The organism is Flavobacteriales bacterium (assembly GCA_020435415.1).
Lineage (GTDB): Bacteria > Bacteroidota > Bacteroidia > JACJYZ01 > JACJYZ01 > JACJYZ01.
In genome coordinates this window covers 1-40,487 of sequence record JAGQZQ010000023.1, presented here as the reverse complement: position 1 = coordinate 40,487, position 40,487 = coordinate 1, and the positions used below count along the sequence as shown (strand labels likewise).

Here is a 40,487-nt window from a genome sequence, read left to right as displayed (position 1 = left end):
CTCCGGGATATATTTACGTATGGAATGATGTCTCAGGTCAAACTACGGCAACCGCGACCGGCTTATGTGCGGCGGTGTACACGGTAACTGTAACTGATGCAGCGGGCTGCACGCTGGTTGATATGGTGACACTGAATGATAACGGTGGACCAACGACCTTGGGTGAGGTGATTACCAATGCGGGTTGTAACGGAGATTGTGATGGTACAATTACCCTGACGCCATCGGGAGGTATACAGCCTTATACTTACCTTTGGAATACCGGAGAAACGACGACAAGCCTGACGGGTTTGTGCGCAGGAGCCTATTCGGTATCTGTAACGGATGCCCTGGGTTGTACTCTGCCAATGGGCCTTACCGTAACTGAACCGCAACTTCTTACAACAGTTTTTAGCGATACAACAAATGTTTCGTGTAACGGAGATTGCATCGGTGAAGCCGAGGTTACACCCTCAGGTGGCACACCTCCATTTGCATATCTCTGGGGTGATGGTCAGACAAGTACGACTGCAACTGGTTTGTGCAGTGGTGCAATTGATGTTACCGTCACCGATGTGAACGGTTGTACCGCAACCGGCAGCATCACGATCACTGAACCAAATACGTTGACAGCATCTGTTCTATCTGTTACCGATCCTACATGTAATGGCGTGTGCGACGGTTCAGTGGCAACTACGATAGCAGGTGGTACGACACCTTACAGCTATGTATGGACTGATGGTCAGACCACGGCGAATGCTACTGGCCTCTGTGACGGTGTATATGACCTCACGGTAACTGATGCCAACGGTTGTACAGCAATGACTTCAGGAACGGTGACCAGTCCGAATCCGATTGTTTCCAACCCATCTTCGGTGAGCTCAAGTTGTGGTGTTTGTGACGGAAGTGTCTCCGTAGCACCTACGGGTGGTACCAGTCCGTTCACTTATGTTTGGGATGATGCTTCAAGCCAGACTTCGGCAACAGCGACAGGCCTGTGCGCAGCAGCATACAATGTGACCATAACAGATGCCAGTGGATGTACAGCAACGGATGTGGTTATTCTGAGCGACAACGGAGGTGCTACAAGCGGCGGTGAAGTAATAACCAATGCAACATGTAACGCAGCATGCGATGGGCAGGTGGTTCTGACACCGGTCGGTGGACAACTTCCCTATTCTTACCAATGGAACGATGCTTCAAGTCAGACAACCGCTACCGCAACAGGTCTTTGTGCAGGGAACTATATCGTTAGTATTTCTGATAACAACGGTTGTTTGCTCCCGGTTGCAATCACGATAACTGAACCTGCTGTGCTTGCTGGTACGTTCACCGATTCATCGTTTGTGGATTGTGGTGGTAACTGTACGGGGATGGCGGTGTTGACACCCACCGGAGGTACCTCTCCTTATACGTTCGTATGGGATGACGGCCAGACCGACAGCACGGCTACCGGCTTATGTGCAGGTGCCGTTGGTGTGACAGTGACTGATGTCAACGGTTGTCAGACGACCAACAGCATTACGATAACCGAACCATCACCGCTTGTTCCAACCATCATATCCAGCACCGATCTTATATGTAGCGGGGTATGTGTCGGAACGGCAGAAGTTGCCGGTGCAGGTGGTACATTGCCATACAGTTATATGTGGAGTGACGGTCAGACCGACAGCTTAGCAACCGGATTGTGTGCGGGATCATATTCAGTAACGCTCACGGATGTCAATGGCTGTGCGGATTCCGTATCTGTGCTGATCCTGTCTCCGTCTGCACTGGTTGGAAATGGAACCAGCGTGAACTCGACATGCGGTGTTTGTGATGGTAGTGTAACCATAGCACCAACAGGTGGAACACCGGGGTACACCTACGTATGGAGTGATGCTTCATCACAAACAAGCGCCACGGTGACCGGACTGTGTGCAGCTCTTTATTATGTGACCATCACAGATGTGAATGGTTGTGTTCTGGCAGATCAGGTGCCATTGAGTGATAATGGCGGACCAACCATAGATAGTATGAGTGTCGTGGATGTGGGATGTAATGGGAATTGCGATGGCCAGGCTACCGTTGCTGTCAGCAGCGGAAATCCACCGTTTACTTACCTGTGGAACGACGCATCATCACAAACAAGCGCCACGGCTACCGGATTATGTGCCGGAGTCATTTACGTGGAGGTTACCGACGGACTGGGTTGTAAGACCGTTCAGGGAGATACCATAAGGCAGGCATCCTCGCTTAATCTTACTCTGGTTGATACGGTATCATTATCATGTAATGGCATATGCGATGGAACGGCTACCGTAACGGTAAACGGCGGTACCCCGGCATATACTTACTTATGGAGCGATGGCCAGGCCAATGCCACTGTAACCGGACTTTGCTCGGGTATCTATAATATCACCGTTACTGACTCAAAGGGATGTACAGGAACGGACGTTTTGGTGGTGGATGAACCTGCTCCGCTTACACTGAGTGTATTGTCAGCGCCTTCTTTCATTTGCAATGGTGATACCGCTATTGTGAGCGCCACCGCAGGCGGCGGTACTGCCCCATACAGCTATTTGTGGAATGACAATTTATCTTCCACCACTGCCAACATCATGGTTTCTCCGATCGATACCTTCCTGTATATCGTTACGGTAACCGATGGCAACGGATGCACGATTACCGGTTCGGATACCCTGGCGGTTATCTCCCCGGGAGTTCCGGTCATGGATCCGGATACGGGAATTTGTAAAGGTGATTCGCTTCTGCTTGTCGGACAGATATCCGGTTCCGGAACCTACCTGTGGACCACGAACGGGTCAGGAACGTTTGTGCCGGACAACACTTCCCAGGTCGTGCATTATTTGCACAGCCCAACGGATTCGGTGATTGAAATTTACCTGACATCGGTTGGTGCCTGTTCCAACATAACCGATACCATGGAAGTGACGGTAGGTATCAAGGCCATTGTAAATGCGGGATTGGATCAGGAAGTTCCCATCGGTACCAAGTCATTGCAGCTGAGCGGATCTTATCAGTTTACCTCTACGGTGATATGGACAAGCAACGGTTCGGGAACCTTCGTGCCGAATAATACCGACCCGAATGCGGTGTACTTCCCCGGTACGGGAGACTACGATCTGGATTCACTCGTCCTGACACTCAGCAGTACCGGAAACGGATGCGCGCTCGCCTCTGACATTATGGTGGTCAAATTTATCGAGGTGATCATACCGAACGTATTCACACCGTATCCGGAGTCGCCTGGTGTAAACGACGTATTCTATATCCGCGGATTGCCGCAAGGTGCCAGACTGACCATATTCAACCGCTGGGGTATCAAAGTTTACCAAAGTGATTACTACCGGAACGACTGGGATGCAGCAGGTGTGGATGGAGAAGTGTATTACTATGTTCTCACGTGGGAGGGCAAGTACTGGCGGGGTTATGTGCAGGTTGTGAAGGGTAAATAGGACCTGATATCACCTTGTACCGCCTCAACAAAGGCCTCTGCATTTTTTCCCCATTGCATTTTTATATACTTTAGCGGCATCTTTCAACCGTTGTAATCCCCATGTGGGCCAGTCTTTCTACGATCATTCTCCGCAACCGCCTTACGTTTCTGCTGGCCATTGGCCTGCTGACGGCCTTTATGGGCTACAAGGCAACGTCGGTTCAGTTGTCGTATGAATTTGCAAGCCTGCTGCCGGAAGATGACACAGCCAGCGTCGATTACCATGAGTTCAAGGCGTTGTTTGGTGAGGACGGCAATGTATTGGTCATTGGTATCCAGGACCCCGATATCTTCAAACTGGACAAGTTCCAGGGCTGGTATGATCTGACACATGCGATCAGAAATACCGACGGTATCGAAGAAGTGGTATCCCTGGCCAGGCTTTATAGCATTCGCAAGAATCAGGAAGAACATAAGTTTGATTTCTTCCCTGTTATCGAGCACCGGCCGGAGACACAGGAGGAACTGGATAGCATTCGCAAAGAAATCCTTGACCTTCCGTTTTATAACAACATTATTTACCACGAAGACAATCATTCCACTTTGATGGCCGTGACGCTGGATGAGAAGCGTCTGAATTCAAAGTCACGCATTACCCTGGTGGAAGATGTGATTGCCCTGGCCGATGATTTTTCAGCCAAATATCATACGGATGTTCACTATTCCGGGCTCCCTTTTATCCGGACTGCGATCACCGCCAAGGTTAAGAAGGAGCTTCAGATGTTCCTGTTCCTTGCGATTGCGGTCACTGCCACCATACTTTTCCTGTTTTTCCGCTCGATCACGCCCATGGTATTTTCCATGGTTGTGGTCATCATCGGTGTGATATGGTCATTCGGTATCATTAGTTTGCTTGGGTATAAGATTACCATGCTCACCGGGCTGATTCCACCACTGATCATAGTGATCGGCATTCCGAATTGTATTTTCCTGCTGAATAAATATCACCGGGAGTACAAGAACCACGGAAACCAATTTAAAGCACTGGCAAGGGTTATTCAAAAAACAGGTGCAGCCATCCTGATGACCAATGTGACCACAGCCTGTGGATTTGCAACCTTCTCTATTACGGAAAGCAAAGTATTGAAGGAGTTCGGGGTGGTGGCATCGGTGAATATCCTGCTGATCTTTGTCTTGTCCCTTCTGCTCATCCCTATCATCTTCAGCTACCTGAAGCCACCGAGGGAAAAGCATACCCAGCATCTGGATAATCGTCTGGTACAGCGCTTTGTGGAACGTCTGGTGGTCATTATTAATGATTACCGCCGGTGGGTTTACGTTTCAACAGTATTGCTTCTGGTGGTTGTCGTACTCGGCGTGGTGAAGATGAAAACGACAGGAAACATTGTGGATGACCTTCCTTCCCATGATCCGATCACGGTGGACCTGCGCTTTTTTGAAGAGCATTTCAGCGGCGTGATGCCATTTGAGATTTTCATTGATACCAAGACCAAAAAAGGTGTGATGCGCCTTCCTACACTTGAAAAGATTGAGAAATTACAAAAGATCATATCCTCTTATCCGGAATTCTCCAGACCCCTGTCTGTTGTGGACCTGATCAAATTCTCGAAGCAGGCATATTATAATGGAAATCCTTCCAGGTATCAGCTGCCCACCAAACCGGAAAGTGGTTTTATACTTTCCTATGTCCCCAAAGATTCCCTTGGGAAGAATCCGTTGAAATCGTTCATAGACAGTACCAAGGCAATCACAAGGGTCAGTGCGCAAATGGCCGATATAGGTACCAGGGAGATCGAAAGGATCAGGGATGATCTACGTCCGAAGATCGACTCCATCTTCGACCCTGCCAAGTATCGGGTGATTCTTACCGGTACAAGTCTGGTTTTCCTGAAAGGGACGGATTATCTGGTAAACAGTCTTTTTGTGAGTGTGGCCCTTGCCGTTTTCCTCATTGCCTTTTTTATGGCTGTACTGTTTCGGTCATTCCGAATGGTGCTGATTTCCCTTGTTCCCAATATGATCCCGCTGTTGCTTACTGCGGCGTTGATGGGATTTGCGGGTATATCTATCAAACCTTCAACGGTGTTGATCTTCAGCATCGCCTTTGGAATCTCCGTGGACGATACGATCCATTTTCTTGCCAAGTATCGCCAGGAACTGAAGATTTACAACGGGAACATCAAGAAATCTGTCCTGGCTGCCATGCGCGAGGTTGGGGTGAGTATGATGTACACATCCATTATTCTGTTCTTTGGCTTCGGGATTTTTGCCGCTTCCCGCTTTGGCGGCACGCAAGCCCTTGGTGTCCTTATTTCAATTACATTACTTATTGCCATGTTCTCTAATCTGGTTTTACTTCCATCGTTACTTCTCTCACTAAATAAGGCCATTGTGTCCAAGACGTTCAGGGAACCCTTTTTCGAAATCCTGGATGAGGAAGAAGATATTGACCTGGATGAGTTGACCATTGCAAAGGGAGAAGGTAACGGAGGGAAGGAAACCACCAATACCAATTTGATATGAAAGGAATCATTCTGGCAGGAGGGTCCGGTACGAGACTCCATCCCCTGACCCTGGTCATGAGCAAGCAGTTGATGCCTGTATATGATAAACCGATGATTTATTACCCTTTGTCAACCCTCATGCTTTCAGGTATAAGGGAGATCCTTATCATATCAACCCCGCATGACTTACCTCATTTCAAGCACCTGCTGGGTGATGGTCGTCCTTGGGGGTGTCAGTTTACATATGCTGTCCAGGAAGAGCCCAATGGACTGGCGCAGGCTTTTGTGATCGGTGCGGATTTTATCGGTAATGATAAGGTGGCGCTCGTGTTGGGAGATAATATCTTTTATGGTACCGGAATATCCAGGATGTTACAGCAATGCAATGACCCGGATGGAGGTATTGTCTTCGCATACCATGTGTCCGATCCGGAGCGATATGGCGTGGTTGATTTTGATGAAAACGGCAAAGCCATCTCCATTGAAGAAAAACCACTTAAGCCCAAGTCTAACTTTGCCGTTCCCGGTTTGTATTTCTATGATCAGAATGTAAAGGAGATCGCGGCAAACCTTAAGCCCAGTGCACGTGGCGAATATGAGATCACCGATGTGAACAGGCAATACCTCGAAGCCGGAAAATTAAGTGTGGCAGTGCTGGACCGGGGAACCGCCTGGTTGGATACAGGTACTTTTGATAGCCTGATGCAGGCAGGTCAGTATGTACAAGTTATCGAGAAACGCCAGGGACTGAAGATCGGCTGTGTGGAAGAGGTGGCCTGGCGTATGCGCTATATTGATGATGCTCAATTGGAGAAATTAGCCGAACCATTAAGGAAAAGTGGTTACGGTGATTATCTTCTATCTCTGATCAAAAACAGGTGAATCCGGTGAAGGATATCCGGAAAATGCTTGAACATGCCTTTGCAGACTGGGTGCCGGGGACTAACCCTACCGGTCTATACGAACCTATCCGCTATATCATGTCGCTTGGCGGAAAACGCCTGCGCCCCACTTTGGTGCTCACCGCTTGTAAAATGTCAGGATCGGATTCAGAGCGTGCATTGGGGCCGGCGATGGCCATCGAAATATTCCACAATTTCACACTGATGCATGATGATATCATGGATCAGGCACCGCTGCGTCGCAATCAGCCTACCGTGCATGCAAAATGGGATGTGAATACCGCCATCCTGTCCGGGGATGCCATGTTTGTGAAAGCTTATGAGAAAATGATGGATGCTCCGGAAGCATGTCTGAAGCAGGTACTGCAAGTATTTAACAAAACAGCACTGCAGGTATGTGAAGGTCAGCAACTGGATATGGATTTTGAGAGCCGCAATGATGTGTCTCTGGATGCATACATGGATATGATCACCATGAAAACGGCAGTGCTGCTGGCTGCCAGTTTACAGATCGGTGCCTTATGCGGCGGAGCAAGTGAAAGCGATGCCCGGATCTTATACGACTATGGCTTGCACACAGGGATCGCCTTCCAACTGATGGACGACTTACTGGATGCATTCGGAGATGCTTCCTCCTTCGGTAAACAAACAGGAGGCGATATTCTGGCTAACAAAAAAACATTCCTTTGGTTATCGGTGGGTGAACACGGAAGTGGTGATGATATAACGCTTCTTGAGCACTGGGCATCCCGCCATGATGCACCTGAAGAAAAGGTATCTGCCGTGAAATCTTTGTATCAGAAAATCGGGGTAGATAAGATGCTGAAGCAAAAGGTAAGGGAACATTACCAACAAGCCGATAATGCACTTACCGAACTCTCCTTTAACGCGGAAATTCTAACCACGTTTATGGAAGGACTGATGAGTCGCGAGGTTTAGGTTAGTCTTTAGTAGTTAGTAGATAGTAGTTAGTAGTTAGTTTGGAAGCATCCTTACTAAATACTTTGTACTAACGACTATTCTCAGTTCGGATGGAACTTCCAAATTTTATATATTTATGTCCCTTCGTTTTTAATAATTCCCGCATTGTTTCAGAAAATAAAATGGTTCGGATCATTAGGGATTGCTTGTTGTTGTGGGGTTTGATCGTTTGTGGCTGCCTATCTGTGACGGCGCAACAGGACACGTCATCGCTGTACGCTAAAACGTATGAACTTTATGGTCCGGACGACCGGTTGGCAAGAGGTGAATTCTATCGGAGCGAGCATAAGCAGGCCAACGGCTCGGCATTCCTTTTTGATAGTATTATGCCAAGTTCCGTGGTTGTCGTTAAAGGCGAAGTTTTTAATGATGTATCCTTACAATATGATATTGTAAAGAATAAATTGATCCTATACACATTGGTTAATGGACTCAGCGAGATTCCTGTTGTAATGCGTGGGGAGTGGGTGGATGAGTTCATTGCCGGCAATCGCCGGTTTATTAATGCAAAGAAATTCAACGATGAGTCCGGTCCGGTTGGATTTCTGGAAATGGTGGTGACAGCCGATGAACATGTTTTTCTTATAGGGCACACCAAACGTTTCATTCAGGATTATTCAAGCCTCAACCCATATGGCCGGTTCTCATCTGTAAGACAAACCCTTTATTGCCCGGAAGCAGGAGAGTTGAAGAAGGTGAAAACAAAAAAGGATTTTGTTGCCTGTTTTCAGGATGAGAAAAGTGAGATCAATCGATATTTCAGGAAACACCGGATTCGTTATAAATACATGAGTACTGAACAGTTGGCTGATATTGGAGCGAAGTTTCATGTACGGGAAGACAAGGATAAATATCATTTGGCTGACACGTCTGAAGCGGCACAATTCCGGTTATTTCATCCATGGGTCATAGCCGCTGTCAGTGATTATAGCGATTCGGTGGCCATGGGTAAGCGCAGCGTATTGTCCTGGAGTTTTTTCAATAATGATGACTTTAATGTTGATCCGGACACAGTAATCGATCCATCGAAGGCGAACCATCTTCTCAGAAACGAAAAGGAATACAACATAAAGACGGTTGTAGCAGGCAGCCGGACCTCGCAGACTGGTGGTGCGATGGCTGTTGTAAGAGGATATGTGCGCAGGGCAAAGGACGGTGAAGGAATTGCTGGTGCCACATTGTATGTGGAAGGTGCTGATCTGGGCACGGCCACGGATGAGCACGGGTTTTATTCTGTTACAATACCCAGGGGAAAATATATCCTGATCCTGAGAGCGATCGAATTCAGGGAAGAAAGGATGAACTTAACGGTTTATGATGATGATAAGATTGACTTCTCCATGGTGGAGCAGGTTTATGATTTGCAAACAGTGGTCGTTTCTGCAGGGGTGGTTAATAAGTTGGAGCTGGCTTCGCTGGGTTTTGAAAAGCTGGATGCGAAGGCCATAAAGGTTATTCCCCGGATGATGGGGGAGGCGGACCTAGTCAAGACTGCATTGTTGTTACCAGGTGTTCAGTCTGTGGGAGAAGGTGCATCCGGGTTTAATGTAAGGGGAAGCCCGGCCGATCAGAACATATTTTATCTGGACAACATACCAGTTTATAATACAGGTCATTTGTTTGGCATGTTTACTGCTTTCACTCCGGCTGCGATCAAGGACTTTACTTTGTATAAAGGAAGCATTCCCGTTCAATTCGGCGGACGCCTGGCATCGGTATTCGACCTGCATACAAAAACGGGGAACCGTAAAAAGTTTTCAGCCAATGGTGGTGTTGGCCCATTGACAGCCAACCTTTTAATTGAGGGGCCCCTGGCCAAAGAAAGAATCAGTTATCTGGGTGCTGTACGTTCGTCATATTCCGGCTGGATGTTCAGATTGGTGGAGGAACCCAGGATCAGAAATAGCAGAGCGGATTTTCAGGATGCATTGCTGCATGTCAATATGGGTGTGGGTGACAACAACACATTACACATTGTGTCATATGTTAGTCGTGATAACATTAATCTTGCCAGTTTTACCCACATGAACTACAGGAATGCGGGGATATCGGCAACGTGGAGGCATATTATCAGAAACAGACATCACGTTGAGACAAGTGCAATCTACAGTCAGTACAAATACCACGAGAATAACAGTGTTGAAGAAAAGACGGCATATTCTTCCGGGTATGCGTTGAATCATTCGGAAATCAAATCTACACTCACATGGCTTCCCGGCAGCAATCATAAAATCACTGCGGGCGCCGGTGGTATATTTTACCTGATCAATCAGGGAGGGCGGTATCCATTGACCTCCGAATCGCTGGTGACACCCCTTCAACTGGGAAAGGAACGGGGGATTGAAACGGGAATCTTTGCAAACGATGAGTGGAAGATCGGTGCATTAACCGTGATCAGCGGAGGTTTGAGGTATAACCTGTATTCTTATCTGGGACCCAGAGATATGTATGTTTATGACGGTGACCGGAAGACCGTTTCATCTATCACCGATACCATGAACTACGGGAGGGGTGAACGTATCGTAACCTATCATGCACCTGATGTTCGGCTCTCAGCAAAGTATTCACTCTCGGATCTTGTTGTAGTAAAAGGCGGTATTAATCAAGTTCATCAATATGTGTTTATGCTTTCCAATACCGTGGCTGTTGCACCCACGGATAAATGGAAGTTGGTTGATTCCCATATTAAACCGCTTAGCGGTATCCAGTATGCTGCTGGTATCTTCAGGAAAAGCAGGAATGATGTGTTCACTTTTTCTATGGAAGCATACTTCAAACATGCAAGGAATACCGTTGAGTTCCGCGATGGTGCCAGTCTCGCCTCCACCAGAACCCCTGAAACAGAAGTGCTACAGGGGCAACTAAAAGCAGCGGGTATTGAAACAATGGTGAGTAAAACCAAAGGCCGCCTTAACGGTTGGGTGAACTATACATTCTCCAGGTCCGTTGTTTGCGTTAATAGTCAGACATCTACAGATGCCATCAATCAGGGAGTACCCTTCCCAGCCAATTTTGATAAACCGCATGCCATCAACATAGCAGCCAACTATCGTTTCTCCCGCCGCTTTAACGTTTCCACCAATATGGTTTACGCAACGGGTCGCCCCATCACTTACCCGATTGCCATTTTCTATCAGAATGAGATTCCGATTGTACAATACTCAGACAGGAATGCATACCGGATCCCCGACTATTTTCGTATTGATCTTTCTGCCAGCGTGGAGGGAAATCTCAAGTCAAAAAAACTAATACACGGTTCCTGGAGTTTTTCAGTCTATAATCTTTTAGGCCGCCGTAATGCTTACTCGGTATATTTCAAACAGGAAGAAGGGAGTATCAAAGGATACAAACTTGCAGTTATCGGAACCCCTATATTTTCCTGTGCATACAGCTTTAAACTGGGAGGTTATGAGGAGTAGCAAATGTATTTTACCTGTTATGATGGCTATTGCCATTCTGTATGGCTGTGTGGAAGAATATCAGCCGGAGATCGATGAAGGCAAATCTGTACTGGTGGTGAACGGAGCCATCACGGACCTGCCCGGACCCTATATGGTACGGATATCCACCTCCTCAAATACTTCCGACCCTAAATATCATCCGCTCAGGAATTGTGTGGTCACTATTGCGGACAACTTAGGAAATAAAGCCGCTCTTAGTGAAACATCGGATGGTGAATACTATACGGATTCTGCTGCGATCCGTGGCATACCCGGCCGTAGATATCATATTATCGTGGAAACACCTGATGGTGAACGGTTCGAGTCAGATGAAGAATTGTTGATGAAAGGGACGGGTATAAAGAACCTTTATCCGATCCTTGAAACACATGATGACCCTGAATTTCCTACCCCTAGGGAAGGCTATCAGTTTTATATCGATACAGAAGTTCCCGTTTCCGATACCAACTATTATATGTGGTCGCTTGCATCAACCCATAAGTTTGATGTAGAGTTCAAAATTTATTGGTATTACGATGGGATAAGACTCCATCAGGTACTGCACACAGATTCTCTTCAAACATGTTTCAGGACCGATGCGATCAAAAAGATCTTTCTTTATAATACATCTGAATTCAGTCAACCGGTTGTAGAACATCATCCGCTTCACTTTGAGGATAATTATTCTAAGGCACTGACCATCAGGTATAGCTTGTACGTACAGCAGATGTCGCTTACGAAGGAGGCTTATACCTATTGGAATAGCATCAGGGAGATATATGATAACCAAGGCTCTCTCTATGAATATCAACCTTACTCAGTCCGGGGAAACATATACAAAGTGGGAGATCGTGGGACGGAAGCCTATGGTTATTTTATGGCGGCAGGGGCATCTGACAGAAGAGTGTTTGTTGATCGCCCGCCTGGTGTGAGATTCATATATGATATTTGTCTGTTCACAGAGGCCGATATCAGAGCTGTAGCGTATCTTGATTATACCAGCCCTGACGAATGGCCTGTGTTTGTTGCTCATGATCATAGTGGAACCAGCGGAATTCCCAACAAGGATTGTATGGACTGTCGGGAGAATGGTGTACTTGAAAAACCCCCTTTCTGGATTGATTGAATGTAAAGTCATACCAATCTCACGCTCTCGTATTATTAGCGTTCTTTTCCTGGTCCTGTTATGGCCGGGATTCACGCCTGTATTTTCCAGGGATGAACCGGATACGTTTGAAAAGGTGATCATCACGACGGACAGGTCGATTTACTATACCGGGGATATTTTGTGGTTCAATGCCAGTGTCATGTCCTCCCTCCCTTCCGGTCTGGCATCCACCGTGGTTTACATTGAAATATTTGATCACAGGATGTTACCGGTACTGCAAACCAAATGCAGGGTTAAAAATAATGTTGCCCAAAGTGGAATTTCCATCCCGGATGACCTGATCACAGGAAGTTATTTTATTCGGGCCTACACCCAATTTATGAGAAACTATCCGCCGGAATACTATCATACCAGTCAGCTGATTGTGATTAATCCGAATGCACCACCTGAGAACGGTATGTATGTGGTTGATACCAGCAGATTTCAGATGGGATGGCATGATCGCAGGGCCAAAGAGCATGTCAGGATTTCAACAGATAAGGATAAATATCGTCCAGGTGATGTCATGAACGCCACCATCACCGGAGAAGATATAGATGACTTAAGTATTGCTGTGGTGAGAAAAGGAACCTATATAAGATCCTATCATGGAATTAATGAGTCACCTGGTCGGTCAGAAATACCTCGCGATGAAATAGAGTGGTGTCCTGAGATCAGGGGAGTCAGTGTTTCAGGTCGTGTGGTGAATACTGAGACCGGGCAAGCCATAGGTCATGCGCTTGTTTATGCGGGTGTTAATGTGGGGCAACAGCAGTTTCATGTTACCAGAACGGATGGTTCCGGAAGTTTTATTTTCAGTTTACAGAATCTCGAAGATCGCCAGGAAGTTTTTATAGCCGTTGAGAATCAACCGGAGGTATCTGCAACTATTCTGGTGAACAATGACTTTGCTCCAGAGTTTCCGGAAATACCGATCACGGCCATGGTTATGGATACTCCCACCTATGAACTCTATAACCGGTTGTATCTGGATAAACAAAGCAGACTTCATGACAGCATACCGGTAAATGTTTTTTATGAAACAGACAGCTTGAACCCACATCCTTTTCATTACGTGGATAACGGAATATGGCTTCGGGATTATGTCCCGCTTCCTACATTAAGAGAGGTGTTCAGCGAGCTGGTACCAAATTCATATGTCAGGGACATTGAAGGTCGTCAGCGCATTGTCACTTTTGATCCCAAGACCAATATTGTCTCGGAGAATACCATGGTATTGCTTGATGGTGTACCTTTCACGGACCATGACCGTTTATTAACCATTCATCCGGAACGGATCAGAAGCATCCACGTTATTCCAACTTATTTTGTAAATGGCGGATCAGTGTTACACGGACTGGTCAGCATCAGCACGGTTCGGCATGATCTGAATGGACTGGAGTTACCGGACGGTGCGGTTGTTGTTAAGGTGGGATCGCTTTGCCGGCAGATCAAACCGGTTCAACCAGGGACCGGTAACATAGGGGATTCGTTTACGGAAACGTTGTTGTATTGGGATGCACAAGCTTCATTGATCAGTGGCCAACATTTATTCCGGATTCCGATTCCCGAATGTGAGGGAGCATATGAGATTATTGTGTCCGGAATTGATCGGAAAGGTGTTGAAGTGTTCTCCGGGAAATCGTTGGTTATCCAACCCTGATTCTCAGGTGATGTGAAGAATAAAAAAGCCGGTGACATTCTTGCCACCGGCTTTTAGCAAAGTGATTCGTTCTAGTTTCCTTTTATCAATCGGATGATCTTCTGGCCTTTATCAGTAGTGGAAATCCTCACCATGTAAACGCCGTCGGGTAGTTGTTGCAGGTTAAGGTCGTGACGACCTTCGCTCAATCTCCTTGCCATCACCCTTTCACCAATCAGGTTCACGATCTCCATGTTGACCGTACCGGTTGCTGTTAAAGCAAGGCTTACCTGATCTCCGGCAGGGTTAGGGTAGAGGGCCACGGACATGTTCTGTCCGGCATTTGCTACACCCACATTGATCACATCCATCGGATCGGACATCCCTACACAACCACCGGCATCTGTTACTTCCACAGTGTAAGTGCCGTTCTCAATCGGCGTGTAACTGCTTCCGGTGGCACCCGGGATGGGATTGCCATTCAGATACCATTGATAAGTGGGGCTTCCGGTTACACCCGAAACAATGAGGTTGTTGCTTGCATCCACATTGATTACCGGGTTCACATTGTTCGGGGTAACCGTAGCCACCACTTCTGTGCGGCCGCTGGTACATTCCTTCTCCTGGATCTCCCAGTCGTAGAAGAAGTAATAATAACCAGCGGAACCAGCGTTTGTACCGGTGACGGATATGACACCTCCCACATTGTATGGGTAGGTCCCACCTGCATCATTGCGATAAAGGTCTACCGTAGCACCGGTTACTTTGATAAAATAATTGGTGCCGGGGTTCATCAGGAAATCAAGGGTGACCCGGCTCTCACCGGCAGGAATATTCACTGTTTTGGTATGTACCACGGATCCTGTATCACTTCCCTGAAGTACATCAATCACCCGGTTTCCGGCGGTATTGGCAAAAACTTTAACGGTTCTTATGTAAACCGACGAGGTTACGTCGAAGAATAAACCGCGCAGGTCATTGGCCGTAAAATAACCACCTGTTCCAACCGATGCCTCATCAGCAGGGCCTCCCTTTTGGGCAGCCTTGACATCTTTGGCCTCAACCCAATAACTTGTGGTGGTGCTTACGTTCGGACTGTATGAAGTGCCGGTATTTACCAGGTTTCCACCGGTAGCGGCATCATACCAGTTCCATGTGTTACCGCTTCCTGAGGCGGACAGATTAACCACACCGGCTCCGCATCGCTGACCATCCTGCACGGTGGGATTCCCGAGTAAGCTGATGTTGATGTAAGAAGTTTTGGTAGCGGTATTTTGCCCGTACGAATTGCCAGCGGTAAGCTTTACTGTAAATGTTCCGCTGGTGGTATAGGTATGGGTCGGGTTTTGTTGGGTGGATGACTGACCGTCTCCGAAATCCCATGACCAGGAAGTGGGTGCGCTTGTGGAGTTGTCGGTGAACTGTACCGTTCCATCACAACTGCTGGTCACATCGGCTACGAAGTCCGGAGTGGGTGGCACGGCACAATTCGGTTTGCTGCCTACACCCACGGCATACCATGCATTTGCTGTGGCAATATATTCCGTTGAGCAGTCACCATAAAGATCTTTGGCAGCCTCCAGTGCATAGTAACGCGCATCTGAATAGTCTGAATTGGTTCCCAGGTAAACAGTCAGGTTGCGGAAGGCGATCTTTTCAGCTTTGTCGCGTCCGATGCCGGACACGCTGTATGCATTGCCGTTGTCGTTGGTTCCCGACTTTCCTTCACTCAAAAGATAGTACCAGAAATTCTGAACGCCGCTGTTCGTGTGAACACCACCGTTATCACCACCACTTGTTGAAGCCCAGTTGGTACCCTGGTAGGTATCGGGATGGTTATAGGCGTTCGGGTTTTGCATGTTTCTGAAGGCACCTATATCTTCTGCCATCAGATAATCTCCTTTGGATGGGGTGGCATACCATTCCACTGCGGTTCCAAAAATATCACTGAAAGATTCGTTGAGTGCACCGGATTCTCCCTGATACACCAGATCGGCGCTTTCGCTGGTAAGACCGTGTGCTACCTCATGACAACCGATATCGATGGTGGTCAGCGGGGCGCCGTTGCCATCACCATAGCGCATGTACTGGCCGTTCCACGAAGCGTTGACCCAACCATTGTCCCAGTGAACATATCCCACCAGCTTAAAGCCATTTCCGTCAATGCTGTTGCGGTTGTGCTTCTCCTTCAGGTAGTCGTACATTTTTTCTGCTGCAAAGTGTGCATTCGTGCCGGCATCATCCATGTTGGTAGTGGTGGTCCAGTTGTTGTCACTGTCCGTAAAGTCAACAGCGCTACCGGTGGATGTACCTGTATTGGCATCCATCGTCTGGATTCCGTTTCCTCGACCTACCTCACGTAAGCGATAGGATCCGTTGTAGCTGTCGGTGGTGATTGTTTGGGTATTGTCATAGCGGGTTTTTGCAGTTCCCTGCACGTCGGCGGTGTGGATACGGTCGTTCCTGGCAATGACTTCACCGGTGTGGGCATCTACATAAACGTCCCAACGACCATCCGGCACAAGAGACCAGATGTCATATTTATAGGCAAGATGAAAATCACCTGTGGACGGATCCAGGTTTCTCGCCACGATCCATAATTCGGCTTTCGGGCCAAAGTCAAGAGTAGGGTCTTCAAAAACCTTTCGCAGATTCTCTATTTCTTCGGGTGCATCCCAAATGAACTTTTGTCCACCGGTGAACTGTACAGCTGAAGCTAGCCCGGTTTGTTCACTGATGTCAGGAATGACATTCACCTGACCAACGGCCTGGTGTTGCCCGTTGATGCTTCGTACGGCACCATCGATCATATGTGCCCGGAATTCTCCGCCTTGCACAGGTATGCCTTTGTATTGTTGTTGGAATTTCTGGTGCTGATAGCCGATGGCATCTGCTTCTGTTTTGACTAGCTTGTAATCATCGGACGGACTTGCCTGCACAGCCTGCAGGATGAGTTCCAGAGGTTGCTTCTGTGCATGCCTTTGGGAAGTCTCGTCAAATTTAACGTACAGGGGTTTTTCAGAGCGTGCTCTGTCCATACGAATCTTTGTAGCATCCTGGATAAGTGCAGAAGCAGCTTGTCCTTCAATCTCCTGTCCATAGGAGGACAGCGAACCCACGACTACGCATAGGGGTAAAACCATACCCCGCGCAATGCTCTTTTTCATATCAGTAACGGATTAGTTAGTAAAACAACTAAACAAAAATTAGTAAAACAACTAAACAAAAAGAAGTAAGAAAGTATAATAAACTGTCAACTGTGACGACGGCAAGGGCAATAAACGAAATGAATAGAAGAAATCCAAATAATTGCCCGCAAAATCAAAAGATTATTTGGTTTCGGGAAGTGATTTTAACTTTTCATATTAAATCCTCAAGAGCGGGTCTCAGGGTTGGGAACCGGAACGAGAAGTTGACAGACTTCCACTTTTCCGCACTGACCCGGCTGCCATTGGTTATTATTTCCGCCATTTCTCCCAGTACTAATTTCAGGAGCCATGCAGGTACCGGTGGAAGGAAAAGCGGCCGGTGCAAAACAGATGCAAGTGTCCGGGTCAGTTCTATTTGCGTGACAGGGTTGGGTGCGACCGCATTCCAGATTCCCTGCATGGAAGTATTTTCAATGGCTTTCTGATACATGCGGCAAATATCCCGGATATGAATCCATGGAAGAAATTGCTCACCGGTACCAAGCCGGCTTCCTATACCCCAGCGAACCGGTCCGGCCATTTTAGCCAGTGCGCCGCCATCATCAGCGAGTACGATGCCGGTTCTGAGCAATACCATTCGATTCACAACCGAAACCCGATCCAGTGCAGCAGTTTCCCACTGTTTGCAGCAGTCTGCCAGAAAATCCTCTCCGGGCGGATCCTCTTCGGAGAAAATATGGTCTGACGTGTCTGATCCGTAATAACCCGTAGCGGACGCTCCGATATAAACCGGTAATGTTTGTCCTTTGCTCTGCACCTCATTTAGTAATGTTAGATGAGAAGAAACCCGGCTATCTATGATGCGTCTTTTCTTTTCTGCTGTCCATCGTCCCCCGGCGACAGATTCCCCGGCCAGGTTGATGATGGCATGGGCGTCGATCAATGCATGCTCATCAATTTTTCCGTTCATGGGATCCCAATGATGCCATGAAGCATACGGTAGGGAAGGGGCGGGAGCATGACGACTCAGACATACCGGCTGGTAGCCCTCACTGTTGAGGTGAATGGCAAGGTGACGGCCTATCTGACCACTTCCTCCGGCAATGATCACCTTCCTGTTGTTACCCGGCGATATCGGAATTTCATTAGCCATTTGCGCATTGTAAGGTCAATGTTTACCTTCGCATGATTGAGTTTGTACCATAAATAAAGGCAACATGCTCGTTGCAAATTAAAACAAACCTATGAAAGCATTTCTGAAAAACGGCGGTGTATTACTGATTCTTCTGGGTGTATTGTTCGTGATCCTTAACGTACTTATGAATCGTCCGGATAATTTCTTCCTGATCGTCAGCTTCTTGTTTGTGCTGTTTGGTGTGATCGGATACATTGTATCAAACCGGATCATCAGCGAAGAGTGAATTTGTTTAATTAAGAATGAATGGGGAACCATTGTTTCCGGTTATCTTCCATTCTTAATTCTTCATTTCTTCATTCTTAATTCATTAAGCTTTTCCCAGTCCTCATCTTTCAGTTCACCCATGATGTTGAACTGGCCGGCGCCTTTCAGCCACTCACCCCCATCGATCGTTACCACTTCGCCATTAATGTATGCCGCATATGGTGATGCGAGGTAGGTCGCAAGATTTACCAGCTCTATATGTTCACCGGTTCTACCAAGGGGAACACGCAATTCCGGACTTAGTTTTTTTGCCAGATTTCCGGGGAAGAGCCGGTCCCAGGCTCCTTTGGTGGGGAATGGACCTGGTGCAATGGCATTGCAGCGAATTCCTTTGGGTCCCCATTCAACGGCCAGAGAACGGGTTAGGGATAATACACCTGCTTTTGCGCAAGCAGAAGGTGTTACGTAGCCGGAGCCAGTCCACGCGTATGTGGTCACAATATTCAGGATCATGGCCGGATGTTTTTTGCCGATCCAGTGTTTCCCGAAAGTAAGGGAAGTATTATAGCTGCCTTTTAAAACGATATCAACCACGGTATCAAAGGCACGGTGTGATAATTTTTCCGTGGGACTAATAAAATTCCCGGCGGCATTGTTAACGAGAATGTCCGGTATGCCTGCATGATCCAATGTAAACTGAAGCAATGCTTCTACCTGGGAAGCATCTCTCACGTCACAGGCACAGGCTAGTATTTTTCCTGGCCAGGATGCTTCAAGTTCCTGTTTGGCAGCATCCAGCACTTCCTGCCTGCGGCTGGTGATGACCACCCTTGCGCCCAGGTGCAGAAATCCGGTGGCCATGGATTTTCCGAGGCCTGTGCCTCCGCCGGTGATCACCACGATCTTATCGTGAAGCGCGTTCTCGCGTAACATGATCTGTGAGAGATCCAATGGTGTAGTCATTTGGATTGTCCTTCGTTGATGGCAATGACCTCCCGGATTTCGGGAAAGGCCTTTTTCACAGCTTCCTCTATACCGGCCTGCATGGTCATTGGGCTCATGGAGCACGAGCAGCAGGCTCCCCAAAGTCTGACTTTCACAACCAGGTCAGGGGTTATTTCTTCCAGCGTCACATCACCACCATCAGCCTGAAGAAAAGGGCGTATCTGTTCCAGCTCTTTCTTTATCCGGTCAAATAAAGTGGTGTCGATGCGTGCCGGCATGCAATCAGAATTGGGTGACTTTAACGGTTTCTGACGGAGCCAGGGAAGCATTCCTTATCGCCAATGTCTGGGCCAGTTTCCCGGCCAGTTCGGTAAATGCCCGGGCGGTTTCAGTATCATCCTGCAGTGCAATGGGCCTTCCTGCTTCTGAGGCTTCGGCAATGGATTGGATAAGGGGAATCTGGCCGAGCAGTGGGATATTAAACTCATCCAAAAGCCGTTGACTTCCTCCGTTACCGAAGATATAATATTTGTTTTCCGGCAGTTCGGCCGGGGTGAACCATGACATGTTCTCAATCAAACCCAGGACCGGAACATTGATCTGCTCCATGCGGAACATCGCCATTCCTTTTCTGGCGTCTGCTATGGCCAGACTTTGTGGTGTGGTAACTACCACTGCACCGGTCAGTGGAAGGGTTTGCACGAGTGTCAGGTGGATGTCGCCGGTGCCAGGAGGCAGGTCAACCAGGAGATAATCCAGCTCACCCCATGCCACATCGGTGATCATCTGATTTAATGCTTTTGTGGCCATCGGGCCGCGCCAGGCCACCGCTTGTGAGGCTTCCGCAAAAAAACCGATGGACATCAGTTTGACACCGTAATTTTCCACGGGTGCCATTTTCTTCTTTCCGTCTTCCTCTGCCATGCCGGGACGTTCAAAGCCTACATCAAACATCAGGGGGACAGATGGACCATAAACATCAGCATCGATCAGACCCACTTTTGCTCCGTGTTTGGCCAGTGCAACCGCAAGATTGGCGGCAACAGTAGACTTCCCCACACCTCCTTTACCGGAAGATATGGCCACGATATTTTTAATGCCTTTCAGGGCGGGCTTGTTGTTGCTTTGACCGGAAGTCACTTCCGAGGTCATATTTATATCAACCCTGGCATCGGCATTTACATAATGGATGATGGCATTCTCACAGGCCCGTTGGATCATCTCTTTCATTGGGCAGGCCGGGGTGGTAAGTACCACGGAAAAGCGGACATTCAATCCTTCGATCTCAAGGTCCCGGATCATGCCCAGGGTTACCAGGTCTTTTTTCAGATCCGGATCATCAACATGTCCTAATGCTTCAAGTACGGCCTCTTTTGTAATCGGCATGAAACGTTGAATTGGTGCAGAATGTAAAGATATAGATTATGTAGAACAATTCTAAATAAGGGAAAGCTCAGAACCGGTCAAACGGCAATTCTTTCATAGGATCCCAGAAGTGTTTATCGAAATCAACCACCTGGTCATTGACCACACGCACACCCTCGTTCTCGAGTAATTGCTGCATCAATGTTGGTCCGCTGAAATGGTGTTTCCCCGTAAGCAAGCCTGCCCGGTTTACCACCCTGTGCGCAGGTACCGATGAATGGTGTGTGTGTGCCTGATTCATGGCCCAACCTACCATACGGGCCGATCTTCCTGAACCGAGATATTTGGCAATGGCGCCATACGACGTGACCTTTCCATAAGGAACCAGTCTTACTACCTCGTAAACGCGATCGAAAAAATCTTCCTGATGCGGTTCGGACGGTGAATGTGAAAGCTTATGATTTTGGTTTTTTTGTTCCACCCGATATTTTCTCCTTCAGTAAATCATTGATCTCCCTAAGGTATTCATTTTCTCTTTCCATGAGGGCGATCTTTTCTTCGCAGAATTTCACCTGCTGCTTCAATAGTGCAGCCTCATTTTGTTTCAGATAAGTGTTGGGTGGTTCGGAAGCCAGGCTGCCTTGTGTGTAGTATTGAAAAAAGTCAACACCCAGGGCATCCGATAGTTTTTGAAGAAGGCCTGTGTCAATGCTTTTCCTCTTGAAAATCCCATATACATTCTGGGAGGTTGTATTGATCCGGCGGGCAAGTTCTGTCTTGCTCATACCGGACTCCCGGAGATGTTTTTTAATCATGAGACCTATGTGGACTTCCATACAACAAGTGTCCACAAAATTTCGTGAAGAGCGCACGCTTCGATATCGCAAAAAATATACTTAAATGTAAAATTTAATTACATCACAAAAATATAATCAGAATTGATACGAAGTACTTACAAGGTGAAATGGTTATGACCTTTTATGCGGATTGAAGGCCACATAGTGGATAGGCTTACCTTCAGCGAGGAACCTGCTTTCATAAAATGTGGTGATGGCCGAAACCTCGGGAGGAAGAAGGTCGGCTTGCGCATAGACATCATCGCTCTTAATTTCGGCTGTTATGCCTTCCTGGTCGAGGACCTCATTCGTAAACTCAAAAAGCTCCGCACTGTCTGTTTTCAAACGCACCAATCCTTCACCGGAAAGGAAGCGGCGATAGTGGTCCAGAAAGCCCGGACTGGTCAAACGTTTTTTGGTACGCTTGCGCTTGAGTTGAGGATCGGGAAAGGTGATCCATATATCATCCACTTCTTCCTGCGCGAAGAAATGGGGCAGCCATTCGATCGGGCTTCTTATAAAAGCCACGTGTTGAAGTCCGTCATCCAGGGCGGTTCGTGCACCCCTCCATATCCGCGCACCCTTGATATCAACTCCTATGAAATTATCTTTCTGATTTCTTCGGGCGAGTCCGAGGGTATAATCTCCCTTGCCACAACCTAATTCGAGGATAAGCTTTCCCATGTTGCCGAAATATTCCTTCGCCCATTTTCCCTTCCATTTGAAAACTTCTTCCGGCACCGGTCTTCCGGGTTGAATGACATTTGGCAACGACTCATTCTCGCGATAGCGCCTTAACTTATCCTTTCCCATATTCGCTGCAAATATATGTGCTTACTTTACACAAGTCGCGAAAGGTTTTAACTTTGGGTTTACGTCATGAAAGGGAATCAAAGAATATTGGTGGCTCCGCTGGATTGGGGTCTGGGTCACGCCACGCGATGCATTCCTGTGATCCGTAAATTGATTGAAGCCGGCCGTGAGGTATTCATCGGCGGAGCTTCTTCCTCCCTTTCATTGCTTCAGGAAGTTTTTCCACAGCTGCATGGATTGGAACTTCCCTCATATGACGTTCGCTATCCGGAGAATGGAAATTTCATGGCAGCTGCCATGCTGAAGCAATCTCCCCGTTTATGGCGGACCATTCGTGAAGAACATCGCGTGTTAAATGATTACGTGGATATGCACCGCCTGGATGCCGTGATATCTGATAATCGTTACGGATTATGGTCTCAACGCATACCTTCGGTATTTATCAGTCACCAGTTACATGTGCAGGCGCCGGCTTTCGAAGGACTGATCTATCAGATGCAGCAGCATTGGATTCGCAGGTTTACCTATTGCTGGGTGCCGGACGCGGCCGGTGAAGAAAACCTGTCGGGGCGCTTGTCCCACGGCCAGCCGCTGCCGTCACATGTGCGATATGTTGGTTTGCTATCGCGTTTTACCCTTCCTGAGACCACACCGACCGCTGACCCCAACAAATGTCTGGTCATTCTTTCAGGGCCCGAACCGCAGCGAAGTCAGTTGGAGGAGGAACTGGTCTCCCGTCTGCCTGACCTCAATATGAAAGTGACCATCATCAGGGGTAGAACAGGGACCGCTCCCGCTTCATCCGAATCTATCACTTGGTTTGACCACCTTGCTGATGAGCCATTTAGAGATCAGATCATGGGGGCGGGTGTGATCATCTGCCGTTCGGGATATTCAACCCTTATGGACCTCAGAATATTGGGTCGGACAGCCATTCTCATTCCGACTCCCGGACAAACAGAGCAGGAATACCTGGCAGAATATGCGGCAGGTTCCGGTTCCGGGATAGAAGTACATCAATCCGACCTGGGTCTGGGGAATGCGCTGGTTGCCTATCGCAAGCTAAAGCCGCTTAAGCCCATGCGGCCCGAAGGATTGCAAAAGGCGATAGAAGAGTTGATCCGGCACAAAGGTTTATAAGTCGTTATGCTTTTACGCTGACCAATTTATTTCTACATTTAGAATCTCTTCGCATCCAGTTATTCGAATATGAAAAGAATCTTTTTCGGATTTTGTATTGCTTTGGTCGCATGTGGATCTCAGCCTGGGGAATTAACACAGCATGGTGCATTTGCTATGGCCGGAAAATGGCGTGCGGAGAAAGGAAAGAATGCGCTGGGGCAAATGGAATATATAGACCTGGATCTGACGGCGGAAGGGAATGGTTATCTGGGTGAAGGATTGCGTGCAGGTGATAAGGAGGGATACCTGCCGTTCCTGTCCTTTAATATTGAACATTGGTTGTTTTCCGAAGATACCTTAACCGTATCCGGGGAAGTTGATGCCGGACAAGCTTCCGAAAATGATGAAATACGTCAGGAGTTGTTAGGTATCCGGATAGAGAAAATATTCGTGGTGACCGAGACGGGTCCGGACTGGTTTAAAGCCAGGCCATATGATCCGGATGATAACCTGATTCATTTGGCGGGTGAATCTCAGGAAGGCGAAGTGCTTGTTTTTCGGAAACGCTGATTAGACGGGCGCTCCTTTGCTTTTTCAAGGGTGAAGGAGAATGTGGATCCCACTCCTTCCGTACTCCTCACATTGATGGTTTGTCCGTGCGCTTCAATGATGTGCTTGACAATGGAAAGGCCTAGTCCTGTACCGCCGCGTTCGCGGGATCGGCTCTTGTCAACCCTGAAAAAGCGTTCGAAGATACGGGGCAGGTGTTTCTTGGGGATGCCGATGCCGTCATCGGAAATTTCCACCAGCCAGTTCTCGTCCATATCATAAAACCGTACTTCGGTCTGGCCTCCCTTCTTCCCGTAACGGATACTGTTTACGATCAGGTTGGTGATGACCTGACGAATCCGCTCTTTATCTGCCATCGCTTCCCGGGGCTTTTCATCGTGATCCTTGAATCCAAGTGTAATGCTGGAGTCCCTTGCCACCAGTTCCTGCGACTTCAGGATGTCTCTTGTAAGCGCAACCACATCAAACTTGTCCATGTCCAGTTCCAGATGACCGGCCTCCAGCTGGCTGATTGTTTCAAGATCTTCTACAATATGGATCAGCCGATCCACGCTTTTGTCGGCTCTTTGGAGGTAGTCCCGGTTGATCGATTCATCTTCCAGTCCACCTTCCAGCAATGTCAGGATATACCCCTGGATGTTGAAGATCGGCGTCTTCAGTTCGTGCGACACATTTCCCAGAAATTCCTTCCGGTATTGTTCATCCGCCACCAGCCGGTCGATCTCCTGCCGCTGGCTGTCTGCCCAGGCCTGCACATCCATATTAACCCGGGCCATGAGATCCTCATGAATAATGGATGAGGTCTCCTCTTTCTTTTCAAGCTTTTTGGATTTTTCCTTTTGGATGGTTTTGTAAATGAGCTTGATCTTCCTGTAGATGAAATGACCGATGGTATAGCGCATCACCAAAAAGGATATCACAAACACCAATCCGAAATGAAAAACAATGACCAGTTTGGTTGGGTTGGACAGGCTTACCCAGGACAAAAGGGTATACGCCACGGCAATCACGAGGGATGCCCTGATAGATATCTGATGTGGCGTTAAGTTCTTCATGAGAACTTACAAATGTACTACATCAGAACTCAAACTTATAACCTACGCCCTTAATGGTGCGGAAAAAATCATCACCCAGTTTTTCGCGAAGTTTTCGAATGTGTACGTCGATGGTCCGGTCGCCAACGATCACATCCTGACCCCAGACACGATCCAGGATTTCTTCCCTTCTGAAAACCTTTCCGGGTGCTGAAGCGAGAAGCACCAGAAGTTCGAACTCCTTACGGGGGAGTTCCAGCGTATCACCGTTGCATTGCACAAGGTGCTTATCCTGATCGATTGTCAGTGGTCCGGATTGAATGACGCCGCTGTCATCACCACCCCTGGCAGGGCTTCTCCTGAGCAACGCTTTCACCCGACTTACAAGTACACGCGGTTTAATAGGTTTGGTAATGTAGTCATCTCCTCCGGAATCCAAACCGGCCACATGAATGTAGTCCTCATTTCTTGCGGTGAGAAAGGCGATGACCACGTGTTCCATTTCCGGTATGGAGCGGATTTCCTGGCACGTCTCAATGCCATCCATTTCCGGCATCATGATATCCAGGATCACCAGGTCCGGTTTTATTTGTTTGGCTACGTTGATGGCTTCTCGTCCGTTATGCGCCACATTCACATCAAACCCTTCCTTTTCCAGGTTATAACGGATAAATTCGAGGATATCCTCCTCATCATCCACGAGCAAAATCTTTTTTGTAACGTCCATTATCTATTCGTTAGAAGTTCCCTCCGGTCATCGATGTTAAGGGAGGCAAGTAAAGGTCTGTATTCCCACTGACGCCTGCAAACCAGCGATTTAAAAATGACGAGTGCTTAACTTATTGTTAAAATAAAGTTAACATTAGAAATGATTGACGAATGTGAATGGCAGATACCTTTGTTTCCGTGATCATTGGGGTTTTACCCCGTTAGTTAACAAAAAAATATAGCCAGATTGCTGTCAGAAGTCCACTGAATACACTTTGGTGAAGCGGACCAGTGCCGGTCAATTAAATGTGTATCCTGCGGGTTGGGGAAAAGTTTTTTGATTGGGATGATCAACCCAAAAAGTAATCCGGTCATGGAAAGGATTACAAAAGACCTATCTTCGCAACATTAACATTAACATTTTTCCACATCAGTGAAGAAGCCATAGTGTGATATGAAATTTGATTTCCTGGATTTTATGGAGTTGTTGGGAGCCCTCGGCTTCTTTATCTTCGGTATGAAGGTGATGAGTGAAGGATTGCAGCATGCTGCGGGTGCACGTATGCGTATGATCCTTGGCTCCATGACAAAGAATCGTTTCCTGGGTGTACTGACCGGTTTTCTGATTACCAGCCTGGTTCAATCGTCTTCCGCCACCACGGTGATGACCGTAAGTTTTGTGAATGCAGGCCTCCTTTCCTTGGTAGAATCTGCCGGAATCATGATGGGGGCCAATGTAGGTACCACCATCACCGGGTGGATTGTGGCCTCCCTTGGTTTTAAGGTAAAGATTGTTACACTTGCCCTTCCTATTATTGCAGTTGGATTTCCCATGATCTTCAGCAAGCGCGGGAATATGCGATTCTGGGGTGAATTCCTGATCGGTTTTGCATTACTGTTTATGGGGCTGGAAGCGTTGAAAGATACGGTTCCGGATATCAAGAACAGCCCCGAGGTTCTCGAGTTTCTTTCAAGCTATGCGGATATGGGAATTTTGTCTACCCTGCTATTCGTGGGTGTCGGCACCCTTCTCACCATCATTGTGCAATCTTCCAGTGCGGCGATGACGCTTACCCAAACCATGTGTTTTCAGGGCTGGATACCTTTTGAGATTGCCGCACCAATGATCCTTGGCGAAAATATTGGTACCACCATCACAGCGGAGATCGCAGCCTTCATAGGTAATGTTCACGCAAAAAGATCGGCCAGGATTCACAGCCTTTTCAACGTTATCGGTGTAACCTGGATGGTTTTCCTGAATGGTTTCTACTTGCAGAAGATCAATGACATCATGATAGATATGGGCATGGGTTCGCCGTTTACAAGTGACGAGGCCATTCCCCAGGCGCTGGCGATATTCCATACAGCCTTTAACGTATCCAACGTGCTGTTGCTCATTTGGTTTGTTCCTGTGCTTGTGAAGGTGGTCATTCGGATGGTGCCTTCGCGCGGTGATATGGACGAAATGTACAAACTGGAGTACATTGACTCCGGCCTGATGACCACACCCGAACTTTCATTGCTGGAAGCCAAAAAGGAGATTGTAAAGTTCGGAACGCTCACCAAACGAATGATTGAGATGGTTCCGCCGCTCCTGCGAGAGAACAATGATAAGAAATTCGGAGAGTTGCTTTCGAGGGTGGAGAAGTATGAGAACATCACTGACCGTATCGAGGTAGAGGTTGCAGACTACCTGAGCAATATCTCACAAGGAGAACTTACACGTGAAAGCTCACTTCGGGTGAGGGGAATGCTGGGTGTGATCAATGATCTTGAGAGGATCGGAGATATATGCTACCAGATGTCATTATGGGTCTCGCGGAAACACCAGGAAAGGGTTTGGTTTACCCAGGCGCAGCGTGAAAATCTTCAAGATATGTTTCTGCTCATCTGTAAAGGTTTTGATGTGATGATCACCAACCTCGACAGGCCTTTCGGTCAGGTGAAGATCACGGAAGCTGACGAAGTGGAAATAGAGATCAATCAGTTGCGGGATCAACTGAGGGTTCTTCACCTTGAGGATCTGGAAAAGAATGAATACAACTTCCGGAGCGGGATGATATACAATGAACTGTTTTCTTCTTATGAGAAAATGGGGGATCACATCTTTAACATCACCGAGGCACTGATCGATATGAAGTGATCAGGGGGTGATGATCTCCGGGGTGTCGATGATGTTACTCTTATTCAACGCCCTGTCCAGCAAATAAAACCTGAACATGATGGTGTCGCTCTCAGGAGATAAAAAGTTCCTGTAAAATGGCGAAAGGTTCACATGTATCGTCCCCTTGACACAGCGGTTGGAGTTTTCCGTGTTGAGGTATGGAACACGATACCAGAAAGGCGGATCCAGCGTGGAGTCTTCCACAAATACCCCGTTCACCTTTTCAAAATAAGACATGTACAGGTTGTAATCGTATGGTGCCTGCGTCTCTGATTTCTTCAATCCGATATCGCCATCGCCATCTGAGAATTGAAAGAAAAGTTGGGCTGAATCATTGGTGATGATAAAGTCTTTGTATTCGATGAAAGGTGTATCCGGACATTGCGGCGGCTTGATGCATCCCACCCAGGTGAGCGCAGCAGCACCGATTAACCAGTAATATGAATGTTTGAGCTTCATCAGACGCATATTCATCATTTCAACTTCTAAATTACGAATTTATTATCACGCGTCATCCGGTATGAGTTTGCAAATGGGTAAGCTTCGCCCTGCATTTCATTATCTGCTACCTTTGCCGGATGAGACCTCAGGATAATAAGTCATGGTAATACCCGATAAGCTCAGGGAACGAATTTTCACGGTGAGTGAAGCGGATTTTGAGGACCTGGCCATGAATATATTCCGTTACCAGGCAACGGTGAATCCGGTTTACAGGCGGTACATTGAGCTTCTGGGGAGGCATCCGGATGATATCGGAAGTTTACGTGACATTCCATTTCTTCCGGTAAACCTGTTCAGGGGCCATGAGGTGATATGTACACCGAAACGCGCTGAAGTGGTATTTGAAAGCAGTACCACCACCGGCCAGCATCCGTCGCGCCACCATGTACCGGACGTTGATCTGTATCGTGAAAGTTGTCTTCGATCCTTCGGGCAGTTTGTTGGCCAGCCTTCACAGTTTGTTATTCTGGCATTGTTGCCTTCATATCTGGAGCGTGGCCATTCCTCCCTGGTTTATATGGTGCAGACGATCATGGAATCCGGCAGCCAACCTGAGAGTGCCTTTTATAAAGATGACCTGGAGGCCGTTGCTTCTGCATTGCAACAAATGGAGGCCAATGGGCAGCCCTGTCTGCTGATCGGCGTAACCTATGCCTTGCTTGATCTGGCAGAACGTTTCCCCTTTGCTCTTTCTACGACCATGGTCATGGAGACCGGAGGGATGAAGGGACGGAGGGAAGAGTTGGTAAGGGCGGAAGTACATGACCGTTTAAAGACAGCGTTTTCCATAGCTCAGGTGTGGTCGGAATACGGAATGACCGAATTGTTGTCGCAGGCGTATTCTGTAAAAGATGGGCTCTTTCAAACGCCATCGTGGATGCAGGTGCGGATGCGGGATGTGACGGATCCTTTCGCGGAAGTGCCGGATGGACGCGTTGGTGCCATCAATATCATAGATCTGGCCAATTTGTATACCTGCAGTTTCATTGCCACGGACGACATCGGAAAGTGGCATACCGATCGGCAGGCATTTGAAGTATTGGGAAGATTGGATGCCGCTGAGATTCGGGGCTGCAGTTTACTTTACCCGGGACTATAACAGGTTACTTTTCGGCCTGAACCTGGGCTTCATACAGACTTCTTACCATCCCGTCCGCCAGTCCGAATTTGGGGATCATGATGGACTTGCTTCCCGCCCATTTCATAATGGTCAGCATTATTTGTGCGGCCGGAAGGATGACATCGGCGCGATCCGCATTAAGTCCAGCTTTTACGATTCGTTCCTCAAATGTCAGGGCTTTGAGAAATGCATATACGTTCTTAAGTTGACCGTAGCTGTAAAAGGTAGTATCCTTCTTTTTGTTTGGAACGAGTTTGGATAATTTGTTGATGGTGCCTCCGGAACCGATGGTTTGGATCCCTTTCATGCCGGCGCAGTTTTTCTGAAGCCAGGTTTTGATATATCCCATCATCGCCTTGTCAACCTGGCCTTCCAGCATGCGTACCGTGCCGATATTAAATGATGTTGATGCTTTAACATCTCTTCCCTGAAAGACGGTAATCTCCGTGCTTCCACCTCCTATATCCACGTAAAGTGAAGGCCGGTCGGCATCAAGGAGCCGTTCAATATGTGTCGAGTAAATGATGGATGCTTCTTCTTCTCCGGAGATCACTTCCACTTCCAGGCCGGAATCTGAGCGTATCTTTTTCAGAATAGCAGGTGCATTGGTGGCTTCTCTCATGGCTGAGGTGGCACAGGCCCGGTAGCTACTGACCTGGTAAGCCCGGAGTAAGTGTGCGAAAGCAACACAGGCATCCACCAGGTGTTCAACATTTTTTTCAGAGACAACACCGGTGAGAAACACATCCTTACCTAATCGCAGGGGAACCCTTATCAGGGATTGTTTTCTGAAATGTGTTGTTTCTCCATCTTCAATCACCTGACAGATCAACAATCTAATGGCGTTCGAGCCGATGTCAACGGCACCTATATGATGAATATTCAATTTCCGCGATCTTATTTACCCAACCCTTGAAGATAGTTATAATAATCAATCTGAGCGCGGATGGCTTTTTTACCTTCGCTATTCCGGTAATGATTTTCCTGTTTTTCATCGATATACCGGGATTTTATATTGTCAGCCCATTGCATGTCCAGCATTTCAAGGAGCTGTTTCTGAAGCTTCGGGTCATAGATCGGGCACGTTACCTCCACCCTGAAATCCAGGTTCCGGCTCATCAGATCCGCGGAAGAGAGGAAGATCTGCTGATGTTTGCCTTCCCCGAAAACATAGATACGGGTATGTTCGAGAAATTTATCGACGATGCTGATCACCTCAATGTTCTCACTGATATCCGGTAGCCCGGGTATGAGTGAACATGTACCGCGTACGATGATCCGTATCTTAACGCCTGCCTGACTGGCATGGTAAAGTTTCTTGATCATTTCCTCATCCACCAGGTTGTTCAGCTTAAGGAAGATGTATCCTTTGCCCCCCTTTCTGGAATGGACGATCTCCTTTTGAATGAGTGAAGCAAGCTTCTTACGGGTGGAAAATGGTGATACCATCAAATGTTTTGCGGTGAAGGTCTGGTAGTTATTTTCCAGGAAATTGAACACTTTGGCTACCTCCATGGTAATGCGTTTATCCGCTGTCATCAAGGTATTGTCGGTATAAACGCGGGCCGTTACCTCGTTGAAATTTCCGGTTCCGATGGTGGCGTATTGTTTCAGCTTACCGTGTTCTTTGCGGGTGATCAGACAGATCTTCGCATGAACCTTCAATCCCTGCATGCCAAAGATCACCTTCACACCATCCTCTTCCAGTTTGTTGGACCACCTGATGTTGGCTTCCTCATCGAAGCGGGCTTGCAGTTCCATCACCACCATGACCTGTTTGCCATTGCGTGCGGCATTAACCAGCGCATTGATGACGTGACTGTTTTTTGCCAGTCTGTATGTGGTGATTTTGATAGAGGTCACAAAAGGATCGATGGCTGCCTCGCGAAGCAGATCGATCATGTGATTGAATGACTGGTAGGGGAAATGTAGCAGAACATCATGTTTTCTGATCACATCCATCGTGCTGTGTGCATTTACAAGAGCCGGGTGTCTGAGAGGGCGCAGGGTTTCATATTCAAGCTCTGAACCTCCGACGTTCGGGAATTTCATGAAGTCTTTGAAATTATGATATCTGCCTCCCGGGATCAGGTTATCCGATTCGGATAGTTTCAACCTTTTTTTTAAGTATTCCAGCATGGAAGGAGGAATGTTCCGATCGTAAACAAAACGTACCGGATCTCCTTTTTTTCGTTGTTTGATGCTACGCGTCATTTTCTCCAGGAAGCTTTTGGAGATGTCATGATCGAGGTCCAGTTCTGCGTCTCTTGTAAGCTTAATGGTGTATGCGTCGATCGACTTGAACGAAAAGATGGAGAAGATCTCATTCAGGCAGAAACGGATCACGTCATCCAGAAGAATGATGTAGCGGCGTCCTTTGGATTCAGGTAGGACGGTAAATCGTGGCAGGACACCAGTAGGAAGCTCAATCAGGGCAAATTGTTCCTGCTTTTTGGCATCAAGCAACCGGATGGCCAGATAAATGGTGCGATCCCTCAGGTAGGGGAGTGGCCGGTTTTGTTTGAGCATCACCGGGATCAGTGCCGGTCGCACCTGCGTATTAAAATAGTCTGTTACAAAACTTCCTTGTGACTCATCAAGTTCTGTCTCTGTGATGAGATGGATGTTGTGTGTTTTCAGTTGCTTGATCAGATTCTGATAGATGCTGTCGAATCTTTGTTGTTGACTCAACACCATATCCTGGATGTCCTTTAATAGTTTCTTGGGTTTGGCCAGTAATTCTTCCCGGTCTGTTTTTCTGAGGGTGACCAGGCGCCTGAGTGTGGCCACCCGAACCCGAAAGAACTCGTCGAGGTTGTTGGAGAATATACCCAGGAAACGAATGCGTTCCACCAATGGAACCTTCTCATCCTCCGCTTCCTGAAGCACCCTTTCGTTAAAGGAAAGCCAACTGATCTCCCGGTTGATCAGCGGACTGGGTTTGGCTTTCGCTCGCGTATTCTTTCTTGACATAGTTGGTGGATTCAATGAGGCATGATCAATTCAATATCCAGCGGTTGTGAGATAAACCGGGACCACTTGTTCGCTTTACTGGTAAGAAGGGCGATGGAACCGGTCGGCAGAGCTGCAAGTGGTTCATCCAGGTAAGTATTTGCAAGATCCGTGATAGATGGATGGTGGCCGAAAAACATCACTTCTTTGTCACTATCGGCCAGCTTACTGATCATTTTTTTTACATCCTCCAGCCCCGCTTCATAAAGGGTATTCAGGAGGGTGATCTTTTCAGGGTTATATCGTAACACGGTGCCGAACAAAAGGGCCGTCTGGCAGGTTCGCATGGACGGACTGCTGATTACAGCATCCGGTTTGGCACCTCTTTCCTTCAGTATCCGGGCCATTTGGATCGCTCTTTTGATCCCTTTTCTTTTCAAAGGCCGGTCAATATCGTGCAGTTGTTGAAAAGCCCAGCTTGATTTGGCATGTCGCACGGCATATAATTTTAGCATGGTGTGGACTTTTTATGGGCTGATGGGAAAATCATGTTACGGATATCTTGATCACATCAAAAGTAGTGAATAATCTATGTCGGTTTAGCGGTTGCTATTCATCACCTCCCCGGCCCGACCGTTGTTGTTTTCTTAAAGATCGCTTCTTCTTGAGAGCCAACCTTTTTTCCACCGTCGCCTTGCCTGGTTTGGTGGGGATGCGCTTCTTTTGCGGAACCAGTGCCCTTGCGATTAGTTTCAGGAAGCGCTGAATGACGAGTTCTTTGTTACGCAATTGAGAACGCTCTTCGGATGCCGTCAAATGTAAAATCCCTTCTCCATCAATGCGGTTGGCAAGGTGTTTTTGTATCCGGACTTTCTCACGGTCATTGAAAACATCAGAACCGGCAGGATGCCAGAGCAGTTCCACACGCGATTCCGTTCGGTTTACATGTTGCCCACCAGGTCCGCTACTTCTTGAGGTTCGGAACTGTAACTCCCTTATGAGTGCTTCCGTGTTCAACAGTATGTTACACAATTGACCATGTTCCGGAAATATAAGAAATCCGGCGCGATGATCAGGAAGAGGTCGTTTATTCGGCGATGGTAAGACAGTACTTGTATCCAATGCCCTTCAGCGTTTTGATGCGTTCTTTGCCTAGCTTGGTTCGCAGGCGTCGGATATGTACATCGATGGTGCGATCACTGATCAGATCTTCTTCATCCCAAACAGCATTGAGAATAGATTCCCGGGTAAATACCTTGCCTGGTTTGGACATGAGCAAGGATAATAGTCCGAATTCCTTCCTGGGAAGTTCGTATTCCGTGCCGTTATGAAGAACCGAATACCGCTCTTTGTTCAGGATGGTGGAAGGTGCATGGCCATTGCCGTTTTCTATTGACACTTTTTGCCATAGCTGTGATCTGCGGATCAGTGCTTTCAGGCGTGAAACAAACACGCGGGGTTTAATTGGCCGGGTGACGTAATCATCACCACCGGCTTCCAGTGCAGCGATCTGAGAATAATCCTCGTTGCGAGAGGAAAGGAAGACAATGATCGGGTGCTTGGAATCCTGCAAGGCACGGATTTGCATGCAGGTTTCCACCCCATCCATTTCGGACATGGCGATATCCATAATAATAATATCAGAATGGGTTGTTTGTGCTTTTTCAACACCTTCATGTCCGGAAACCGCACCTACGGTATCAAATCCTTCTCTGGCAAGGATATGTAACATTTGTTCACGGTGATCGTGCTGATCGTCGATCACCAGGACTTTATATCTGAATTCCATGGTTGTACTGATTGGCTAACGAAATTAGCCAGGAGTGGGCATCACTCCATTAAATCAGTGTTACAATTATGTTAAAATCAACATGTCTCTGTAATGTCCGCAAACATAACGTTGTATTAATGATGCGATTAATGTTGATTCCGTGTTTTGGGGTCGTAACCAATGACACAATTAATTTTCTGAAATCATGAAAGAAATGCCAAACCTGGAGGTCAGACCTGAAGAGGATGCTCCGGTAATTTATGAATTAATGGCCGATGACGATTGGCTTGTCCGTTCAATTGAACTTGAATTGGATGATGATCCAGATGATGATATGCCAGATACGGATAACCTGAAGGTTTTCTTCTCCCATGACATCAACGTGGATGATTATGCGACCATCCGCATAGGTACCTCTGTGGAGGAGATGGAGTACATCAATAAGTAACCTTGTTTGTTTCAGCTGCCTGTTATCTGGCGGGCAGCTCCTCAATGAACGTAGTCGGTTTTCTTCGGAGCCGGCTTTATTTTTGCCCGGTCTCCGCCCTTTCCGTAAACAATCAGAAAATATTGTAGCGAACGCTAAGTCCGATACTCATACCTTTTTTGTAGGATTGAAAAACGTAATCGTTGCCCTTGAATGTTTGGGTCTGCCTGAATTCAGGGTTGAGGATGTTTTTCATGTTCAATGAAACGGCAAGCTTCTTACCGATATCTTTTCTGATGTTGAAGTCAAGCTGAGGGGTGGGTTGTTCAAACACATCCGGGTCTCCACCGTCAATCACCACTACCATCCGCTCGCCTGAAACGTTGAAGTTCAGGTTGGCAGACATCCCAAGTGAGTCATTTTGATAACCGAGTGATGCGTTCACAACATAGGGCGACTGGCCGAACATCACCCGCTTGCTTGGGTGTTCCGGATCCAGTTCACGGATATCGGCCAATTCTTTCGCATCAATTGCAACGCGGGAATAAATGAGGGTTACATTGGTGCCAAGACTGAAGTGTTCCAGGGACCGGTGGAAAGCGCTCAGGTTTCTGCGATATTCAAACTCTGCACCGTAGGCCCGGCCTTCTTTCACGTTTCTGTATGTTAACTCCGGATTGTTGGCGGTGATATTAAAAGTGCGCTCGATTGGTTTTTGAAAACGCTTACCGAATACGCCGATGCTGATCACCTCACCTGTTCTCGGATATGTTTCCCATTTCAGGTCCACGTTGTCGATCAATGCCCTTTGCAGATTTGGGTTGCCTACTTCCACATAGTCACCTACGAAGTTAAACGATGCAAACGGCGCCAGCTCTCGGAAGATGGGGCGAGCCAGGGTGCGGCTGTAGGCAAACCTCAGGTTGGTCGTGTCCTTTTTAATGTAATAAGTGGTATTGATGGCAGGAAGAAAATCCTTGTTGTTCAGGAATCCTTTTTCGAGTGATGCTTTGTGGCTTGCCACATAAATCTTGTCATGTTCGAAACGTACACCGGTGATGATCCGCAATCTCTCCAATGAGATGTCGGCCATGGTATATGCAGCTCTGACAGTCTCATCCGCATCATATTGGTTCCTTTCCTGGTAGCCATCTACCACATACACGTGAGATGTTGATGAAAGATCCATGTTGGCATCCGAGAAGTATTCTGTCATGTTCCCGGTATAGACCATATTCGTATTGCGGAAATCGTAGCGTTGTTCCCGGAACGTCCTGTCTTTTACAACTTGTGAAGCGCCCCATTTGATAATGGCCGGATGTCCGGATTTGGTTTCCAGAGGAAGCTGGAAGTTTACCTTGTAGTCATTGTTGGTCTCTTTCATGTCCCTGAAGTATCGGCTGGGCGGACCATATATAGACGGGCTAAGGCCATACAGGGTGTCTGGGTTCTCGCTTCCGGAATTGACCAGTTCATAATCGTTGGTCATAAACCTTAGATCTGGTTCACGTTGAGCCGAAGTGGTCAATGAGGCCAGCCAGCTTACTTCGAGATCGTGAAGGAATGGCAGGGTATGTTTACCCTTCAATTGTTTCGTGTCCAAAGATCTTTCCTTGTATCCCATCGCACGGGTTTGCTGATAAAGACCAACAGCATCTTTTGGGATTTCACCTTCCTGGTACCTGGCTATGTTTGTGCCGTTCTGGTTGTGGAGAACGGTGGCACTGATATCATGATTCTTTGCAAGATTATAGGATACGTTGATCAGGCCTCCCCAGAGAACATCTTCTTCCATCTTTGAATCCTTGAAAATGAGGTCGGGGTTCAGGTTATTCACTTCCGATACCGGTCCGGTCTGGTTGTATCTTCCGGTAAAGCCGTTATCGTATCCGGTGAAACTGTGGCTGTACGTTACGCCTGCCATGTAACCCAAGGGTCGTTTAAACAGTGAATCCCTATTTCCAAATGAGAAGGAATAACCCTGGTTCAGAAATGAATTGGTCTGTTGAGGCGAGACATTTTTGTTGAAAGCTTTGGTAAGTGTCTCCAGCTTTTGATTATCGGCACCGTATCCTGGAATGACCTTGCCGTCAACTGCAGCTGGGATATCACGGCTACCGTCATCCATTCCCAGCCAATCTTTTGACCCTTTTCCCGGAGAAAGGAAATCATTGCGGAGGTTCGATTGGGTGTTGTATGACAGGGATGTTGAGAGTTGCATCATCAATGAATTCGGATACTCTTTGGTATCGATATTCACAAGACCACCGGTAAAGTTTCCGGGCAAATCGGGTGAGAATGATTTCACGGCACTGATCTTTTCGATCAGGTTGGTGGGGAAGAGATCCATTTGGACCGAGTTCCTGTTCGGATCCAGGCCTGGAATCTCCGCACTGTTAAGGGTGGTTTTACTATAACGGTCACTGAGGCCACGTACGTAAACGTATTTACCTCCTTCTACCGTGGCACCCGGCATACGCTTCACTGCGGAAGCAGCATCACCGTCGCCGCCTTTGGCAATCTGTTCTGCGGCCATAACCGTTACCACAGTGGCAGATTTTTTTTCCGCGGTCCGTGCAGCATTCTCAGACTTCTGATTCACCCTTGCTTCAATCGTTATTCCTTCAGCAATGGTAAATACCTGCACGTGCAACGAGAAATTAAGGTTGATCGTTTTTCCGGGTTGGAGGGTTACCTCCTGTGTATCCGGGTTGTGCGTAATGTATTGGCAAACGATCTTTACTTTACCGGATTTGGGTATGGGTAATCTGAAGTTGCCATCGAAATCGGTAGCGGTCCCGATAGTGGTACCTGCTACAATAACGGAAGCTCCCGGAATGGGTTGCCCATTATCTCCATCTTTCACATTTCCACTGAGGATGGCATCTTGTGCCCGACTGACGAGGGTTGTCAGAAGTAAGAAAACTACAATTCTGGATATCTTCATTTTTCTTCGGATAACGATGCCGTAAAGTTCCGGATGTACTGTGACCGAAGCATCACCTGAGTGTTAAGTAAATGTTAACACATTCAGGTTAAAGTATAGAAGATGCCAATAAATAACGCGCTCCGGAGGGGCGATTTCCTCCTCCGGGGCGCGTTTGAACTAACAGTTACGCATGAAGACTGTTACTTCAGGAATCCTGCTTCGTCAAGCAATGTCCATCCTTTGCACCATGGAGTGGCACTAGGATCGAAGGCACCTTTGAAAGTAACAGAAGTGTACCAGGAGTTGCTTGGAGCGGTACCTGCTACCAGTGAATTGGCTGGTACGGGATCCAGAAGCATGCTTCCTGCAGTTGCAGTTGTTACGATGCCTGGGTCTGCTACCGCGTTGCTATTGCTGGCAAATTTGGCTTCAAAAGCGGCTTGTGCGCCACCATCTGTTGCACCGGTTCCAAGGGTAACCTTGAAAAGGTCGGATGCAGTTGCACCGGTTCCGGCTACAACGGTGTTGAAGAAGATATTGCTGACCAGTTTAAGGGAATTCTCAGTTAAACGGGCATATGAATCTTCTCCACTAGCTAGCTTCTCAACGTCGATGCCTTTACCCCAGTCTGCAAAGATGCAGTTGTGGTATTCTCCACCGGCATTATCGCGGAAGGTAACGGCGCGATGACCGTTGGCGATACCGTTTCCGATGTAGGTTGCATTGTAGATCATAGGTGTTGCGTAGGGTGTACCATCTTCAGGATCGGTACCGCCATCGTGCTCACCACCGCGGTCTCCTGCGTTGGCATCCTGGATCAGGAACCAGAACTGACCACGTCCTCTCCAACCTTCATCATAATCGAAACCATCATCGGCGCAGAAGGCAACTACCGCATATTTTACGCTGGCCATGCCACCGAAGAATTCGATGCCATCATCATTATTGGCAATGATCTCAATATGTTCGATGGTGGTCGCGGAACCGACACCACCCAGGGTAAGACCGTTGATCTCATTTCCTTCACCGATGTCGGTGCCGCCGTGGCGGATGGAGATATACTTTAATGTTCCGGAGTTGTCTGCATCATCAGAGCCCCCGTAAATACCTCTTGATTCGGTAGTTGGGATACCTTCAACAGCGGTTTCGCCGGGAGATGAATTCAGTTTTGCTTTTCCAAGAACGATTACGCCACCCCAAAGGCCGCGGGCGGATGTGCTCAGATTTCCGTCCAACTTGTCTGCTTCGGCAGTGAAGATGATAGGTTCAGTAGCAGTGCCGGCAGCATTGATGGTGGCGCCACGTGCAACAACCAGTGCTGAGGCGTTTTCGCCCTGACCGGATTTTCCTTTAATAACGGTACCAGCCTGAATGGTGAGGGTTTGTCCGCTGTTCACGAACACCAGTCCGTTCAGAATCCAGATTTTGGTTTTTGTGAGGGTCATTGTGCCGATTCCTTCACCATTATCTTTAATGGTCACAAGGGTATCGGATCCGACAATGGTTTGGGTAAAGGTGGTTGACTTGTCTTCGTACTCGCAGGAACCGTCGTCATCTTTTGCATCCGCGTCAAAGTTGGTGGCGGTAGGATCGGTACATCCTTCCTTTTTAGAACACGCAGATGACATCATCAGCGCACCGGCAAACAGGGAATAGACAATCGCCTTCCTGGTTACCGGGTAAAAGTCTTGTCGTTTCATTTTGATGGGTTTTGTGAATTATTTCTTTTGTTCGTTGCAAAGGAACCTTACGTATGTTAACTCAATATCAATTAGGTGTTATGCAACCATGATAAAAAGGTTTCTTGATGATAAAGTTGTCTGTGTTGACAATACTTATAGCCGATAGTAGGGCGGAGGCGGAAAGACAAAAAACCGCCGAAAAAAAAGTTTGAACGCTTTCGATGAAAGTGGTACATTTGTGGATAAGCAAACCCCAGTCCGTGCCTAACGCTTTATTTATTGACATTTTCACCGGAAGTATTGGTGCGGATACGTGTAAATAATGTGATTTATGAAGAAGAATCTTACCAATGCGTTTGCCTTGCTATGTGCAATGGTATTCGCTCTGAATGTGAAGGCGGGAAGTGATGAACAAACGTACCGCAGTGACAACGACCGTATCCGTATGAACCTTAGCGGGGAATGGGAATCCACCACGGCGGGTATTTTGTCGATGACATACTGGCAACTGAACAGCAAGGAATCCTCTACCGTAAAGATCAGGATCTACCTGAATGAAGAAGCGGAACGGTTTACCAACATGGACGCTTACTATGCCCAGGATGCCACTGTGGATAAAGTAAAGGTCAACGGATATGAGGGTGAACAATTTCACACCACGGTATCTGATGAGCAGGGAATCCGGGAGCGCACAATACTGATGCTGGATGTAAACGGTGGGAAGGCCCGCATTGAAATGCTGTGTGATCCTGCGGAATTCAATGAAGTACAGGCATGGTTCTTCCAGGCCGTGCAGACCCTCAGCTTCAACTGATCCATATTCCGGACCCCATTCCGAATCTTATTGATCCTTTTTTCGTTTTTGTAAATTGAATATTTAGCTATATTTGCATCCCCCTAAGGGAGCTTAGCTCAGCTGGTTCAGAGCATCCCGCATTAGGC

The 40,487-nt window shown here is 47.6% G+C and carries 32 protein-coding genes; 14 read left to right on the top strand and 18 right to left on the bottom strand.

Annotation, left to right across the window (positions count from 1 at the left end):
• From KDD36_05870 to KDD36_05840, 7 genes are all read left to right on the top strand, one after another.
• On the top strand, positions 1 to 3,437 hold a 3,437-nt coding region (locus KDD36_05870), incomplete at its 5' end, for a gliding motility-associated C-terminal domain-containing protein (protein MCB0396158.1).
• A gap of 101 nt (positions 3,438 to 3,538) precedes the next feature.
• On the top strand, positions 3,539 to 5,962 hold the full coding sequence (locus KDD36_05865; protein MCB0396157.1) for an MMPL family transporter: 2,424 nt from the start codon (positions 3,539 to 3,541) through the stop codon (positions 5,960 to 5,962).
• Positions 5,959 to 6,825, top strand: a complete 867-nt coding sequence (gene rfbA / locus KDD36_05860) for a glucose-1-phosphate thymidylyltransferase RfbA (protein MCB0396156.1) — start codon at positions 5,959 to 5,961, stop codon at positions 6,823 to 6,825. The genes KDD36_05865 and rfbA overlap by 4 nt, the downstream gene beginning before the upstream one ends.
• On the top strand, positions 6,822 to 7,784 hold the full coding sequence (locus KDD36_05855) for a polyprenyl synthetase family protein (protein ID MCB0396155.1): 963 nt from the start codon (positions 6,822 to 6,824) through the stop codon (positions 7,782 to 7,784). Before rfbA ends, KDD36_05855 begins: the two co-directional genes overlap by 4 nt.
• A 164-nt stretch (positions 7,785 to 7,948) precedes the next feature.
• On the top strand, positions 7,949 to 11,245 hold the full coding sequence (locus KDD36_05850) for a TonB-dependent receptor (protein ID MCB0396154.1): 3,297 nt from the start codon (positions 7,949 to 7,951) through the stop codon (positions 11,243 to 11,245).
• Complete coding sequence (locus tag KDD36_05845; protein MCB0396153.1) at positions 11,235 to 12,392, top strand: DUF4249 domain-containing protein; 1,158 nt, start codon at positions 11,235 to 11,237, stop codon at positions 12,390 to 12,392. Before KDD36_05850 ends, KDD36_05845 begins: the two co-directional genes overlap by 11 nt.
• Positions 12,385 to 14,076, top strand: coding sequence for a carboxypeptidase regulatory-like domain-containing protein (locus KDD36_05840; GenBank protein MCB0396152.1), 1,692 nt, complete (start codon positions 12,385 to 12,387; stop codon positions 14,074 to 14,076). The genes KDD36_05845 and KDD36_05840 overlap by 8 nt, the downstream gene beginning before the upstream one ends.
• Positions 14,077 to 14,147: 71 nt before the next feature.
• Here the strand turns inward: KDD36_05840 and KDD36_05835 are convergent, their stop codons facing one another.
• Both KDD36_05835 and KDD36_05830 read right to left on the bottom strand, forming a co-directional pair.
• Complete coding sequence (locus tag KDD36_05835; GenBank protein ID MCB0396151.1) at positions 14,148 to 17,222, bottom strand: M4 family metallopeptidase; 3,075 nt, start codon at positions 17,220 to 17,222, stop codon at positions 14,148 to 14,150.
• Between the two features lie 193 nt (positions 17,223 to 17,415).
• Entirely contained in the window at positions 17,416 to 18,357 is a 942-nt protein-coding gene (locus KDD36_05830; protein ID MCB0396150.1) for a TIGR01777 family oxidoreductase, read from the bottom strand.
• A 91-nt stretch (positions 18,358 to 18,448) separates the two neighbouring features.
• Here KDD36_05830 and KDD36_05825 point away from each other — a divergent pair, with 91 nt between their 5' ends.
• Complete coding sequence (locus KDD36_05825; protein ID MCB0396149.1) at positions 18,449 to 18,625, top strand: hypothetical protein; 177 nt, start codon at positions 18,449 to 18,451, stop codon at positions 18,623 to 18,625.
• Between the two features lie 62 nt (positions 18,626 to 18,687).
• Here KDD36_05825 and KDD36_05820 read toward each other — a convergent pair whose 3' ends face one another.
• The 6 genes from KDD36_05820 to trmB all read right to left on the bottom strand — a co-directional run bounded on the left by KDD36_05820 (position 18,688) and on the right by trmB (position 22,565).
• Positions 18,688 to 19,569 (bottom strand): SDR family oxidoreductase, encoded by an 882-nt coding sequence (locus tag KDD36_05820; GenBank protein MCB0396148.1) that lies wholly within the window; start codon positions 19,567 to 19,569, stop codon positions 18,688 to 18,690.
• Positions 19,566 to 19,829 (bottom strand): NifU family protein, encoded by a 264-nt coding sequence (locus KDD36_05815; protein ID MCB0396147.1) that lies wholly within the window; start codon positions 19,827 to 19,829, stop codon positions 19,566 to 19,568. The genes KDD36_05820 and KDD36_05815 overlap by 4 nt, the downstream gene beginning before the upstream one ends.
• Before the next feature lie 4 nt (positions 19,830 to 19,833).
• On the bottom strand, positions 19,834 to 20,937 hold the full coding sequence (locus tag KDD36_05810; protein MCB0396146.1) for an Mrp/NBP35 family ATP-binding protein: 1,104 nt from the start codon (positions 20,935 to 20,937) through the stop codon (positions 19,834 to 19,836).
• A gap of 67 nt (positions 20,938 to 21,004) precedes the next feature.
• Positions 21,005 to 21,397 carry an MGMT family protein gene (locus KDD36_05805; GenBank protein MCB0396145.1) on the bottom strand — a complete coding sequence of 131 codons (393 nt, stop codon included), beginning with the start codon at positions 21,395 to 21,397 and terminating at the stop codon, positions 21,005 to 21,007.
• On the bottom strand, positions 21,372 to 21,731 hold the full coding sequence (locus KDD36_05800) for a helix-turn-helix transcriptional regulator (protein MCB0396144.1): 360 nt from the start codon (positions 21,729 to 21,731) through the stop codon (positions 21,372 to 21,374). Before KDD36_05800 ends, KDD36_05805 begins: the two co-directional genes overlap by 26 nt.
• Positions 21,732 to 21,884: 153 nt before the next feature.
• Complete coding sequence (gene trmB / locus KDD36_05795; protein ID MCB0396143.1) at positions 21,885 to 22,565, bottom strand: tRNA (guanosine(46)-N7)-methyltransferase TrmB; 681 nt, start codon at positions 22,563 to 22,565, stop codon at positions 21,885 to 21,887.
• 66 nt (positions 22,566 to 22,631) lie between these two features.
• On the opposite strand from trmB, the gene KDD36_05790 reads away from it, so the two are divergent.
• Positions 22,632 to 23,705, top strand: a complete 1,074-nt coding sequence (locus tag KDD36_05790) for a glycosyltransferase (GenBank protein MCB0396142.1) — start codon at positions 22,632 to 22,634, stop codon at positions 23,703 to 23,705.
• A 69-nt stretch (positions 23,706 to 23,774) separates the two neighbouring features.
• Positions 23,775 to 24,257 (top strand): hypothetical protein, encoded by a 483-nt coding sequence (locus KDD36_05785; protein MCB0396141.1) that lies wholly within the window; start codon positions 23,775 to 23,777, stop codon positions 24,255 to 24,257.
• Here the strand turns inward: KDD36_05785 and KDD36_05780 are convergent.
• Positions 24,221 to 25,312 carry a sensor histidine kinase gene (locus tag KDD36_05780; protein MCB0396140.1) on the bottom strand — a complete coding sequence of 364 codons (1,092 nt, stop codon included), beginning with the start codon at positions 25,310 to 25,312 and terminating at the stop codon, positions 24,221 to 24,223. The genes KDD36_05785 and KDD36_05780 overlap by 37 nt on opposite strands.
• Before the next feature lie 22 nt (positions 25,313 to 25,334).
• The gene (locus tag KDD36_05775; protein MCB0396139.1) at positions 25,335 to 26,018 is read right to left on the bottom strand and encodes a response regulator transcription factor; all 684 of its coding nucleotides are present in this window, start codon (positions 26,016 to 26,018) and stop codon (positions 25,335 to 25,337) included.
• A 435-nt stretch (positions 26,019 to 26,453) separates the two neighbouring features.
• Between KDD36_05775 and KDD36_05770 the strand changes: the two genes are divergently transcribed.
• A complete protein-coding gene (locus tag KDD36_05770) occupies positions 26,454 to 28,142 on the top strand; it encodes a Na/Pi cotransporter family protein (protein MCB0396138.1) in 1,689 nt (562 codons plus the stop codon).
• Here the strand turns inward: KDD36_05770 and KDD36_05765 are convergent, their stop codons facing one another.
• Complete coding sequence (locus tag KDD36_05765) at positions 28,143 to 28,622, bottom strand: hypothetical protein (protein MCB0396137.1); 480 nt, start codon at positions 28,620 to 28,622, stop codon at positions 28,143 to 28,145.
• Between the two features lie 142 nt (positions 28,623 to 28,764).
• Between KDD36_05765 and KDD36_05760 the strand changes: the two genes are divergently transcribed.
• Entirely contained in the window at positions 28,765 to 29,763 is a 999-nt protein-coding gene (locus KDD36_05760) for an acyl transferase (protein MCB0396136.1), read from the top strand.
• A 4-nt stretch (positions 29,764 to 29,767) separates the two neighbouring features.
• Here KDD36_05760 and KDD36_05755 read toward each other — a convergent pair whose 3' ends face one another.
• From KDD36_05755 to KDD36_05735, 5 genes are all read right to left on the bottom strand, one after another.
• A complete protein-coding gene (locus tag KDD36_05755; GenBank protein ID MCB0396135.1) occupies positions 29,768 to 30,670 on the bottom strand; it encodes an exopolyphosphatase in 903 nt (300 codons plus the stop codon).
• A gap of 11 nt (positions 30,671 to 30,681) precedes the next feature.
• Entirely contained in the window at positions 30,682 to 32,757 is a 2,076-nt protein-coding gene (ppk1, locus tag KDD36_05750) for a polyphosphate kinase 1 (protein ID MCB0396134.1), read from the bottom strand.
• An 11-nt stretch (positions 32,758 to 32,768) separates the two neighbouring features.
• The gene (locus tag KDD36_05745; GenBank protein ID MCB0396133.1) at positions 32,769 to 33,251 is read right to left on the bottom strand and encodes a histidine phosphatase family protein; all 483 of its coding nucleotides are present in this window, start codon (positions 33,249 to 33,251) and stop codon (positions 32,769 to 32,771) included.
• 94 nt (positions 33,252 to 33,345) lie between these two features.
• On the bottom strand, positions 33,346 to 33,753 hold the full coding sequence (arfB, locus tag KDD36_05740) for an aminoacyl-tRNA hydrolase (GenBank protein ID MCB0396132.1): 408 nt from the start codon (positions 33,751 to 33,753) through the stop codon (positions 33,346 to 33,348).
• A gap of 70 nt (positions 33,754 to 33,823) precedes the next feature.
• The gene (locus KDD36_05735; protein ID MCB0396131.1) at positions 33,824 to 34,525 is read right to left on the bottom strand and encodes a response regulator transcription factor; all 702 of its coding nucleotides are present in this window, start codon (positions 34,523 to 34,525) and stop codon (positions 33,824 to 33,826) included.
• 187 nt (positions 34,526 to 34,712) lie between these two features.
• Here KDD36_05735 and KDD36_05730 point away from each other — a divergent pair, with 187 nt between their 5' ends.
• Positions 34,713 to 34,955, top strand: coding sequence for a hypothetical protein (locus KDD36_05730; protein ID MCB0396130.1), 243 nt, complete (start codon positions 34,713 to 34,715; stop codon positions 34,953 to 34,955).
• A gap of 112 nt (positions 34,956 to 35,067) precedes the next feature.
• Here KDD36_05730 and KDD36_05725 read toward each other — a convergent pair whose 3' ends face one another.
• Both KDD36_05725 and KDD36_05720 read right to left on the bottom strand, forming a co-directional pair.
• Positions 35,068 to 37,881 carry an outer membrane beta-barrel protein gene (locus tag KDD36_05725; protein MCB0396129.1) on the bottom strand — a complete coding sequence of 938 codons (2,814 nt, stop codon included), beginning with the start codon at positions 37,879 to 37,881 and terminating at the stop codon, positions 35,068 to 35,070.
• A gap of 182 nt (positions 37,882 to 38,063) precedes the next feature.
• The gene (locus KDD36_05720) at positions 38,064 to 39,563 is read right to left on the bottom strand and encodes a hypothetical protein (protein ID MCB0396128.1); all 1,500 of its coding nucleotides are present in this window, start codon (positions 39,561 to 39,563) and stop codon (positions 38,064 to 38,066) included.
• A gap of 313 nt (positions 39,564 to 39,876) precedes the next feature.
• On the opposite strand from KDD36_05720, the gene KDD36_05715 reads away from it, so the two are divergent.
• The gene (locus KDD36_05715) at positions 39,877 to 40,359 is read left to right on the top strand and encodes a hypothetical protein (protein MCB0396127.1); all 483 of its coding nucleotides are present in this window, start codon (positions 39,877 to 39,879) and stop codon (positions 40,357 to 40,359) included.
• The last annotated feature ends 128 nt before the right edge of the window (positions 40,360 to 40,487 follow it).

Bases quoted from the DNA above. Each gene is read 5' to 3' on its own strand.
- KDD36_05715 (MCB0396127.1), top strand. From the start codon at position 39,877: ATGAAGAAGAATCTTACCAATGCGTTTGCCTTGCTATGTGCAATGGTA.
- KDD36_05835 (MCB0396151.1), bottom strand. From the start codon at position 17,222: ATGAAAAAGAGCATTGCGCGGGGTATGGTTTTACCCCTATGCGTAGTC.
- KDD36_05730 (MCB0396130.1), top strand. From the start codon at position 34,713: ATGAAAGAAATGCCAAACCTGGAGGTCAGACCTGAAGAGGATGCTCCG.
- KDD36_05760 (MCB0396136.1), top strand. From the start codon at position 28,765: ATGGTAATACCCGATAAGCTCAGGGAACGAATTTTCACGGTGAGTGAA.
- KDD36_05770 (MCB0396138.1), top strand. From the start codon at position 26,454: ATGAAATTTGATTTCCTGGATTTTATGGAGTTGTTGGGAGCCCTCGGC.
- KDD36_05810 (MCB0396146.1), bottom strand. From the start codon at position 20,937: ATGCCGATTACAAAAGAGGCCGTACTTGAAGCATTAGGACATGTTGAT.
- KDD36_05825 (MCB0396149.1), top strand. From the start codon at position 18,449: ATGAAAGCATTTCTGAAAAACGGCGGTGTATTACTGATTCTTCTGGGT.
- KDD36_05845 (MCB0396153.1), top strand. From the start codon at position 11,235: ATGAGGAGTAGCAAATGTATTTTACCTGTTATGATGGCTATTGCCATT.
- KDD36_05735 (MCB0396131.1), bottom strand. From the start codon at position 34,525: ATGGAATTCAGATATAAAGTCCTGGTGATCGACGATCAGCACGATCAC.
- KDD36_05785 (MCB0396141.1), top strand. From the start codon at position 23,775: ATGAAAAGAATCTTTTTCGGATTTTGTATTGCTTTGGTCGCATGTGGA.
- KDD36_05720 (MCB0396128.1), bottom strand. From the start codon at position 39,563: ATGAAACGACAAGACTTTTACCCGGTAACCAGGAAGGCGATTGTCTAT.
- rfbA (MCB0396156.1), top strand. From the start codon at position 5,959: ATGAAAGGAATCATTCTGGCAGGAGGGTCCGGTACGAGACTCCATCCC.
- KDD36_05800 (MCB0396144.1), bottom strand. From the start codon at position 21,731: ATGATTAAAAAACATCTCCGGGAGTCCGGTATGAGCAAGACAGAACTT.
- KDD36_05765 (MCB0396137.1), bottom strand. From the start codon at position 28,622: ATGAAGCTCAAACATTCATATTACTGGTTAATCGGTGCTGCTGCGCTC.
- KDD36_05850 (MCB0396154.1), top strand. From the start codon at position 7,949: ATGGTTCGGATCATTAGGGATTGCTTGTTGTTGTGGGGTTTGATCGTT.
- KDD36_05745 (MCB0396133.1), bottom strand. From the start codon at position 33,251: ATGCTAAAATTATATGCCGTGCGACATGCCAAATCAAGCTGGGCTTTT.
- ppk1 (MCB0396134.1), bottom strand. From the start codon at position 32,757: ATGTCAAGAAAGAATACGCGAGCGAAAGCCAAACCCAGTCCGCTGATC.
- KDD36_05815 (MCB0396147.1), bottom strand. From the start codon at position 19,829: ATGCCGGCACGCATCGACACCACTTTATTTGACCGGATAAAGAAAGAG.
- KDD36_05865 (MCB0396157.1), top strand. From the start codon at position 3,539: ATGTGGGCCAGTCTTTCTACGATCATTCTCCGCAACCGCCTTACGTTT.
- KDD36_05790 (MCB0396142.1), top strand. From the start codon at position 22,632: ATGAAAGGGAATCAAAGAATATTGGTGGCTCCGCTGGATTGGGGTCTG.
- KDD36_05775 (MCB0396139.1), bottom strand. From the start codon at position 26,018: ATGGACGTTACAAAAAAGATTTTGCTCGTGGATGATGAGGAGGATATC.
- KDD36_05780 (MCB0396140.1), bottom strand. From the start codon at position 25,312: ATGAAGAACTTAACGCCACATCAGATATCTATCAGGGCATCCCTCGTG.
- KDD36_05725 (MCB0396129.1), bottom strand. From the start codon at position 37,881: ATGAAGATATCCAGAATTGTAGTTTTCTTACTTCTGACAACCCTCGTC.
- KDD36_05830 (MCB0396150.1), bottom strand. From the start codon at position 18,357: ATGGCTAATGAAATTCCGATATCGCCGGGTAACAACAGGAAGGTGATC.
- trmB (MCB0396143.1), bottom strand. From the start codon at position 22,565: ATGGGAAAGGATAAGTTAAGGCGCTATCGCGAGAATGAGTCGTTGCCA.
- KDD36_05820 (MCB0396148.1), bottom strand. From the start codon at position 19,569: ATGACTACACCATTGGATCTCTCACAGATCATGTTACGCGAGAACGCG.